Source organism: Pseudomonas sp. UBA6699, assembly GCF_002454615.1.
Classification (GTDB): Bacteria; Pseudomonadota; Gammaproteobacteria; order Pseudomonadales; family Pseudomonadaceae; genus Aquipseudomonas; species Aquipseudomonas juntendi.
Window position 1 is genome coordinate 55529 of record NZ_DKJF01000010.1, and the last position, 47699, is coordinate 103227.

The 47699-nt window shown below is 63.2% G+C and carries 42 protein-coding genes and 1 pseudogene (1 of these 43 cut by a window edge); 29 read left to right on the forward strand and 14 right to left on the reverse strand.

All coding sequences use genetic code 11. The features are described from left to right. The 5 genes from B3361_RS01715 to pdeM all read left to right on the forward strand — a co-directional run. Positions 1 to 83: the final stretch of a ligase-associated DNA damage response exonuclease gene (locus B3361_RS01715; protein WP_009684579.1), read on the forward strand. 934 nt of this gene lie to the left of the window's left edge; only the last 83 of its 1017 coding nucleotides appear in the window; its start codon lies off the left edge, out of view; its stop codon occupies positions 81 to 83. Next, positions 80 to 1735: an ATP-dependent DNA ligase gene (locus tag B3361_RS01720; RefSeq protein ID WP_286920047.1), complete on the forward strand. Its 1656-nt coding sequence runs from the start codon at positions 80 to 82 to the stop codon at positions 1733 to 1735. The genes B3361_RS01715 and B3361_RS01720 overlap by 4 nt, the downstream gene beginning before the upstream one ends. A gap of 159 nt (positions 1736 to 1894) precedes the next feature. After that, positions 1895 to 3010, forward strand: a complete 1116-nt coding sequence (locus B3361_RS01725; RefSeq protein WP_054904061.1) for a succinylglutamate desuccinylase/aspartoacylase family protein — start codon at positions 1895 to 1897, stop codon at positions 3008 to 3010. A 67-nt stretch (positions 3011 to 3077) separates the two neighbouring features. After that, on the forward strand, positions 3078 to 5525 hold the full coding sequence (locus tag B3361_RS01730; RefSeq protein ID WP_054904060.1) for a ligase-associated DNA damage response DEXH box helicase: 2448 nt from the start codon (positions 3078 to 3080) through the stop codon (positions 5523 to 5525). Continuing rightward, the gene (pdeM, locus tag B3361_RS01735) at positions 5522 to 6178 is read left to right on the forward strand and encodes a ligase-associated DNA damage response endonuclease PdeM (RefSeq protein ID WP_047149549.1); all 657 of its coding nucleotides are present in this window, start codon (positions 5522 to 5524) and stop codon (positions 6176 to 6178) included. Before B3361_RS01730 ends, pdeM begins: the two co-directional genes overlap by 4 nt. A 7-nt stretch (positions 6179 to 6185) precedes the next feature. On the opposite strand, the gene B3361_RS01740 is transcribed toward pdeM, so the two are convergent. Together B3361_RS01740 and dcd are read right to left on the reverse strand one after the other, a co-directional pair. Then, positions 6186 to 6413, reverse strand: coding sequence for a hypothetical protein (locus B3361_RS01740; protein WP_009684572.1), 228 nt, complete (start codon positions 6411 to 6413; stop codon positions 6186 to 6188). Positions 6414 to 6505: 92 nt separating this feature from the next. Beyond that, the gene (dcd, locus tag B3361_RS01745; protein ID WP_009684571.1) at positions 6506 to 7072 is read right to left on the reverse strand and encodes a dCTP deaminase; all 567 of its coding nucleotides are present in this window, start codon (positions 7070 to 7072) and stop codon (positions 6506 to 6508) included. A gap of 327 nt (positions 7073 to 7399) precedes the next feature. On the opposite strand from dcd, the gene B3361_RS01750 reads away from it, so the two are divergent. After that, positions 7400 to 7609 carry a cold-shock protein gene (locus tag B3361_RS01750; protein ID WP_003254922.1) on the forward strand — a complete coding sequence of 70 codons (210 nt, stop codon included), beginning with the start codon at positions 7400 to 7402 and terminating at the stop codon, positions 7607 to 7609. Between the two features lie 316 nt (positions 7610 to 7925). Here B3361_RS01750 and B3361_RS24175 read toward each other — a convergent pair. Further along, positions 7926 to 8123, reverse strand: a pseudogene (locus B3361_RS24175) (IS110 family transposase); the annotation flags it as partial. Between the two features lie 8 nt (positions 8124 to 8131). Further along, on the reverse strand, positions 8132 to 9226 hold the full coding sequence (apbC, locus tag B3361_RS01755; protein WP_054904059.1) for an iron-sulfur cluster carrier protein ApbC: 1095 nt from the start codon (positions 9224 to 9226) through the stop codon (positions 8132 to 8134). Between the two features lie 157 nt (positions 9227 to 9383). Between apbC and metG the strand changes: the two genes are divergently transcribed. The 3 genes from metG to B3361_RS01770 all read left to right on the forward strand — a co-directional run bounded on the left by metG (position 9384) and on the right by B3361_RS01770 (position 12436). Next, positions 9384 to 11423, forward strand: coding sequence for a methionine--tRNA ligase (metG, locus tag B3361_RS01760; RefSeq protein ID WP_054904058.1), 2040 nt, complete (start codon positions 9384 to 9386; stop codon positions 11421 to 11423). Positions 11424 to 11516: 93 nt separating this feature from the next. Further along, positions 11517 to 12155 carry an endonuclease III gene (gene nth / locus B3361_RS01765; protein ID WP_009684568.1) on the forward strand — a complete coding sequence of 213 codons (639 nt, stop codon included), beginning with the start codon at positions 11517 to 11519 and terminating at the stop codon, positions 12153 to 12155. 104 nt (positions 12156 to 12259) lie between these two features. Continuing rightward, positions 12260 to 12436: a PA3496 family putative envelope integrity protein gene (locus B3361_RS01770; protein ID WP_009684567.1), complete on the forward strand. Its 177-nt coding sequence runs from the start codon at positions 12260 to 12262 to the stop codon at positions 12434 to 12436. A 46-nt stretch (positions 12437 to 12482) separates the two neighbouring features. Here the strand turns inward: B3361_RS01770 and B3361_RS01775 are convergent, their stop codons facing one another. Continuing rightward, complete coding sequence (locus B3361_RS01775) at positions 12483 to 13106, reverse strand: response regulator transcription factor (protein ID WP_009684566.1); 624 nt, start codon at positions 13104 to 13106, stop codon at positions 12483 to 12485. A gap of 364 nt (positions 13107 to 13470) precedes the next feature. Between B3361_RS01775 and B3361_RS01780 the strand changes: the two genes are divergently transcribed. Beyond that, a complete protein-coding gene (locus B3361_RS01780) occupies positions 13471 to 13944 on the forward strand; it encodes a hypothetical protein (protein WP_054904057.1) in 474 nt (157 codons plus the stop codon). A gap of 242 nt (positions 13945 to 14186) precedes the next feature. Here the strand turns inward: B3361_RS01780 and B3361_RS01785 are convergent, their stop codons facing one another. After that, positions 14187 to 15404 (reverse strand): argininosuccinate synthase, encoded by a 1218-nt coding sequence (locus tag B3361_RS01785; protein WP_029886602.1) that lies wholly within the window; start codon positions 15402 to 15404, stop codon positions 14187 to 14189. 171 nt (positions 15405 to 15575) lie between these two features. Further along, positions 15576 to 16502 carry a flagellar protein MotY gene (locus tag B3361_RS01790; RefSeq protein ID WP_054904056.1) on the reverse strand — a complete coding sequence of 309 codons (927 nt, stop codon included), beginning with the start codon at positions 16500 to 16502 and terminating at the stop codon, positions 15576 to 15578. A 129-nt stretch (positions 16503 to 16631) separates the two neighbouring features. On the opposite strand from B3361_RS01790, the gene pyrC reads away from it, so the two are divergent. Further along, on the forward strand, positions 16632 to 17678 hold the full coding sequence (gene pyrC, locus B3361_RS01795) for a dihydroorotase (RefSeq protein WP_029887753.1): 1047 nt from the start codon (positions 16632 to 16634) through the stop codon (positions 17676 to 17678). A 59-nt stretch (positions 17679 to 17737) separates the two neighbouring features. Further along, complete coding sequence (gene rnt, locus B3361_RS01800; protein WP_232108621.1) at positions 17738 to 18349, forward strand: ribonuclease T; 612 nt, start codon at positions 17738 to 17740, stop codon at positions 18347 to 18349. A gap of 101 nt (positions 18350 to 18450) precedes the next feature. Here the strand turns inward: rnt and B3361_RS01805 are convergent, their stop codons facing one another. After that, positions 18451 to 19053 (reverse strand): peroxiredoxin, encoded by a 603-nt coding sequence (locus tag B3361_RS01805; protein ID WP_009684560.1) that lies wholly within the window; start codon positions 19051 to 19053, stop codon positions 18451 to 18453. A 223-nt stretch (positions 19054 to 19276) separates the two neighbouring features. Here B3361_RS01805 and B3361_RS01810 point away from each other — a divergent pair, with 223 nt between their 5' ends. Further along, positions 19277 to 19495, forward strand: coding sequence for a bacterioferritin-associated ferredoxin (locus tag B3361_RS01810; RefSeq protein WP_009684559.1), 219 nt, complete (start codon positions 19277 to 19279; stop codon positions 19493 to 19495). 199 nt (positions 19496 to 19694) lie between these two features. Next, entirely contained in the window at positions 19695 to 20168 is a 474-nt protein-coding gene (bfr, locus tag B3361_RS01815; protein WP_009684558.1) for a bacterioferritin, read from the forward strand. A gap of 55 nt (positions 20169 to 20223) precedes the next feature. Here the strand turns inward: bfr and grxD are convergent, their stop codons facing one another. Both grxD and B3361_RS01825 read right to left on the reverse strand, forming a co-directional pair. Next, positions 20224 to 20559 carry a Grx4 family monothiol glutaredoxin gene (grxD, locus tag B3361_RS01820; protein WP_009684557.1) on the reverse strand — a complete coding sequence of 112 codons (336 nt, stop codon included), beginning with the start codon at positions 20557 to 20559 and terminating at the stop codon, positions 20224 to 20226. Between the two features lie 91 nt (positions 20560 to 20650). After that, complete coding sequence (locus tag B3361_RS01825) at positions 20651 to 22759, reverse strand: molybdopterin oxidoreductase family protein (RefSeq protein WP_054904055.1); 2109 nt, start codon at positions 22757 to 22759, stop codon at positions 20651 to 20653. 382 nt (positions 22760 to 23141) lie between these two features. Between B3361_RS01825 and argF the strand changes: the two genes are divergently transcribed. Both argF and B3361_RS01835 read left to right on the forward strand, forming a co-directional pair. Further along, positions 23142 to 24062, forward strand: a complete 921-nt coding sequence (gene argF / locus B3361_RS01830) for an ornithine carbamoyltransferase (protein WP_009684553.1) — start codon at positions 23142 to 23144, stop codon at positions 24060 to 24062. Further along, on the forward strand, positions 24059 to 25168 hold the full coding sequence (locus B3361_RS01835) for an ABC transporter ATP-binding protein (protein ID WP_054904053.1): 1110 nt from the start codon (positions 24059 to 24061) through the stop codon (positions 25166 to 25168). The genes argF and B3361_RS01835 overlap by 4 nt, the downstream gene beginning before the upstream one ends. Positions 25169 to 25204: 36 nt before the next feature. Here the strand turns inward: B3361_RS01835 and ybaK are convergent, their stop codons facing one another. Further along, positions 25205 to 25675 (reverse strand): Cys-tRNA(Pro) deacylase, encoded by a 471-nt coding sequence (gene ybaK, locus B3361_RS01840; protein WP_054904052.1) that lies wholly within the window; start codon positions 25673 to 25675, stop codon positions 25205 to 25207. Positions 25676 to 25973: 298 nt separating this feature from the next. Here ybaK and B3361_RS01845 point away from each other — a divergent pair, with 298 nt between their 5' ends. The 4 genes from B3361_RS01845 to glpD all read left to right on the forward strand — a co-directional run bounded on the left by B3361_RS01845 (position 25974) and on the right by glpD (position 31047). Then, positions 25974 to 26825 (forward strand): MIP/aquaporin family protein, encoded by an 852-nt coding sequence (locus tag B3361_RS01845; RefSeq protein WP_054904051.1) that lies wholly within the window; start codon positions 25974 to 25976, stop codon positions 26823 to 26825. A gap of 51 nt (positions 26826 to 26876) precedes the next feature. Beyond that, on the forward strand, positions 26877 to 28376 hold the full coding sequence (gene glpK / locus B3361_RS01850; RefSeq protein WP_054904050.1) for a glycerol kinase GlpK: 1500 nt from the start codon (positions 26877 to 26879) through the stop codon (positions 28374 to 28376). A 144-nt stretch (positions 28377 to 28520) separates the two neighbouring features. Beyond that, positions 28521 to 29276 carry a DNA-binding transcriptional repressor GlpR gene (gene glpR, locus B3361_RS01855; protein WP_009684548.1) on the forward strand — a complete coding sequence of 252 codons (756 nt, stop codon included), beginning with the start codon at positions 28521 to 28523 and terminating at the stop codon, positions 29274 to 29276. Positions 29277 to 29508: 232 nt separating this feature from the next. Beyond that, a complete protein-coding gene (glpD, locus tag B3361_RS01860) occupies positions 29509 to 31047 on the forward strand; it encodes a glycerol-3-phosphate dehydrogenase (protein ID WP_054904049.1) in 1539 nt (512 codons plus the stop codon). Positions 31048 to 31067: 20 nt separating this feature from the next. Here the strand turns inward: glpD and B3361_RS01865 are convergent, their stop codons facing one another. Both B3361_RS01865 and B3361_RS01870 read right to left on the reverse strand, forming a co-directional pair. After that, the gene (locus B3361_RS01865; protein ID WP_054904048.1) at positions 31068 to 31706 is read right to left on the reverse strand and encodes an NEL-type E3 ubiquitin ligase domain-containing protein; all 639 of its coding nucleotides are present in this window, start codon (positions 31704 to 31706) and stop codon (positions 31068 to 31070) included. Between the two features lie 10 nt (positions 31707 to 31716). After that, the gene (locus B3361_RS01870; RefSeq protein ID WP_054904047.1) at positions 31717 to 33033 is read right to left on the reverse strand and encodes a dermonecrotic toxin domain-containing protein; all 1317 of its coding nucleotides are present in this window, start codon (positions 33031 to 33033) and stop codon (positions 31717 to 31719) included. Between the two features lie 350 nt (positions 33034 to 33383). Between B3361_RS01870 and B3361_RS01875 the strand changes: the two genes are divergently transcribed. The 7 genes from B3361_RS01875 (at position 33384) to metR (ending at position 40979) form a co-directional block, all read left to right on the forward strand. After that, positions 33384 to 34301 (forward strand): glutamate/aspartate ABC transporter substrate-binding protein, encoded by a 918-nt coding sequence (locus B3361_RS01875; protein ID WP_009684545.1) that lies wholly within the window; start codon positions 33384 to 33386, stop codon positions 34299 to 34301. Between the two features lie 143 nt (positions 34302 to 34444). Further along, complete coding sequence (locus B3361_RS01880; RefSeq protein WP_054904046.1) at positions 34445 to 35191, forward strand: amino acid ABC transporter permease; 747 nt, start codon at positions 34445 to 34447, stop codon at positions 35189 to 35191. Further along, the gene (locus tag B3361_RS01885; RefSeq protein WP_009684543.1) at positions 35192 to 35863 is read left to right on the forward strand and encodes an amino acid ABC transporter permease; all 672 of its coding nucleotides are present in this window, start codon (positions 35192 to 35194) and stop codon (positions 35861 to 35863) included. Continuing rightward, positions 35860 to 36594: an amino acid ABC transporter ATP-binding protein gene (locus B3361_RS01890; protein ID WP_009684542.1), complete on the forward strand. Its 735-nt coding sequence runs from the start codon at positions 35860 to 35862 to the stop codon at positions 36592 to 36594. Before B3361_RS01885 ends, B3361_RS01890 begins: the two co-directional genes overlap by 4 nt. A gap of 73 nt (positions 36595 to 36667) precedes the next feature. Then, complete coding sequence (locus tag B3361_RS01895) at positions 36668 to 38572, forward strand: sensor histidine kinase (RefSeq protein ID WP_054904045.1); 1905 nt, start codon at positions 36668 to 36670, stop codon at positions 38570 to 38572. Next, on the forward strand, positions 38569 to 39897 hold the full coding sequence (locus B3361_RS01900) for a sigma-54-dependent transcriptional regulator (RefSeq protein WP_286920048.1): 1329 nt from the start codon (positions 38569 to 38571) through the stop codon (positions 39895 to 39897). Before B3361_RS01895 ends, B3361_RS01900 begins: the two co-directional genes overlap by 4 nt. A gap of 164 nt (positions 39898 to 40061) precedes the next feature. After that, positions 40062 to 40979 carry a transcriptional regulator MetR gene (gene metR / locus B3361_RS01905; protein ID WP_009684539.1) on the forward strand — a complete coding sequence of 306 codons (918 nt, stop codon included), beginning with the start codon at positions 40062 to 40064 and terminating at the stop codon, positions 40977 to 40979. Here metR and B3361_RS01910 read toward each other — a convergent pair. Further along, positions 40963 to 41376, reverse strand: coding sequence for an NUDIX hydrolase (locus B3361_RS01910; protein WP_054904044.1), 414 nt, complete (start codon positions 41374 to 41376; stop codon positions 40963 to 40965). The genes metR and B3361_RS01910 overlap by 17 nt on opposite strands. A 133-nt stretch (positions 41377 to 41509) precedes the next feature. On the opposite strand from B3361_RS01910, the gene B3361_RS01915 reads away from it, so the two are divergent. Both B3361_RS01915 and B3361_RS01920 read left to right on the forward strand, forming a co-directional pair. Further along, positions 41510 to 45784 (forward strand): DEAD/DEAH box helicase, encoded by a 4275-nt coding sequence (locus B3361_RS01915; protein WP_286920049.1) that lies wholly within the window; start codon positions 41510 to 41512, stop codon positions 45782 to 45784. Positions 45785 to 45944: 160 nt separating this feature from the next. After that, positions 45945 to 47564: an FMN-binding glutamate synthase family protein gene (locus tag B3361_RS01920; protein WP_054904042.1), complete on the forward strand. Its 1620-nt coding sequence runs from the start codon at positions 45945 to 45947 to the stop codon at positions 47562 to 47564. Positions 47565 to 47699: the final 135 nt, after the last annotated feature.

Consider the following 47699-nt stretch of genomic DNA (forward strand, 5'->3'; position numbering starts at 1 on the left):
ACGAACAAGGCCTGGATGCCCGTGCCTTCGTGACCGAGTACGGCGACGAAGACGATGCAGCCACACCCGAGCCTGCGCCATGAAAGCGTTCGCTGCGTTGTACCTGCGCCTGGACGCGACCACTTCCAGCGCCAAGCTCGAAGCGCTGCGTGATTACTTCGCCACCGCGCCCGCCGAAGACGCTGCCTGGGCGGTGTATTTCCTGGCCGGTGGGCGCCCTCGGCAGTTGGTGCCGACGCGCCTGCTGCGCGAACTGGCAACGGCCATGGCCGGCCTGCCGGACTGGCTGTTCGAGGAAAGCTACCAGGCAGTCGGTGACCTGGCCGAAACCATTTCATTGCTGCTGCCGCAGCATGCAGAAGGCAACGACGAAGGCTTGGCAGCCTGGGTTGAAAACCATCTGCTGCCTTTGCGAGGCCTGCCGCCCGAGCAGGTCCGCGAACGCTTGCCAGCGCTGTGGGCGCAACTGGAACGCCCCAGCCTCATGCTGTGCCTGAAGCTGATCACCGGCAGCTTCCGCGTGGGCGTGTCCAAGCTGCTGGTCACCCGTGCGCTGGCGCAACTGGCCGGGCTGGACGCCAAACGCGTGGCCCAGCGGCTGGTTGGGTATACCGACATCAGTCACCGCCCCAACGCCGCCAGCTACCACAAGCTGGTCGCCGAGGAGTCCGCCGATGAACACAGTCAGCGCGGCGGCCAGCCCTACCCCTTCTTCCTGGCCCACCCACTGCAGGTGCCCAGCGAGCAGTTCGACGCCTTGCTCGGCCCGCCGAGTGACTGGCAGATCGAATGGAAGTGGGACGGCATCCGTGCCCAGGTGGTCAAGCGCGAGGGCCAGCTTTGGGTGTGGTCGCGGGGCGAAGAGCTGGTCACCGAGCGCTTCCCCGAACTGCATGGCCTGGCGCAGACACTGCCTGATGGGGTGGTGCTGGATGGCGAGATCCTGGTGTGGAAGCCGGGCGAGTCATCGACGGAACTGGCCGTGCAGCCATTCGCGCTGCTGCAGCAGCGCCTTGGCCGCAAAACCTTGGGCAAGAAGCTGCTGGCCGACGCGCCTGTCGTGCTGCAAGCCTACGACCTGCTGGAGTGGCAAGGCGAAGACTGGCGTAGCCGACCGCAGCACGAACGCCGCACCCAGCTGCAACGCCTGGTGGAAGAACACCCGCTTGCCCCGGTCCTGCTGTCGCCACTGCTCGAAGGCCCGGACTGGGCCGACCTTGCCCGCCAGCGTGAGCAATCCCGCAGCCTTGGCGTCGAGGGCCTGATGCTCAAGCAGCGTGAGGCCTTGTACGGCGTGGGCCGTACCAAGGACATGGGCACCTGGTGGAAGTGGAAGATCGACCCCTTCAGCGTCGATGCCGTGCTCATTTATGCCCAACGTGGCCATGGCCGCCGGGCCAGCCTGTACAGCGACTACACCTTCGCCGTGTGGGACGCCCCGGCCGGCACGCCTGGGCGGGCACTGGTGCCGTTTGCCAAGGCGTACTCAGGGCTCAGCGACGCGGAGATGCGCAAGGTCGACAGCATCATCCGCAAAACCACCGTGGAAACCTTCGGCCCGGTGCGCAGCGTGATCCCCACCCTGGTGTTCGAACTAGGCTTCGAGGGCATCGCCCTGTCCCGCCGGCACAAAAGCGGTATCGCCGTGCGCTTCCCGCGCATGCTGCGCTGGCGCCTGGACAAACCGGTGGAAGAGGCCGACGACCTGGCGACGCTGCAGGCCTTGCTGGCGTAGGTTGCTGGCTGGGTGGCCGCGGTGTGGGCGGGCTCGCTCGCGCAGCCCACCCTCACCGAGTTTCGGCAAACCCTGTGCAGGCGCAACGCCGAAAACTGTGCTTCTATCTGTGTGCCGACCCGTGTCGCAGACCGTTTTCGCCACGCAGCCAGGACCACCATGCACCATTCAACACACGACCTGCTTTCACCCGTTCCGGGCATCACCCGCCAACTGCACAGCTTCCACTTCGGCCCCCGCGGTGGTGGCAAAGTCTATATCCAGGCATCGCTGCACGCCGACGAGCTACCCGGCATGCTGGTCGCCTGGCACCTCAAGCGCCGCCTGGCAGAACTGGAACAACAGGGCCGTCTGCAGCGCGAGATCATCCTGGTGCCGGTGGCCAACCCGGTTGGCCTGGAGCAGGTGCTGCTGGACGCGCCACTGGGGCGCTTTGAGCTACAGAGTGGCGAGAATTTCAACCGTAATTTCGTCGATCTGTCGGACACCATCGGCGACCAGATCGAAGAGCACCTCAGCCAGGACCCTGCCCACAACGTTGCGCTGATCCGCGAGTACCTGCGCCGCGGGCTGGACGCGCACCCGGCGCGTACGCCGCTGCAGGCCCAGCGCCTGATCCTGCAACGGCTGGCCTGCGATGCCGACCTGATACTGGACCTGCACTGCGACTTCGAAGCGGTGGAGCACCTGTACACAACACCTGACGCCTGGCCGCAGATCGAGCCGCTGGCTCGCTACCTGGGTGCACAGGCCAGCCTGCTGGCCACCGATTCGGGCGGGCAGTCGTTCGACGAGTGCTTCAGCCTGGTCTGGTGGCAGTTGCAGCAGCGCTTCGGCAAACGCTTCCCTATCCCGTTGGGCTGTTGCTCGGTCACGGTCGAGTTGCGCGGGCAGGCCGACGTCAGCCACGCACTGGCCAGCAAGGATTGCGGGGCGATTCTCGACTTCCTCACCCATGCCGGCATTATCGAGGGTGCCAAGCCGGCACTCCCCGCCCTGCTGCGCCCGGCTACACCGCTGGCCGCCGTAGAACCGGTGGCGACACCCCTGGGTGGGTTGCTGGTGTACCACGCCAAACCAGGCCAGCAACTGGCGGCAGGCCAACTGATCGCCGAAGTCATCGACCCCCTCAGCGACCGGGTCACTGCCGTGCGCAATAGCCAGGCCGGTCTGTTGTACGCTCGCAGCGTACGGCGCATGGCTACCTCGGGCATGGTCATCGCCCATGTGGCCGGCGAGCAGGTGTGCCGGAGCGGTTACCTGTTGGGCAATTGATCCGGTAAAACCATTGCCGCCGGCGGGTGGTCTGTAGAAGCACAACCTTCGAAGGACCCTGCGCCCCATGCCCACCACCGACCTCGCCAACGCCTGGTTCAGCAAACGTGGCTGGAAACCGTTCGCGTTCCAGCGCCGGGTCTGGGCGGCGGTAGAGCGCGGCGAGTCTGGCCTGCTGCACGCCAGCACCGGTGCCGGCAAAACCTACGCGGTGTGGCTGGCGGCACTGCGCGCATTCAAGGCCCAGGCACAGGGGCGCCAGGCAGCCCCCATGCAGGTGATATGGATCACGCCCATGCGTGCCCTGGCCGCCGACACTGCGCGCGCCCTGCAAGCGCCCCTCGATGAGCTGGGTTTGCCGTGGAGTGTCGGCGTACGCAGCGGCGACACCAGCAGTGCCGAGCGGGCCCGGCAAGCGCGGCGCCTGCCCAGCGTGCTGGTCACCACCCCGGAAAGCCTGACCCTGCTACTGACGCGTGCCCAGGCCGAAGCCGATTTCGCCACGCTGCGCTTGATCGTGGTCGACGAATGGCACGAGTTGCTGGGTAACAAACGCGGCGTACAACTGCAGTTGGCCTTGGCCCGCCTGCGCCGCTGGCACCCTGGCCTGCCGACCTGGGGTTTGTCTGCCACCTTGGGCAACCTGCAGCATGCACGGGACGTGCTGCTGCCCGAGGGCGGCCTGCTGGTGCAAGGCCGTCAAGACAAAGCACTGCAGGTCGATACCCTGCTGCCCGGGGCCATAGAACGGTTTCCCTGGGCCGGGCACATGGGCCTGAAAATGCTCGACCAGGTCAGCCGCGAGGTCGACGCCAGCGCCAGTTGCCTGGTGTTCACCAATACCCGGGCCCAAGCCGAGCTCTGGTACCAGGCCCTGCTGGAAAGCCGCCCCGACTGGGCCGGCCTGATCGCCTTGCACCATGCCTCACTGGCCCGGGAAACCCGCGACTGGGTCGAACGCAGCCTCAAGCAGGGCAGCCTGAAGGCGGTGATCTGCACCTCCAGCCTGGACCTGGGGGTAGACTTTCTGCCCGTGGAGCGGGTGCTGCAAATCGGCTCGGCCAAGGGCATCGCACGCCTGATGCAACGGGCCGGCCGCTCGGGCCATGCCCCCGGGCGGCGCTCCCGGATAACCCTCGTACCTACCCACAGCCTGGAGCTGGTCGAGGCAGCAGCCGCTCGCCAGGCACTGGAAGCTGGGCACATCGAGGCGCGTTTCTCCCCCCGGCTGTGCATGGACGTACTGGTGCAGCACCTGGTCAGCATGGCCTTGGGCAGTGGCTTTCGCGCCGACCAGTTGCTGGCCGAAGTGCGCAGCACCTGGGCGTTCGCCGGCTTGCGCGACAGCCAGTGGCAGTGGGCCCTGGACTTTGTCTGCCACGGCGGCAGTTCACTGACGGCCTACCCCGACTACCAGCGCGTCGAGCGCCATGCCGACGGCGTTTATCGAGTGGCCAGCGAGCGCCTGGCGCGGCGCCATCGCATGGGCATCGGCACCATCGTCAGCGATGCCAGCCTGCAGCTCAAGTACTGGAGCAAGGGCGGCGGCGGCAAGACGCTGGGCAGTGTCGAGGAGGCCTTCATCGCCCGCCTGCGGCCCGGCGATACGCTGGTGTTCGCCGGGCGGGTGCTGGAACTGGTGCGGGTGGAAAACATGACCGCCTACGTACGCCGCAGCACCGCACGCAAGGCTGCCATAGCACGCTGGAACGGCGGGCGCATGCCCTTGTCGAGCGAGCTGGCCGATGCGCTGGTCGAACAGCTCGACGCTGCCGCCCACGAACGTTTTACCGGCCCGGAAATGCGCGCCGTGCGCCCGCTGCTGGCACTGCAAGCCCAATGGTCGGCTCTACCCACCACGGCTACGCTGCTGGCGGAGACCTTCAAGTCGCGCCAGGGCTGGCATCTGTTCCTGTACCCCTTCGCCGGGCGCATGGCCAACCTGGGCCTGGCCAACCTGATTGCCTGGCGGGTGAGCCGCCAGCAACCCCTGTCGGTATCGATTGCCGTAAATGACTATGGCTTCGAGCTGCTCAGCCCTGGCCATGTGGACTGGGCGACGCACTTACCGCAGGCGCTGGGCACCGAGCAGCTGCTGGAGGATGTGCTGGCCAGCCTCAACGCGGGTGAAATGGCGCTACGCCGTTTCAGGGAAATTGCCCAGATTGCCGGGCTGGTGTTTGGCGGCTATCCGGCGGCGCAGAAAAGCATGCGGCAGATTCAAGCTTCCAGTGGCCTGTTCTACGAGGTGTTTCGCAAACATGATGCAGGCAACCTGCTGCTCGGCCAGGCCCGTGACGAGGTGCTGAGCGAGGAACTGGAAATTGACCGCCTGCATCGCCAACTGTTGAAAATGGCCGGCCTGCAACTGGACCTGCGGGCATTGAAGCGGCCGGGGCCGCTGGCGTTCGCCTTGCTGGTGGAGGGCATGCGCGAGACGTTGAGCACCGAGAAGCTGGCGGACCGTATTGCGCGAATGGTGGCAGAACTGGAACAGGCGGCGAACAAGGAATGACTCAACAGCATCAGGCCATCGAACATTGCGGCCAGGAGTTATGGCTGCTCCCGGACAAGGCCATCTACTGGCCGGCGCAGCGTGCATTGCTGGTTGCCGACGTGCATATCGGCAAAGCCGCCAGTTATCGCGCATTGCACCAACCGGTGCCGCGCGGCACCACCGAGGCGACCCTGGCGCGGCTGGATGACCTGCTGGCCCACTACGCTTGCGAACAGCTGATCGTACTCGGCGACTTCCTGCACGCGCGCAGCGCACGGGCACCTGCCACGCTGGCTCGTCTGCAGGCATGGCGCGACCGCCATCCTGGCCTGCACATCGTGCTGATACGCGGCAACCACGATCACAACGCCGGCGATCCCCCCGAAACGCTGGGCATCACAGTGCTGGATGAACCCTGGCTGCTGGGTCCCTTCGCCCTGCAGCACGAACCGCATGCTCACCCGGAACGGCCAGTGCTGGCCGGCCACGTGCACCCGGTCTTCATCCTGCGTGGCAGGGCCAGGCAACGCCTGCGCCTGCCGTGCTTTCTGATCGACGAACAAGTGAGCCTGCTGCCCGCATTCGGTGAGTTCACCGGCGGCTGGGAAATAGCGCCGCTGCCCACCAGCCAGGTCTACCTGGCTGGCGCCGGCCGAGTCTGGCCGCTTTAGCAGCGCATCACGCTACAGGCGCTGGGGGAGGCTCGTCAGGCAAGGTCGGCTCGCCCGGTTCCATGGGTGGGGATTCACCTGGCTGCGCAGGCTGCGGCGTATCGGGGTCAGGCTGATGGGGCACGCCCCCGGCCTGCATGGGCAACGGATGCGCCAGCAAAGCCCAGGGCAACAACCCGATGTGGTTGGGCTGCAGACCTGCCAGCTTGGCACTGATTGCGGGATGGAGTTTCATTGGCTGCTCCTGACGAAACCGATGCACATCATGAGCACCGGCGTACTTCGTTGGAGTGGCAAAAGCGCAGGTAATTCCCCGCGCTCGTCGGCTCAGGTCCGCGGCAGGGTCACACCGCGCTGGCCCTGGTACTTGCCGCCGCGGTCCTTGTACGACACATCGCACGCTTCGTCAGACTGCAGGAACAGCATCTGCGCCACGCCTTCGTTGGCATAGATCTTTGCCGGCAGCGTGGTGGTGTTGGAGAATTCCAGGGTCACGTGGCCTTCCCACTCAGGTTCCAGCGGGGTGACATTGACGATGATGCCGCAACGGGCGTAGGTGCTCTTGCCCAGGCAGATGGTCAGCACGTCGCGCGGAATGCGGAAGTACTCGACCGTGCGCGCCAGGGCGAACGAGTTCGGCGGAATGATGCACACGTCGCTCTTGATGTCGACGAAGCTGCCAGCGTCGAAGTTTTTCGGATCGACGGTCGCCGAGTTGATGTTGGTGAACACCTTGAATTCGTCGGCGCAGCGCACGTCGTAGCCGTAGCTGGAAACACCGAAAGAGATGACCCGGCTGTCCTGCTCGCCGCGCACCTGGCGCTCGACGAACGGCTCGATCATGCCGTGTTCCTGCGCCATGCGGCGAATCCACTTGTCCGATTTGATGCTCATGGCGGGGTGTCCTGAAGAGTTGCGTGGTGGAAAACGTGGTGCGCATCTTACCGGTCCCGGCGCCCAGGTTAAAGTTCCATCCCTCACCCCGCGTCGGGCGCGGCTTGCAGCCGCCGTCGATCCGAATTTGCCTAAACCGCATTCAGACCATTGGCAGGTTGCGGAAAGTGGGGTAAGGTGGCGCCACTGTGCTGCACGTGACACCGAGAATCTCTAGTTTGATGCACGATCCTGATCGGCCCATCGCTGAATTTTCTGCTCTCTTTGCGCTCAGTCCCGGTCAGGGTGTTTCCTGACCGTTATCAAATTGTCCAAGGAGACAGAAAAATGTCCAACCGTCAATCCGGTGTTGTTAAGTGGTTCAACGATGAGAAAGGCTACGGCTTCATCACCCCTCAGTCGGGCGACGACCTGTTCGTGCACTTCAAAGCCATCCAAGCTGACGGCTTCAAAACCCTGAAAGAAGGCCAGGCTGTTACTTTCGTCGCTACCCGCGGCCAGAAAGGCATGCAGGCTGAAGAAGTTCAGATCGCCTAAGCCGATCTAGCTTCCTAGCTTTCAAAAAACCCGCCTTCTGGCGGGTTTTTTTATGCTTGGTCGAAATTCGCCGCTGGCTTCTTCGCGGGCACGCCCGCTCCCATAGGGATCGCGCAGGCTTCAAGTGCTGTGCAGTGCTTGTAGGGGCAACTGTCTTTCCAAAATTTGAAAAGCCTGCGCGATTCATTGTGGGAGCGGGCTTGCCCGCGAAGCAGGCGACGCGGTGTCTGGCACCGGCTGCGCCGGTGTTCGCGGGCACGCCCGCTCCCACAGGAACCGTGTGATCTTCGAGTCCAACGGTGGACTGCGCCTAGCTCAAGCGCCTCAGGTCATCATCGCGCTGTTGAACCAGTCGATCACGTTGCTGCAGCAACTCCCTAAGAAGCGCACGCTCCGGACTGATCCGCAGGGTGGGCTGATCTGGACTGACTTCAGCGTAATGGGCCAACGCTTGGGCATCGATAGCATCGGTTTTGGCTTTGATGCCGATGGCCCCTGCGAACGCTCGGGCTCGCTCTCAGGTCAATCTTCGCTGATGGTGATGCTCGGCATCGCCGGCGCCGCAGCTTCCTGCAGCACGATCCGCGCCCCTACCTGGCGCGCCAGCTCCTGATAGACCATGGCAATCTGGCTTTCCGGCTCGGCAATGGCGGTCGGCTTGCCGTTGTCGGCCTGCTCGCGGATGACCATCGACAGTGGCAGCGAGGCCAGCAGATCGACGCCATACTGGCTGGCCAGTTTCTCGCCACCGCCTTCGCCGAACAGGTGCTCGGCATGGCCGCAGTTGGAACAGATGTGCACGGCCATGTTCTCGACCACGCCCAGTACCGGGATGTTGACCTTACGGAACATTTCCACACCCTTGCGGGCATCGAGCAAGGCCAGGTCCTGTGGTGTGGTAACGATCACCGACCCGGCCACCGGCACCTTCTGGGCCAGGGTCAGCTGGATGTCACCGGTGCCCGGGGGCATGTCGATCACCAGGTAGTCCAGGTCGTCCCACGCGGTCTGGGTCACCAACTGCAGCAGCGCACCCGAGACCATCGGGCCACGCCAGACCATCGGCGTGTTGTCGTCGGTCAGGAACGCCATGGACATCACTTCCACGCCATGCGCCTTGATCGGCACAAACCACTTCTGTTCGCGAATCTGCGGGCGGGTGCCTTCGGCGATACCGAACATAACGCCCTGGCTGGGGCCATAGATGTCGGCATCCAGAATACCCACCCGGGCACCCTCGCGGGCCAGCGCCAGGGCCAGGTTGGCGGCGGTGGTCGACTTGCCCACGCCGCCCTTGCCCGAGGCCACGGCGATGATGTTCTTGACGTTGGCCATGGCCGGCACCTGGGCCTGGGCCTTGTGCGCGGCAACCACGCAGTCGATCGACACCTGGGCGCCGCTGACGCCCTCGAGGTTGCCGATGGCGGTCTGCAGCACCTGGGCCCAGCCGTTCTTGAACAGCCCGGCGGCATAGCCCAACTGCAACTGCACGCTGACCTGCCCGCCCTGGATATCGATGGCGCGCACGCAGCCGGCGCTGACCGGGTCCTGGTTCAGGTAGGGGTCGGTGTACTGGCGAAGCACGCCTTCGATGGCGGCACGGGTGACGGCACTCATGGAGACTCCCATTGGCAAACTGAATGTAAAACAGGCGCCTATCCTAACCCGTCAATCATCAGCAGATGCGCTTGCGGGGTGAAATATCTTCGCCAGCCCTTTATAGTGGCCGATCATCCTCATTTTTACCCCGAGCCAGATAAGTAGCCGAGCCACCATGTCCGAGCCACGCCAGATTCTCGTCACCAGCGCCCTGCCCTATGCCAATGGATCGATCCACCTTGGCCATATGCTGGAGTACATCCAGACGGATATGTGGGTACGCTTCCAGAAGCTGCGCGGGAACCAGTGCATTTACGTCTGCGCCGACGACGCTCACGGCTCGGCCATCATGCTGCGCGCGGAAAAGGAAGGCATCACCCCGGAACAACTGATTGCCAACGTCCAGGCCGAACACAGCAGCGACTTCGCCGACTTCCTGGTGGACTTCGACAACTTCCACTCCACCCACAGCGAAGAAAACCGTGAGCTGTCGAGCCTCATCTACACACGCCTGCGTGAGGCCGGGCACATTGCCACCCGTTCGGTGACCCAGTACTTCGACCCGGAAAAGGGCATGTTCCTGGCCGACCGCTTCATCAAGGGCACCTGCCCGAAGTGCGCGGCCGAAGACCAGTACGGCGACAACTGCGAGAAATGCGGCGCCACCTACGCACCGACCGAACTGAAGAACCCCAAGTCGGCCATTTCCGGGGCCACCCCGGTATTGCGCGATTCGCAGCACTTTTTCTTCAAGCTGCCCGACTTCCAGGCCATGCTGCAACAGTGGACCCGCAGCGGCACGCTGCAGGACGCAGTCGCCAACAAGCTGGCCGAATGGCTGGACTCCGGCCTGCAGGAATGGGACATCTCCCGTGACGCGCCGTACTTCGGTTTCGAAATTCCGGGTGAGCCGGGCAAATACTTCTATGTCTGGCTCGATGCGCCTATCGGCTACATGGCCAGCTTCAAGAACCTTTGCGCGCGCCGCCCGGAACTGGACTTCGATGCGTTCTGGCGCGAGGGCTCCAAAGCCGAGCTGTACCATTTCATCGGCAAGGACATCGTCAACTTCCACGCCCTGTTCTGGCCAGCCATGCTCGAAGGCGCGGGCTTCCGCAAGCCGACCGCCGTCAACGTGCACGGTTACCTGACCGTCAACGGCGCCAAGATGTCAAAGTCGCGGGGTACGTTCATCAAGGCCCGTACCTACCTCGACCACCTGCAGCCAGAGTACCTGCGCTATTACTACGCCGCCAAGCTGGGCCGCGGCGTCGACGACCTCGACCTGAACCTGGAAGACTTCGTGCAGAAGGTCAACTCTGACCTGGTTGGCAAGGTGGTCAACATCGCCAGCCGCTGTGCCGGCTTCATCCACAAGGGTAACCAGGGCGTGATGGTTAGCGGTGATGCCGCGCCTGAACTGACCGAAGCCTTCCTGGCTGCCGCCCCGTCCATTGCCGAGGCCTACGAAGGCCGCGATTTCGGCCGCGCCATGCGCGAAATCATGGCGCTGGCCGACCGTGCCAATGCCTGGATTGCCGACAAAGCGCCGTGGTCCCTGGCCAAGCAGGAGGGCAAGCAGGACGAAGTGCAGGCGATCTGCGCCCAGGGCATCAACCTGTTCCGCCAGTTGGTGATTTTCCTCAAGCCGGTACTGCCGCTGCTGGCTGCCGACGCCGAGGCCTTCCTCAACGTGGCCCCGCTGACCTGGAACGACCACCTGTCGCGTCTGGAAAACCACACGCTGAACCCGTTCAAGGCACTGATGAGCCGTATCGAGCTGGCCAAGGTCGAAGCCATGGTCGCCGCCAGCAAGGAAGACCTGCTGGCCGCCGAACCCAAGGCCCCGGCAGGCAACGGCGAGCTGGCCAAGGACCCGCTGTCGGCAGAAATCGAGTTCGACACCTTTGCCGCTGTGGACCTGCGTGTGGCACTGATCGTCAAGGCCGAAGCCGTGGCGGGTGCTGACAAGCTGCTGCAGCTGACCCTGGACATCGGGGACGAACGCCGCAATGTGTTCTCCGGCATCAAGTCGGCGTACCCGGACCCGTCCAAGCTCGAAGGCCGCCTGACCATGATGGTCGCCAACCTGAAACCGCGGAAAATGCGCTTTGGCGTGTCCGAGGGGATGGTCATGGCGGCAGGCCCTGGTGGTGAAGAAATCTACCTGCTGAGCCCGGACAGCGGCGCCAAGCCAGGCCAGCGCATCAAGTAATTGACCGTGGGGGCTGCCTGGCAGCCCCGTTGGCTTCTGCGGCGGGCCAGGGCAATCCCGGCCTGTGCGCGCCATCAAGGAAAGCTCTGTTTCATGAACGCCGCCAAACGCCTGGAGATTTTTCGCAGGCTGCATGAAGACAACCCTGACCCGAAAACCGAACTGGCCTACACCACGCCATTTGAATTGCTGGTGGCAGTGACACTGTCCGCGCAATCGACCGACGTCGGCGTCAACAAGGCTACGGCGCGCCTGTTCCCCGTCGCCAACACCCCCGAGGCCATCTATGCCCTGGGCGTCGAAGGCCTCAGCGAATACATAAAGACCATTGGGCTGTACAACAGCAAGGCCAAGAACGTCATCGAAGCCTGCCGCTTACTGATCGAGCGTCACGGTAGCCAGGTACCCCAAACCCGTGAAGCGCTGGAGGCACTGCCAGGTGTCGGCCGCAAGACGGCGAATGTGGTGCTGAACACGGCGTTCCGCCAGCCGACCATGGCCGTCGATACGCATATTTTCAGGGTCAGCAATCGCACGGGCATAGCGCCGGGCAAGACTGTGCTGGAAGTGGAAAAGAAACTGGTCAAGTTCGTACCCAAGGACTACCTGCTGGACGCCCACCACTGGCTGATTCTCCATGGCCGCTATGTTTGCCAGGCACGCAAGCCAAGGTGCGGCAGCTGCAGGATCGAAGACCTGTGCGAGTACAAGCACAAAACTTCTGACGATTGAGCGGATAGCTGAAAACCACTGCAGGCGATTGAAAAAATCTTTTTTACCAGCGCCTGCTTTCTGGTTATAAGGTCGGCCAACGGCCCCTTGGCTTGGAGCGACTCATGAGTACCGATAAAGACGACCTGTCGATCGAAGATGATTTTGTTGCCGTAGAAGATGACGCGGAGCCCCCGGTGGAATCTGCAAAAACCAACCTCAGCAAACGCCGCACCATCGACAACTTGCTCGAAGAACGGCGCCTGCAGAAACAACTGGCCGATTTCGATTACGACCTGTAGCCCCACCTTGGCAAAGCCTCCTGCCCGGAGGCTTCATGGCCTGTGCTCAGCTCAGGCCTTGCCGTTGCGCCAACTCGATCAGGTCTACCAGCGACCGTGCATTGAGCTTGAGTAGCAGGCGTGACTTGTAGGTACTGACCGTCTTGTTGCTCAGGTACATGCTGTCGGCAATTTCCTTGTTCGAACGGCCGCGCGCCAACTGTTGCAACACGGTCATTTCCCGGGCCGAGAGGCGGTTGACCATGTCCACCTCGCTGCCCGTGCCCCTGCCCCGGGCCGCGTGCAGGGCCTGGTTGGGGAAGTAGCTGTAGCCCGAGAGCACCGCCTTGATTGCGCTCAACAGCTCGGTAAGTTCCTGTTGCTTGCATACATAACCCGCCGCCCCCGCCTGCATACAGCGCATCGAAAAATTGCCGGGTGCCTGCGACGTCAGTACCAGCACCTTGCTGCCTGGGCTGAAGCTGGCCATGCGGGCAATCACCTCCAGGCCATCCAGCTTCGGTATACCGATATCCAGCACCACGATGTCCGGCAGGTGTTGCCGCGTCAGCTGCAATGCAGCCACCCCATTGTCGGTCTCCCCCACGACGTCATACCCATGCCGCTCCATCAGCATGCGCACGGCAAGGCGTATGACCGGATGATCATCAACGATAAGCACTTTATTCATGCGACATCCATTCATTCACTGTTGTGGCTTTGGCACGCCAAGATAACTGACAGAACGACCGATGGCGCGGCGATTTGCCGACGAAACTCATGTGCAGACAAAACCTACAATAGTTGCGGAAACTTCCTACACATCGCGACTATGGTTGTAACAAACAAATTCCTTATTACCGATTACAGGCGTGTACCCGGTGGCCAGTTGCACTTTGAGCACAGACTGTCAGGTGCTGAAACACCCCTGCCCGACTTCGGGGTGAAGCGTGGATCAGGGACTTAGCCCGTTGTCGCGCACCGGGAAGCAGTCCAGTCTTTAGTTGCCCGGCGCAGTAGGGCAAAGATGGGCAAAACCGCTGGAGGCAGCCACCATGAGCCAAGCACAACCTGTCGCCCCGCTGACGATCATTGCCATCTTCGCCGGGATCATCGAAGCCTCCGCCCTGGCCACACTGCCCTTTCTCAGCGAGTCCAGCCAGAAGCTCTATACCTGGTTCCTGGTGGGCTTTCCGTTCTTCCTGACCGCGCTGTTTTTCCTGACACTCAACTTCAACTACAAGTCGTTCTACAGCCCGTTACCCAACAAGGCAGCACCGGACAGCGCGCCCCCACCCAGCAGTGAAGCCCTCGCTGCCATGCCGCAGGAGGGGTTGCCAGGCGAGCCCGTCACCTTCATGTTTTCTGGCCCGGATGCCTGTCGCCTGATGGAACAGCAACTGTTGCAAGCGCTTGCGCAACCACCAACGCCGCCCCGCACCTGGCGCTTTTGCAATGTGGATAAAGGCCAATGCGCACAATTGTCCATCAGCCCACTGGGCAGTGAGGCCGCGAACCCATGCAACTGAAACTCTTCATTTCGAGCAGGCACAAAAAACCCGGCCGCAGCCTAATGCCAGTCAGTTAAGTAATTTGGGGCCGCTTCGCGACCCTTCGCGGGCACGCCCGCTCCTACAGGGGATAGCGCATCTCTTGCGTTCAGCGCCTGTGGGAGCGGGCGTGCCCGCGAAGGGCTGCAAAGCAGCCCCAGTAACGCTTAACCGACAGGCATTAGGCCGCAGCCGGGTTCTTTCATGGCACAGGCCAGCAATCAGAGCAGCGAACGGCCCTTGTTGGCGGCAATGCGCATACGCAAGGCGTTGAGCTTGATGAAGCCAGCAGCGTCGGCCTGGTTGTAGGCGCCGCCATCTTCTTCGAAGGTGGCGATGTTGGCATCGAACAGCGAATCATCCGATTTACGGCCAACCACGGTGACATTGCCTTTGTACAGCTTCAGCCGCACCACACCGTTCACGTTGACCTGCGAAGCGTCGATCATCTGCTGCAGCATCACGCGCTCCGGGCTCCACCAGTAACCGGTGTAGATCAGGCTGGCGTACTTGGGCATCAACTCGTCTTTGAGGTGAGCAACTTCACGGTCCAGGGTGATCGACTCGATGGCACGGTGGGCCTTGAGCATGATGGTGCCACCAGGCGTCTCGTAGCAGCCACGCGACTTCATACCGACATAACGGTTTTCGACGATGTCGAGGCGGCCGATGCCGTTGGCACCGCCGATGCGGTTCAGGTCGGCCAGAACGGTTGCCGGGGTTTTCTCGACACCGTCAATGGCAACGATGTCGCCGTTGCGGTAGGTGAGTTCGATGTAGGTGGCCTGGTCCGGGGCGTTCTCAGGCGAGACACTCCAGCGCCACATGTCCTCTTCGTGCTCGGTCCAGGTGTCTTCCAGGACACCGCCTTCGTAGGAGATGTGCAGCAGGTTGGCGTCCATCGAGTACGGCGACTTCTTCTTGCCGTGGCGCTCGATCGGGATACCGTGCTTTTCGGCGTAGTCCATCAGCTTTTCGCGGGACAGCAGGTCCCACTCACGCCATGGGGCGATGACCTTGACGCCAGGCTTGAGCGCGTAGGCACCCAGCTCGAAACGCACCTGGTCGTTGCCCTTGCCGGTAGCGCCATGGGAAATGGCGTCTGCGCCGGTTTCGTTGGCGATTTCGATGAGGCGCTTGGCGATCAGCGGGCGGGCGATGGAAGTACCCAGCAGGTACTCACCTTCGTAGACGGTGTTGGCGCGGAACATCGGGAACACGAAATCACGCACGAATTCTTCGCGCAGGTCGTCGATGTAGATCTCTTTAACACCCATTGCCTGAGCCTTGGCGCGGGCCGGTTCGACCTCTTCGCCCTGACCCAGGTCAGCGGTGAAAGTCACCACTTCGCAGTTGTAGGTATCCTGCAGCCACTTGAGAATCACCGAAGTATCAAGGCCGCCGGAATACGCCAGTACGACCTTTTTTACGTCCGCCATGCCATCACTCCACGGGGTTGTACGGAAAAGGACCGATTCTAACGGCGTTAACGATAAATTTACAGTGGCGCGACAGCTTCTGACGACAAAGCGACAAGAACTTTCACAGGGGCGACGGACGGTAGTGAGGCAGGCAAGTCAAGGGCCTGCGGTGCACGCGACTGTCCAACCTCAAGGTTGCCTGGCCGGCGCAGCAGCAGCAGGGGGGGCTTGCTCGGTCGGTTTCTCCACCGGTTTTTCAGGCACCACCACCCGGTCCAGCTCGATGTTCACTCGCCGATTCCGCGCCCGGTTCGCCGCCGTGTTGTTCTTGGCCACCGGGTAGCGCTCGCCGTGGAAGCGTACGGTGATCTGCTCATCCTTGACGCCATGAGCCTTGAAGTAGTCCGCCACCGCCAGCGCTCGGCGGCGTGACAGGTCGCGGTTGGTCAGGCGATTACCGCTGTTGTCGGAGTGACCGTTGAGCTCGACATGGTTCACCGAAGGGTCGGCCTTCATGTATTCGAGAATCACATCCAGCCTGGCCTTGGCCGCGTCATCCAGTTCGATGCCCCCGCCCGGGAAACCGACCTGGGTCTGGCGCACCTGGTCGTAGTTCATGGGCAGCAGCTTGGCGGCACACACCTGGTAATCGCTGTAGGCCTTGGCAAAGCTCACCGGCAGTACCCGCACCTCCATGGGCCGGCCAGCTTCGCCCGCAAAGCTGCGCACCACCGTGCTGCGCCCGTCGAGCAAGCCATTGATCAGGCGGCTGGCCTGGCCTTGCGAAGAACTGAACAACACGCCGGTACGGGCCATGCGCACGCTACCCAGGTTGATATCACCACGACCGGGTTGCCACGGCGCCGCCGCCGCCAGCAGGCTGGCAGTGCCGGCCCCCAGTATGTTGCTAGCCGAGCGCAACTGGAACACTGCCTGCTCGCCCGCCCGGCGTACGAACTCACCACTGCCAAAGCCATCGATCGGCTGGATTAGCCGGCACTCGAACGGGTCACCCTCGACCTTCCAGGCAATGTTCTCCATGCGCGTCTGAAAAGTCAGCGCGGCAGCCGGCAGGCTGGCGAACAGGGTCAACAGGGTCAGGTAACGCTGGCGCACGGGCGGCTCCACAATTTCAACGGCTTACCTGCAGGCTATCGGACGCCAACCGGAAAACTTGATAGCCGTGCTCGGCCCAGGGTTTTCCGGTAGCATTGGGGCTTGAGTTCGACCCGCCTGGAATCCCCAATGTCCGATCGCCTGACCCTCCTGCGCCCCGACGACTGGCACATCCATCTGCGTGATGGTGCCGTCCTGCCCCACACCGTTGGCGATGTGGCGCGTACTTTCGCCCGCGCCATCATCATGCCCAACCTGGTTCCGCCGGTGCGCAACGCCGCCGAGGCCGGTGCCTACCGTGAACGCATCCTCGCTGCCCGCCCGGCAGGCAGCCGCTTCGAGCCGCTGATGGTCCTGTACCTCACCGACCGTACCAGCCCCGAAGATGTGCGTGCCGCCAAGGCCAGCGGTATCGTGTATGCCGCCAAGCTGTACCCGGCGGGCGCCACCACCAATTCCGACTCGGGCGTGACCAGCATCGACAATATCTTCCCGGCCATCGAGGCATTGGCGGAGGTCGGCATGCCGCTGCTGGTGCACGGCGAAGTGACCCGCAGCGAAATCGACGTGTTCGACCGCGAGAAGCGCTTCATCGACGAGCACATGCGCCGCCTGGTCGAGCGCTTCCCGGCCTTGAAAGTGGTGTTCGAACACATTACCACCAGCGATGCCGCGCAGTTCGTCACCGAGGCACCGGCCAATGTTGGCGCGACCATCACCGCGCAACACCTGCTGTACAACCGCAACCACATGCTGGTCGGTGGCATTCGCCCGCACTTCTACTGCCTGCCGATCCTCAAGCGCAACACCCACCAGGTGGCCCTGCTGGATGCAGCCACCAGCGGCAACCCGAAGTTCTTCCTCGGTACCGACTCGGCCCCGCACGCCCGTCACGCCAAGGAAGCGGCCTGCGGCTGCGCCGGCTGCTACACCGCCTACGCGGCTATCGAGCTGTACGCCGAAGCGTTCGAGCAACGCAACGCGCTGGACAAGCTGGAAGGTTTCGCCAGCCTGCACGGCCCAGCTTTCTATGGCCTGCCGGCGAATACCGACACCATCACCCTGGTCCGCGAAGAATGGACCGCCCCGCAGAGCCTGCCATTCGGCGAGCAAACCGTGGTGCCGCTGCGCGCTGGCGAGAAATTGCGCTGGCGCCTGCTGGAGGAAAACGCGTGAGCGAAGACCTCTACGAAGACGACCTGGAAAGCCAAGGCAACAGCGGGTCGCGCCATCCAATGGCCGAGCGCTTCCGCGGTTACCTGCCGGTTGTAGTGGACGTGGAAACGGGCGGCTTCAACAGCGCCACCGATGCCTTGCTGGAAATTGCTGCAGTGACCATCGGCATGGACGAGAAAGGCTTCCTGTTCCCCGAGCACACGTACTTCCACCGGGTGGAGCCGTTTGAAGGCGCGAACATCGAGGCGGCCGCGCTGGAGTTCACCGGCATCAAGCTCGACCACCCGCTGCGCATGGCTGTAAGCGAGGAAACCGCGCTGACCGATATTTTCCGCGGTGTGCGCAAGGCCCTGAAGGCCAATGGCTGCAAGCGGGCGATTCTGGTCGGCCATAACAGCAGCTTCGACCTCGGTTTCCTCAATGCGGCCGTGGCGCGCAATGACGTGAAGCGTAACCCGTTCCACCCGTTTTCCAGCTTCGACACGGCCACCCTGGCCGGCCTGGCCTATGGCCAGACCGTACTGGCGCGGGCTTGCCAAAGCGCCGACATCGACTTCGATGGGCGTGAAGCGCACTCGGCGCGGTACGACACCGAGAAAACGGCGGAGCTGTTCTGCGGCATCGTCAACCGCTGGAAGGACCTGGGCGGCTGGCGCGACTTCAACGATTGACCTGTGGGCCGCCTGGCGGCCCTTTCGCAACACAAGCCCGCAGCCACCACCCAGGCACAAAAAAACCGGCCACCAGGGCCGGTTTTTCATGCGCGCCGCAATTACAGCTTGCCGGCGTTCTCGCTCAGGTAGGCGGCTACGCCTTCTGGCGAAGCGTTCATGCCTTTGTCGCCTTTTTTCCAGTTGGCCGGGCAGACTTCGCCGTGCTCTTCGTGGAATTGCAGGGCGTCGACCAGGCGCAGCAGTTCGTCCATGTTACGGCCCAGTGGCAGGTCGTTGACGATCTGCGAACGAACAACACCGTTGGTGTCGATCAGGAAGGCACCACGGAAGGCCACGCCACCTTCGGACTCAACGTCGTAGGCTTTGCAGATTTCGTGGGTCATGTCGGCAGCCAGGGTGTACTTCACCTGGCCGATGCCGCCGTTGTTGACCGGGGTGTTGCGCCAGGCGTTGTGAGTGAAGTGCGAGTCGATGGACACGCCGATCACTTCTACGTTGCGCGCCTGGAAATCAGGGATGCGGTGGTCCAGGGCGATCAGCTCGGACGGGCAGACGAAGGTGAAGTCCAGCGGGTAGAAGAACACCAGGCCGTACTTGCCCTTGATGGCCGAAGCCAGGTTGAAGCTGTCGACGATCTCGCCGTTGCCCAGCACGGCCGGTACGGTGAAATCGGGGGCTTTCTTACCAACGAGTACGCTCATTGTAATCTCCTGATGAGGATGTAGAACCGTTTGCCGGGCCAGACGGGCCTGCCCGACATCCAACAAAGGGGACCATCATACACGGCTTCTGATGACAGGCCGAATCCAACGAGCAGGCAACCGCCGGTCGCTCAAGCACAGGCCTTGCAGAAAGTGCTTTGACAAGCATTCTCATTAACATTAAGCTCCAACCCATCGACTCAAACAGCGATGGTCAGCCCTTATGTATGTGTGTCTTTGTGTCGGCGTTACTGACGGACAGATCCGCGACGCGATCTATGAAGGATGCTGCAGTTACAAGGATGTGCGAGCCGCGACCAATGTCGCCAGCCAGTGTGGCAAATGTGCCTGCCTGGCCAAGCAAGTAGTCCGCGAGACCCTGACCGAGTTGCAGGTCAGCCAGGCCGCCCTACCCTACCCGGTAGAATTCACCACCGCCTGAAACCAGAATTTCCAAGAACCGGACCTAGTGTCCGGTTTTTTTATGCCTACATATCAATAAGTTAGGGCAACAACGCGGTTCACAAACATTCTTATTCCTATTAATTTTCATTTATTATTCAATCACTTAGGTTTGACACACTTGCGCATCGGGCTCAAACTTCCTGCTATTGGCACACTTCTACAGGGCAGGAACCCAAATGAAAGGCGACGTAAGCGTCATCCAGCATCTCAACAAGATCCTCGGAAACGAGCTGGTCGCGATCAACCAGTATTTCCTGCACGCACGCATGTACGAAGATTGGGGCCTGAACAAACTCGGCAAGCACGAGTACAAGGAATCGATCGACGAGATGAAGCACGCTGACAAGTTGATCAAGCGTATTCTCTTCCTCGAAGGCATCCCTAACGTTCAGGACCTGGGCAAGCTGTTGATCGGCGAGCACACCAAGGAAATGCTCGAGTGCGATCTGAAGCTCGAACACAAGGGCCTGGCCGATCTCAAGGCCGCCATCGCCCACTGCGAAACCGCCGGTGACTTCGGCTCGCGTGACATGCTGGAAGATATCCTCGAGTCCGAGGAAGAACATATCGACTGGCTGGAAACCCAGCTGGGGCTGATCGACAAGATCGGTATCGAAAACTACCTGCAATCGCAGATGGGCGAAGAGTAACCACCCGCTGCATAAAAAAACCCGCGATCAGCGGGTTTTTTCATGCTTGCCGAAATCAGGCTTCGGCAGCTTTGGCCTTGGCGGCGGCGTCCTTGATCAGGGCCTGCAGCTCACCCTTTTCGAACATTTCCAGCATGATGTCGCTACCGCCGACCAGCTCACCGGCCACCCACAGCTGCGGGAAGGTCGGCCAGTTGGCGTACTTTGGCAGGTTGGCGCGGATTTCCGGGTTCTGCAGGATGTCGACGTAGGCGAACTTCTCGCCACAACCCATCACAGCCTGCGATGCCTTGGCCGAGAACCCGCATTGCGGGGCATTCGGCGAACCTTTCATGTAAAGCAGAATGGTGTTGTTGGCAATCTGCTCTTTGATCGTATCGATGATATCCATCTAGCACCTCAGCTGAACTTTCCGACGCGATCGTCGGCACGGTGAGGCATTGTAACGGAAAGCCGAGCAGCATGCTCGGCCTTACCATCGCTCAAGCGGCCTCGACCTGCACAGGGACGCCATTGAGCGCCGCATTGCCCGACACCTGATCACGCAAGCGCTCGTCGGTCAGGTCATTGGCACTCACGCCAGGCTGCGCCTGGGCGACCTGCAGGTGTACGCCCTGCCGGCCATGCCCGAACCCATGGGGCAAGCTGACCACACCGGGCATCATGTCCTCGCAAGCCAGTACCTCGACTTCCAGGGCACCGGTGCGCGAGCGAATCCGCACCCGCTGGCCATCCTGCAGTTGCCGCTGCTGCAGATCGTGGGGGTGCATCAACAACTGGTGCCGGGGCTTGCCTTTGACCAGTCGATGAAAGTTGTGCATCCATGAGTTGTTGCTGCGCACGTGGCGGCGCCCGATCAACAACAATTCGTTCGGCGCTGGCGGTGCTTGCCGAGCCAGCCGCTGCAAATCGTCCAGCAGCACCTGGGGCGCCGCTTCGATCGCCTTGCTGGCAGTGGCCAGGCGAGCCTCGAGGTTGGCGCGCAACGGGCCAAGGTCGAGGCCATGCGGGTGCTCATCGAGCTTGGCCAGGGATAGCTGCCAGGCGGTTGCCTCGCCGTAGCGGCCTTTGCGCAGGGCCAGGTCGATCATCTGTGCGGGCGCCACGGTCGGCTTGATCTCCAGCCCGGCACGCCTGGCATAGGCCTGCGCCAGCCCGACGAAAATTTCCCAGTCATGCAAGGCGCCCTGCGGCTTGGCCAGGATCGCCCGGTTGAAGCGCGTGATGTTGCGCACGGCCAACAGGTTGAATGTGCTGTCGTAGTGATCATTTTCCAACGCCGAGGTCGAGGGCAGGATCAAGTCGGCATGGCGTGTGGTCTCGTTGATGTAGAGGTCGATGCTGAGCATGAACTGCAACCCCTCCAGCGCAGCGTCCAGCTGGCGACCGTTGGGCGTGGACAGCACAGGGTTGCCGGCCACCGTCACCAGGGCATGCACCTGCCCCTCGCCGGGCGTCAGCATTTCTTCGGCGAGGGCCGCCACCGGCAGCTCACCGCCGTATTCGGGCAACCCCGATACCCGGCTCTGCCAGGCATTGAAATGCCCACCCGAGGTGGTTGCGACCAGGTCGACGGCCGGCTCCGTACACAACGCCCCGCCGGCACGGTCGAGGTTGCCGGTCACCAGGTTGATCAGTTGCACCAGCCAATGGCACAGGGTGCCGAAGGTTTGCGTCGACACGCCCATGCGCCCGTAGCACACCGCCTTGTCGGCGGCGGCGAAATCCCGTGCCAACTGCCGGATCTCGGCCGCCTCGATGCCACACAGCGCGCTCATGGCCTCGGCGCTGAGAGGCGCCAGTGCCGCGCGAACCTGCTGCAGACCATTGACCGGCACGTGCGAGCGCCGCGTCAGGCCCTCGTCGAACAGCGTGCTGAGCAGGCCGCACAACAGCGCCGCATCGCCCCCGGGGCGAACGAACAGATGGCGGTCGGCCATGGCCGCCGTTTCGCTGCGCCGCGGGTCCACCACCACCAGGCGCCCACCGCGCGCGCGCAGGGCCTTGAGCCGCTTCTCCACGTCGGGCACCGTCATGATGCTGCCGTTGGAGGCCAGCGGGTTGCCGCCGAGAATCAACATGAAATCGGTATGGTCGATATCCGGGATCGGCAATAGCAAGCCATGCCCGTACATCAGGTGGCTGACCAGGTGCTGCGGCAATTGGTCCACCGATGTGGCAGAGAAACGGTTGCGGGTTTTCAGCAGGCCGAGGAAATAATTGCTGTGGGTCATCAACCCGTAGTTGTGCACGCTGGGATTGCCCTGGTACACGGCCACGGCATTGCGCCCATGGGCCTGCTGGATCGCCCACAGCCTGTCGGCGGCCAGGGTAAACGCTTCATCCCACTCAATCGCCTGCCAGTGCTCCCCTACCCGTTTATGGGGCTGGCGCAAACGATCCGGGTCATTCTGAATATCCTGCAACGCCACCGCCTTGGGGCAGACATGGCCGCGGCTGAACGGGTCGAGGGGGTCGCCCTTGATCGAGCTGATCTGCGCCCGCCCCGCGTCGTCATGGCTGATTTCGATGTTGAGCCCGCAGATCGCTTCGCACAGGTGACACGCACGGTGATGCAGGGTCTTGGTCATGGCCGCCTCTGCCTTGTTGTTGGGTAGTGAACGAGCTGAAACTATGCGCCCCGCACCCTACCCCGGCCAGCGCGCTTCGCCGCGTGAATCCACCGACATCAGTGGCACGATTTGCGACAGCCATTTGCCAAATTGCCAGCAAGCCGTGTACAACCTGCTGTAGCAAATAAAAAACAGCACAGCCCAATGGGTAGAGACACGCCTTGCAACTTCTTTGCAGGCGGGCTGCTGTTTCCCCTCTTGGCTTTAGGCGACATTTACTTATAGTATTGCGCCTTTCCCTTTTTCGTCCGCCCCCGTGCGGCTTACGCCGCAGGTCACTCCCGTTGTCAAAAAAACCATACGGTCGACCTGCATACTGTTGCAGATAAGGTAGTCAATCATGAGCGCTAGGCACTTTCTCTCCCTGCTGGACTTCACCACCGACGAATTGCTCGGGGTGATCCGCCGCGGCATCGAGCTGAAGGACCTGCGCAAGCGAGGCGTGCTGTTCGAGCCGCTGAAAAACCGCGTGCTGGGCATGATTTTCGAGAAGTCCTCGACCCGTACCCGTGTGTCGTTCGAAGCCGGCATGATCCAACTCGGCGGTCAGGCCATCTTCCTGTCGCCGCGCGATACCCAGCTGGGCCGTGGCGAGCCGATTGGCGACAGCGCCATCGTGTTGTCGAGCATGCTCGACGTGGTCATGATCCGCACCCATGCCCACAGCACCCTCACCGAATTCGCCGCCAACTCGCGCGTGCCGGTGATCAACGCGCTGTCCGACGAGTCGCACCCGTGCCAGTTGCTGGCCGACATGCAAACCTTCCTCGAACACCGCGGCACCATTCAAGGCAAGACCGTGGCCTGGATCGGCGACGGCTTCAACATGTGCAACTCCTACATCGAGGCGGCCAGGCAGTTTGACTTCCAGTTGCGTATCGCTTGCCCGGAAGGTTACGAGCCTGACCCACGCTTCATGGCCATTGGCGGTGACCACGTGCAAATCGTGCGCGACCCCAAGCAAGCCGTAAGCGGTGCCCACCTGGTGACCACGGACGTCTGGACTTCCATGGGCCAGGAGGAGGAAACTGCACGGCGCCTGGCGCACTTTGCGCCTTACCAGGTCACCCGCGAACTGCTCGACCTGGCGGCACCCGACGCCCTGTTCATGCACTGCCTGCCTGCCCACCGTGGCGAGGAAATCAGCCATGACCTGCTCGACGACCCTCGGTCCGTCGCTTGGGACCAGGCTGAAAATCGCCTGCATGCACAGAAGGCCCTCCTCGAATTCCTTGTCGAACCGGCTTACCACCACGCATGAGTCAACCCTTACTGCTCAACCTGCGCAACCTCGCCTGCGGCTACGGCGACCAGCGCATCGTCCAGAACCTCAACCTGCACCTGAACGCAGGCGACATCGGTTGCCTGCTGGGTTCATCGGGTTGCGGCAAAACCACCACCCTGCGCGCCATCGCCGGCTTCGAGCCGGTGCACGATGGCGAGATCCAGCTGGCTGGCGAAGTGATTTCCCGAGCCGGTTTCACCCTGGCCCCGGAAAAGCGCCGCATCGGCATGGTGTTTCAGGACTACGCGCTGTTCCCGCACCTGACCGTGGCGCAGAACATAGCCTTCGGCATTGCCAAGCACCCCCGCCAGGCGGCAGTCATCGAAGAAATGCTCGAACTGGTCAAGCTGGCTGGCCTGGGCGGGCGTTACCCGCACGAGCTGTCTGGCGGCCAGCAACAACGGGTCGCGCTGGCCCGTGCGCTGGCTCCCGAGCCCCAGTTGCTACTGCTCGACGAGCCGTTCTCCAACCTCGACGTGGAACTGCGCCGGCGGCTGAGCCATGAGGTGCGTGACATTCTCAAAAGCCGCGGCACCAGTGCGGTTCTGGTCACCCATGACCAGGAGGAAGCGTTTGCCGTCAGCGACCAGGTCGGGGTGTTCAAGGAGGGCCGCCTGGAACAGTGGGACACACCCTACAATCTGTACCACGAGCCACAGACACCGTTCGTTGCCAGCTTCATCGGCCAGGGCTATTTCATTCGTGGCCAGATGGTCAGCCACGAAGCGGTCAGCACCGAACTGGGCGAGTTGCGGGGTAACCGCGCCTACATCATGGCCCCGGGCAGCTCGGTGGATGTGTTGCTACGCCCGGACGATATCGTGCATGCACCAGGCAGCCCCCTGCAGGCCAAAATAGTCGGCAAGAGCTTCCTCGGCGCCTCGACCTTGTACCGCCTGCAGTTGCCGACTGGCAGCCAGCTGGAAGCGATCTTCCCCAGCCATGACGATCAGCAGGTGGGTGACGATGTCGGCATTGCGGTAAAAGCCGACCACCTGGTGCTGTTCCCGGCACCCGGTAGCGTTGCAGCGCAGTTGCCCCCCCTGGAGAACGGGGTTCGTCGCTACAGCTCGGCGACCTGATACAGCGTATTGGGGCTGCAAGGCCGCCCCAACTTCTCAGCCCCTGCCAATGCCGGCAAATTTACCTTGGGTATGCTCGGCCAGCACGGCGGCCGCCAACTCCACCTCCAGCCCTCGCCGTCCGGCACTGACATGTATGGTGGCAAAGTTCTGCGCCGATTCATCAATGAAGGTGCGCAGGCGTTTCTTTTGCCCCAGGGGGCTGATTCCACCCACCAAGTAGCCCGTAGCGCGCTGCGCCGCCGCCGGGTCGGCCATCTCGCACTTCTTCACCCCGGCAGCATGGGCCAGGGCCTTGAGGTCCAGGGTGCCTCCCACTGGCACCACCGCCACCAGCAACTCGCCTTTCTCGCTGCTCGCCAGCAACGTCTTGAATACCTGCTGCGGGTCCAGCCCAAGCTTCTCTGCCGCCTCCAGCCCATAAGACGCCGACTTGGGGTCGTGTTCGTAACTGTGCACGCGATGCTCGGCACGATGCTTCTTCAACAGGTCTAGGGCGGGGGTCATGCAGGGGCTCCGGTCTGGGACGGCTCGGCGGCTACTTTAGGACAATTCCCACATGGCAGCCAGCGCACCGCAAACGCGCAGCTCTGGCACGGGCATCCGAAACCGATTTTAGCGGCCATTTCGTGACTGGTCGTTCACTTTCGACCTTTGACATCAGCGTTTCTTGTCTATATTTTTTCGTTTCTGAATACGTGGTGCACGTTAAAGGTGCACTTCCCTGCTCGGTATCAATGGGGATGGACGCCGAGCTTTGCTGTCGAGCGCCAAGCGCCTCACAACAAAAACAACGAGGTCATACATGACGACTGCTCTACACCAACCCACGCTGTCCAGCCAATGCCTGGCCGAATTTCTCGGCACGGGCTTGCTGATATTCTTCGGCACCGGCTGCGTCGCCGCGCTCAAGGTCGCCGGCGCCAGCTTCGGCCTGTGGGAAATCAGTATCATCTGGGGTGTCGGGGTAAGCATGGCCATCTACCTCAGCGCCGGCATTTCCGGCGCGCACCTGAACCCGGCCGTGAGCATCGCCCTCACCCTGTTCGCCGGTTTCGACAAGCGCAAGCTGCCTTTCTACATGCTGGCCCAGGTGTGCGGCGCATTCTGTGGTGCAGCACTGGTCTACACCTTGTACAGCAACCTGTTCTTCGATTTCGAACAGGCGCACGCCATGCTACGCGGAAGCGAAGCCAGCCTGGAGCTGGCGTCGGTGTTCTCCACCTACCCGCACCCCTCGCTCTCCACCGGCCAGGCTTTTCTGGTCGAAGTGGTGATCACCGCTATTTTGATGGCGGTGATCATGGCCCTGACCGACGACAACAATGGCCTGCCGCGCGGTGCCGTGGCGCCGCTGCTGATCGGCCTGCTGATCGCCGTGATCGGCAGCGCCATGGGCCCGTTGACCGGGTTCGCGATGAACCCGGCCCGTGATTTCGGTCCAAAGCTCATGACATTCCTGGCGGGCTGGGGCGAAATTGCCTTTACAGGTGGGCGAAGCATTCCTTACTTCCTGGTGCCGATCTTCGCGCCGATCGTTGGCGCCTGCGTGGGCGCCGCGGCCTATCGGGGCCTGATCGCCCGCAACTTGCCTGTTGCAACTGCGGCGCACCCTGAGACAAATGACAACCGCCAGGGCGATACTCAAGCCAGTTGATCGCGGCATCACATACAGCCCTGACCCCCTATTCTTGCAAGGCCTACGACCATGACAGACACCCAGGACAAGAACTACATCATCGCCCTGGACCAGGGCACCACCAGTTCGCGAGCGATCATTTTCGATCGTGACGCCAACGTGGTGGGTACCTCCCAGCGCGAGTTCGCCCAGCACTACCCGCAGGCGGGCTGGGTCGAACACGACCCGATGGAGATCTTCGCCACCCAAAGCGCGACCATGGTCGAAGCCTTGGCCCAGGCGGGCATCAGCCATGCGCAGGTTGCCGCGCTGGGCATCACCAACCAGCGCGAGACCACTGTTGTATGGGACAAGGAAACCGGGCGCCCGGTATACAACGCCATCGTCTGGCAGTGCCGCCGCAGCACCGAGATCTGCGCCCAGCTCAAGCGCGATGGCCATGAAGACTACATTCGCGAAACCACGGGCCTGGTCACCGACCCGTACTTTTCCGGCACCAAGCTGAAATGGATCCTCGACAACGTCGAAGGCGCCCGTGAAAGGGCCGAACGTGGCGAATTGCTGTTCGGCACCATCGATACCTGGCTGATCTGGAAATTTTCCGGTGGCAAGGTCCATGTCACCGACTACACCAATGCCTCGCGCACGCTGATGTTCAACATCCACAGCCTGCAGTGGGACGACAAACTGCTGGAGATCCTGGGCATCCCGCGGCAGATGCTGCCTGAGGTGCGGCCGTCGTCGGAAGTGTACGGCCACACCAAGAGCGGCATCGCCATCGCCGGTATCGCCGGTGACCAGCAGTCGGCCCTGTTCGGCCAGATGTGCGTGGCACCGGGCCAGGCCAAGAACACCTACGGCACCGGCTGCTTCCTGCTGATGAACACCGGCAGCCAGGCCGTGAAGTCTTCCCATGGCCTGCTCACCACCATTGCCTGCGGGCCACGGGGCGAAGTGGCCTATGCATTGGAAGGCGCCGTGTTCAATGGCGGCTCCACCGTGCAGTGGCTGCGTGACGAGCTGAAGATCGTCAACGACGCACTGGATACCGAGTACTTCGCCAGCAAGGTCAAGGACAGCAATGGCGTGTACCTGGTGCCGGCGTTTACCGGACTGGGTGCACCGTACTGGGATCCCTATGCCCGTGGCGCGCTGTTTGGCCTGACCCGCGGCGTGAAGGTGGACCACATCATTCGTGCGGCCCTCGAGTCGATTGCCTACCAGACCCGCGACGTGCTCGACGCCATGCAACAGGACTGCGGCCAGCGCCTGTCCGAACTGCGCGTAGACGGTGGCGCAGTGGCCAACAACTTCCTCATGCAGTTCCAGGCAGACATCCTCGGCACCTGCGTGGAACGCCCGAAGATGCGTGAAACCACAGCCCTCGGCGCAGCATACCTGGCGGGCCTGGCCTGTGGCTTCTGGTGCGGCCTGGACGAGTTGCGCGACAAGGCCATCATCGAACGCGAGTTCAGCCCGCAGTTGGATGAAGCGCAGAAAGAAAAGCTGTATGCCGGCTGGAAGAAGGCCGTCGATCGCACCCGCGATTGGGAAGATCACGACGCCTGAGGCACCCTCAGCGATGCCGCGGTCCCGCCATGGGATCGCGGATCGCGGTTCGCAGCCCGGGCCGATGCGTCATAGCCCACTGGCCGTAGTCTCCGTCCTACGGCATCATTGCAGAATTTGTCCGGCAGCCCCAAAGGACCGCCCATGAATCTGCCCCCACGCCAACAACAAATCCTCGAACTGGTGCGAGAGCGCGGTTATGTCAGTATCGAGGAAATGGCGCAGCTGTTCGTCGTGACGCCACAAACCATCCGCCGTGACATCAACCAGTTAGCCGAACTCAACCTGCTGCGCCGCTACCACGGGGGTGCCGCTTACGATTCGAGCGTCGAAAATACCGCCTACGCCATGCGTGCCGACCAGATGCGCGACGAAAAGCAACGCATCGCCGAGGCCGTGGCCAGGCAAATACCCGACCATGCCTCGGTGTTCATCAACATAGGTACCACCACCGAATCCATCGCCCGGGCCCTGCTCAATCACAACCACCTGAAAGTCATCACCAACAACCTGCATGTGGCCGCCATTCTCGCGGCCAAGGATGATTTCGAGGTGCTGGTGGCAGGCGGCACGGTGCGCCGCGATGGCGGCGTGGTCGGCCAGGCCAGCGTCGATTTCATCAACCAGTTCAAGGTCGATTTCGCCCTGGTAGGGATCAGTGGCATTGACGAGGACGGCAGCCTGCTCGACTTCGACTACCAGGAAGTGCGGGTGTCCCAGGCCATCATCACCAATGCCCGCCAGGTTATCCTCGCCGCCGACTCCAGCAAGTTCGGGCGCAACGCCATGGTGCGCCTGGGTTCGATCAGCCTGGTGGATTGCCTGGTGACCGACCAGGCCCCCGCCCCCGCCCTGACTCAACTGCTCAACCAGTACAAGATCCGCATCGAAGTGGTGTAAACGCCCCACCGGCCGTCGGGCTGTAACGCCCTCAGATCGAGCGCTGCGCGATCTGCGGGCGACTCGGTGCGCGAAGGGTTCAAGCGCATTTTCGTTAATGTTCATTTACTTGCCATGTGATCAGTTTTTTCTATGAAAACTGACTGGCAAGCGCCCTGCTGTTGCGCTAGTATTTTCGAAAACGAACATTAATGTTCATATTCGATATGAACAGTTTCAGGAGGCCTTGCCCGTGTCCCAGTCCGTTTCGTCCCAGCCAGCACTCGCCGACTGCTACGACATTGCCGTAATCGGCGGTGGCATCAATGGTGTCGGCATTGCCGCCGATGCCGCTGGCCGGGGCCTCAAGGTGTTCCTGTGCGAAAGGGACGACCTGGCCCAGCACACCTCATCGGCCAGCAGCAAACTGATCCACGGCGGCCTGCGCTACCTTGAGCACTACGAGTTTCGCCTGGTACGCGAAGCGCTGGCTGAACGTGAAGTGCTGCTGGCCAAGGCGCCACACATCGTCAAGCCCATGCGTTTCGTGCTGCCACACCGCCCGCACCTGCGCCCGGCCTGGATGATTCGCGCTGGCCTGTTCCTGTATGACCACCTGGGCAAGCGCAAGCGCCTGGGCGCCTCGCGCAGCCTGCGCTTTGGCCCGGGCTACCCGCTCAAACCGCAGATCACCCGTGGTTTCGAGTACGCCGACTGTGCAGTCGACGATGCCCGCCTGGTGGTGCTCAATGCCATGGCCGCCCGTGAACACGGTGCTCACATTCTGACCCGCACCCGCTGCCTGCGCGCCGAGCGTGTAGATGGCCTGTGGCAGGTAGACCTGCTGCATGCCGACGGCAAGCAACAGCGCATTCGGGCACGCGCCCTGGTCAATGCTGCCGGCCCTTGGGTGGCCAGTTTCATCAAGGACGACCTCAAGCTCGATGCGCCCTATGGTATTCGCCTGATCCAGGGCAGCCACCTGATCGTGCCGCGCCTGTATGAAGGCGAACACGCCTATATCCTGCAGAACGAAGACCAGCGCATTGTCTTCTGCATACCTTACCTGGAGCGCTTTACCCTGATCGGCACCACCGACCGGGAGTACAGCGGCGACCCGGCGAAAGTCGCCATTACCGACCAGGAAACCCAGTACCTGCTCAACGTGGTCAACGCCCATTTCAACCATCAGCTGAGCCAGGCCGACATCCTGAATACCTATTCCGGGGTACGTCCGCTGTGCAACGACGAGTCGGACAACCCGTCGGCCGTCACCCGCGACTACACGCTGGCGCTGTCGGCAGAGGTCGGTCAGGCCCCGCTGCTGTCAGTATTCGGCGGTAAACTGACCACCTACCGCAAGCTGGCGGAATCGGCGATGGCCGAGCTGAAGCCCTTCTTCAGCCAGATGCGAGGCAGCTGGACGGCCACCGCCCCCCTGCCGGGTGGCGAACACATGACCACCGCACAAGCGCTGCTGGAGCAACTGTTGGCCCGCCATGGCTGGCTGCCGATGGATATCGCCAAACGCTGGGCGAATACCTATGGCAACCGTGTCTGGCAACTGCTCGACGGCGTGAATGGCCCGGATGACCTCGGCCAGGCCATTGGCGGTGGGCTATTCGCTCGCGAAGTCGACTACCTTTGCGAGGCTGAGTGGGCGACGACCGCCGACGACATCCTGTGGCGCCGCACCAAATTGGGCCTGTTCACCCATGCAGCAGAACGCCTGGCCCTGGAAAACTACCTGCAACAAACCCGAGTCGGGCTTGCCCAGGGCAACGCCGCGTGATGCGGCGCTGCTGCGCAGGCTCAAAGCCTGCTGTGCAGCTCCTGCGCCAGGGTTAGCAGCAAGCGTCGCTCGGCCTGCTCGTATTCGTACTTGAGGGCCTTGCAACGCAGGGCGAAGGTCCAGTCGTCGATCTGCCCCTGGCTTACCTGCTCTTCGAGGCTTTCCATCCGCTCATTGAGCGGTTGCAGTGCGTGCTCGAAGCGCGCCGGGTGGCGCTCGCGGGCATGGACCTCCCAGAACGGCCGCTGCGCCAGGGAGCCAATCACTTGCTCAGGTGTCTCGTTTGCCAGAATCTGGTCGCGAGCACGCAGCAGGTCGCTGCTGGTGACATGGGCAAACCCTGGGTAGTGCATCTCATCGTGCTCGATGGGCAGGTCAAGGGTGGCGCTCAACTTGAGCCGGTAGTACAGCCGGGTCTCGACCTCATCCACGCCAACCGTACGCTGCGCACGCAGGCGCTCGATGTGGCGCGCGGCAAGCCGGTCGACTTCGTCCAGGCGCCAAAGCGAACGCCCCAGACGCCATAAACGCCCCTCCAGCCCCGCCGGCTCACCGCCTACCGCGCGCTCCACCATTACACCCAGCTCAAGCTGCTCCAACGTCAACAGCAGCCGGTCTTCACACGTCCTTGGGCCACCGGCTTCAGCGAACAGGCGCACACGCACAGCCTCATGTCGCTCGCAGAACTCCAGAGTGCCAGTCCTGGTAGCCTTCGTACACTTCCCCGGCCAACTCCACCGCCGTGTAGGCCAACAAGCCCTCGCCCAGCACCGGAACGAACATGCCTGCCAGGTTCAAGAGGTTCAGGCCCAGTTCCCGATAGGCGTGCAGCCGAGCATCGCGCTCATGTTCATCGAGGTCTGCGGTAGGTACGGCCAGCACGTGGGCATCATCGAGCAGTTTGTCTATCTGCAACCCACGCAGATGGCTGAACAGCGATGTGTCGATGGCCAGGTGCCTGCCATCGAGCTCAGGCACCTGGTGCGCCGCACTTGCCTCTATCCGCTCCTCGAGCAGCTGCTGAAAGCAAACCCGGTCGCGCTCGCTGATGAAGCGGCTGAAGAACCGGCGGTAGGGTGCCGTCGTCAGGCGCCGGGCCAACGCCCGGAACACCTCTTCCCAGGACCGATAGACGCGAACCGGCGACTGCGGGTCATTCGGTACCCAGACGCATACACCCTGCAAGTCCGCACCCACCGCCGGCCGCAGCTCCAGTGTCACCACGCCGCGCACACATTTGCCCAGCAGGTACAACTGGCGTGGTGCGACCTCACCCGGCACCGCCGGCACCATGGGTAACGCGGTAAAACAGGGCGATAGCAAACGGTAGCTGTTCTCGTCCAAGTCACCTTTGAGCAATGCGCAGCGCACTGCCACTTCCAGGTCGGCGCGGGCGTTTTCCTCGAAACACCGGTGTACAGCGGCCTTGGCCGAGCCAGGTGCAGCACCTGGGGCATCGTCCGGCGCCAGGCACTGCCGCAGGATAGCCTGGTAGTGCCCGCCCACATCGGCCTCGCGGCAGCGCCCGGCGAATACCTCGTAACCCACCGGCACGTGCTCGCCCTTTGCGTCCAGTAGCCAGCCCCGGCGGCTGGGCGAAGGGCGCGTGTCGACGATATGGAAATTGTGCAGTACCGCCGCCAGCAACGGCGTGGAAGATCGTTGCATGTGCCGGCGAATGGGCCACCCCGGCGCCATCGGCGGCAATATAACGGTGCGCTCGATACCCACATGGCTGCGGCGCAAGTCCGCGATCGTCAGGTCGGCACGGTTCAATACCTGGTTCAAACGGGTAGCTGCGAACTCATCCAGTGCCGGAATGGCTTGCAGGATTCGGTGCAATGAATGGGTCGCTTCTTCCTGGGCGTGCAGCGCGCGGCGCAAGGCAAGCAGCCAGTCGACATTGCCATGGGCCACCAGCCATGCAGGCAGGCGCCGGGCAATCAGGGTATTGATCGATTCAGCGGGAAACAATGGCTCGGTCATCGGTTCAGCTCCAGCGACAAGGGCGCCGAGTCAACCAGCCCTCCAGCCAGAGGCTGAGGTACACCCATAGCCCCAACCTGGGTTCCTGCAGCGAGCCCGCCCGGGCAAACAATCGGTTTTCCGACCGTGGCAACCAGGATAGTTCGGAAAACCGAACGAAAGCCCGAGATAGACGCACTCCGCCAGGGCCCCGAGCGCCCGGACGATCAGGTTTTTTGCTCGTCAAACCCGTTTGGCACGACTCATGCTCTACACTCTTCAATCGAATGCACAGCGCTTCGCTGTATTCGTTGAACGAAAGAGTCCGCCAACGGCTCCATAAAAAAAACAAACACGTCGAGGAAAATTTGATGCGTATCGTTCGTCATCTGTTGGGCGCCACCATTGCCGCTGCGATCATTGCTTCGCCAGCCATGGCCGAAGAACTGACCGGCACCCTCAAGAAGATCAAGGACTCGGGCACCATCACCCTGGGCCACCGCGACTCTTCCATTCCATTTTCCTACCTGGCCGGCAAACCCGAGCCCGTGGGCTACTCGCATGACATTCAGCTGGCTGTCGTCGATGCCCTGAAAAAACAACTGGGTACGGACATCAAGGTCCGCTACAACCTGGTCACCTCGCAGACCCGTATCCCGCTGGTGCAAAACGGCACCGTCGACCTGGAATGCGGCTCCACCACCAACAACGTCGAGCGCCAGCAGCAAGTCGGCTTCTCGGTCGGCATCTTCGAAGTCGGTACCCGCCTGCTGACCAAGGTCAAGGACGGTCAACCTGCATACAAGGACTTCCCGGACCTGGCTGGCAAGAACGTGGTGACCACCGCCGGCACCACCTCCGAGCGCATTCTCAAGGCGATGAACGCCGACAAGCAGATGAAGATGAACGTGATTTCCGCCAAGGACCACGGTGAAGCCTTCAACATGCTAGAAAGCGGCCGCGCCGTAGCCTTCATGATGGACGACGCCTTGCTCGCCGGTGAAATGGCCAAGGCGCGCAAGCCGGCAGACTGGGTCATCACCGGTACCCCGCAGTCGTATGAAATCTACGGCTGCATGGTGCGCAAGGGTGACGAGGCGTTCAAGAAAGCGGTCGACGATGCCATCGTTGCCTATTTCAAGTCGGGCGAAGTCAACAAGAGCTACGACAAGTGGTTCCAGCAACCGATCCCGCCAAAAGGCCTGAACCTGCAGTTCCCGATGAGCGATGAGCTGAAAAAACTGATCGCCGAGCCTACCGACAAGGCCGCGGACGAGAAGAAGTCCTGATCCTCAGATAACGGCCTGGTGCTCGACAGCACGAATCAAACCCTGCAGGCCACTCATTAGTGTCTAACCTTTCATCCGAGGGCGCCCAGCGCCCCCGGATGTACCAAGGTGCCCGTGAAACAACCGTCTGAGGGGAAATCCCGATGAATTACAACTGGGACTGGAGCGTGTTCTTCAAGTCCACCGGCGTGGGCAGCGAGACTTATCTCGACTGGTACATCACCGGCCTGGGCTGGACCATCGCCATCGCCATCTCCGCCTGGATCATCGCCTTGCTGCTGGGCTCGGTGCTCGGCGTCATGCGCACCGTGCCGAACCGCCTGGTATCGGGCATCGCCACCATCTACGTGGAGCTGTTCCGCAATGTGCCGCTGCTGGTGCAGCTGTTCATCTGGTACTTCCTGGTGCCAGACCTGCTGCCCGAAGGCCTGCAGGAATGGTTCAAGCAAGACCTCAACCCGACCACCTCGGCGCTGATCAGTGTGGTCATCTGCCTGGGCCTGTTCACTGCCGCCCGTGTCTGCGAGCAAGTGCGCACCGGCATCCAGGCGCTGCCGCGCGGCCAGGAATCCGCGGCCCGCGCCATGGGTTTCAGCCTGCCGCAGATCTACACCAACGTGCTGCTGCCCCAGGCCTACCGGATCATCATTCCGCCGCTCACCTCCGAATTTCTCAACGTGTTCAAGAACTCCTCGGTGGCATCGCTGATCGGCCTGATGGAGCTGCTGGCGCAAACCAAACAGACCGCCGAATTTTCCGCCAACCTGTTCGAGGCGTTCACCCTGGCCACGCTGATCTACTTCACCCTGAACATGGGGCTGATGCTGCTGATGCGCATGGTCGAGAAGAAAGTCGCCGTGCCTGGCCTGATTTCCGTGGGGGGCAAGTAAATGGACATGGATTTCAGCGAAATCATCCCGGCCCTGCCCGCCCTGTGGGAAGGCATGCTCATGACCTTGCAACTGATGGTCATGGGGGTGGTGGGCGGTATCGTGCTGGGCACCATCCTGGCGCTCATGCGGCTGTCATCGAGCAAGCTGCTGTCGCGGCTGGCCGGGGCCTACGTCAACTATTTCCGCTCGATCCCGCTGCTGCTGGTGATCACCTGGTTCTACCTGGCGGTACCGTTCGTTCTGCGCTGGATCACCGGCGAGGACACCCCGGTGGGTGCCTTCACCTCGTGCGTGGTGGCGTTCATGATGTTCGAAGCCGCCTACTTCTGTGAAATCGTCCGCGCCGGCGTGCAGTCGATCTCCAAGGGCCAGATGGGCGCCGCCCAGGCCCTGGGCATGACCTACAGCCAGACCATGCGCCTGATCATCCTGCCGCAGGCGTTTCGCAAGATGACCCCGCTGTTGCTGCAGCAGAGCATCATCCTGTTCCAGGATACCTCGCTGGTCTACACCGTGGGCCTGGTGGACTTCCTCAACTCGGCACGCTCCAACGGCGACATCATCGGGCGCTCCCATGAGTTCCTGATCTTCGCCGGGGTCGTGTACTTCCTCATCAGCTTCTCCGCTTCGTGGCTGGTCAAGCGCCTGCAAAAAAGGATCACCGTATGATTTCCATCAAGAACGTCAACAAGTGGTACGGGGACTTCCAGGTACTGACCGACTGCAGCACCGAGGTCAAGAAAGGTGAAGTGGTGGTGGTGTGCGGCCCTTCGGGTTCGGGCAAGTCCACCCTGATCAAGTGCGTCAATGCCCTGGAGCCGTTCCAGAAGGGCGATATCGTGGTCGATGGCACCTCGATCGCCGACCCCAAGACCAACCTGCCGAAGCTGCGTTCGCGGGTGGGCATGGTGTTCCAGCACTTCGAACTGTTCCCCCACCTGAGCATCACCGAAAACCTGACCATCGCCCAGCGCAAGGTACTGGGCCGCAGTGAGGCGGAGGCCACCAAGAAAGGCCTGGCCCTGCTCGACCGCGTCGGCCTTGGCGCCCATGCCAAGAAGCACCCGGGCCAGCTGTCGGGTGGCCAGCAACAGCGCGTGGCCATTGCCCGTGCACTGTCGATGGACCCGATCGTCATGCTGTTCGACGAGCCGACCTCGGCGCTGGACCCGGAGATGGTCAACGAAGTACTGGACGTGATGGTGGAGCTTGCCCACGAGGGCATGACCATGATGTGCGTGACCCACGAAATGGGCTTCGCCCGCAAAGTGGCCAACCGCGTGATCTTCATGGACAAGGGCCACATCATCGAAGACTGCCAGAAGGAGGCGTTCTTCGGCGACCCGACTGCCCGCCACGAACGCACCCAGCACTTCCTCAGCAAGATCCTGCAACACTGATTTTGCTTCATTGAACCGGTCGGCGCCGCTGCCCAATCGGGCAGCAGGCGCTGGTCGTGACAAGGCCACTGTGATGAAATGCGATCCTTCGCTTCTTCTCCCTGCCAAGCCTGCCGTGAAATCCCGCCTGCTCCGCCAATTGCTGTTGCCACCACTGATCATTTTGCTGATGGTCGGCCTGGGTATGGCTGGCTACCTGATCAGCGAGAGCAACGGTATCCGCACCCTCAGCGAAAACGGTGAACGCCAGCTGGAGCTGCACGCGCGCACGGTCGAAAGCGAGATCAGCAAATACACCTACCTGCCGAGCCTGCTGGAGCTGGAAGACAGCGTCTCGCACCTGCTCACCGACCCGGATGGCGGTTCGCGCCAGGCGGTCAACGAATACCTCGAAGGCCTGAACCGGCGCAGCCGCAGCCGGGCAATTTTCGTGCTCGATACCAATGGCCGGGTCCAGGCCACCAGCAACTGGCGCGATGCCGATTCGTTCCTGGGCGAAGACCTGTCGTTCCGCGCTTATTTCCAGACTGCCGTACGCGGCGAACCTGGGCGCTTCTACGGCATCGGCAGCACCACGGGCGAGGCTGGCTACTACCTTGCCCACGGGCTCGAGGAACACGGCAAGATCATTGGCGTGGCAGTGATCAAGGTACGCCTGGATACCCTGGAAGAACGTTGGCAGCGGGCGCGCCTGGAGGCATTCGTCAGCGACGAAAACGGCATCATCATCCTTTCCAGCGACCCTGCCAGGCGCCTGAAGTCGGTACGCCCGCTGACCGCGCAAACCAAGGAACGGCTGGCGCGCAGCCTGCAGTATTACTGGTGGCCGTTGAACGAGTTGCAGCCCCTGGCCCGCGAGACCCTGGCCGATGGCGTGGAAAAACTGACCTTCCCCGCCAACAGCGAGACTGCCCACGGCGAGCCCCACGAAGTGGCCTACCTGGCCCAGACCCGCCGGCTGGTCGACACGCCCTGGCATTTCACCCTGCTCACCCCGCTGCAGGACCTGCGCCGCGAATCCATGGTCCAGGGCATTCTGGTGGGGGTCGCCTTCGCCCTGCTGGCCATCCTCGGCATCGCCTGGAACGAGCGGCGCAAAGTCATCGCTACCCGCCTGGCCGCACGCGAGGCGCTGGAGGAAGCCAACAGCCAGCTGGAGCGACGGATTACCGAACGCACCGCCGACCTGCGTGCCAGCAACGAACGCCTGAAAGGCCAGATTCGCGAGCGCCGACACGCCGAACAAACGCTGCGCCACGCCCAGGACGAGCTGGTGCAGGCCGGCAAGCTGGCAGCCATCGGGCAGATGTCCACCAGCATCGCCCACGAGCTGAACCAGCCGCTGGCTGCCTTGCGTACGCTCTCTGGCAACACGGTGCGCTTCCTCGAACGCGGGGCGCTGGAAACCGCCAGTACCAACCTGCGCACCATGAACGACCTGATTGACCGCATGGGCCGCATCACTGCCAGCCTGCGCTCGTTCGCCCGACGCAGCGACGACAGTGGCCAGGCTTCCCTGGCCAAGGCGATAGAAGCCACCTTGCAAGTACTGGGCAACCGCATCAGCGCCTGCCACTTGCAGCTCCACAACCACTACGAGGACCAGCAACTGGCCATCGACCAGACCCGCCTGGAGCAAATCCTGGTCAACCTGATCGGCAATGCCCTCGATGCCATGGCTGCGCAGCCACAGCCCGAACTGTGGCTGGAGGGCGAAGTGCAGGGCGACAAATACCGTTTGCAGGTGCGTGACAATGGCCACGGCATCGACGCCGAGGCGCGCAAGCACCTGTTTGAACCGTTCTTCACCACCAAACCGGGCGAACACGGCCTGGGCCTGGGCCTGACCCTGTCGGCGAGCCTTGCGGCTGCGGCCAAGGGCAGCCTCAACGTCGAGCACCCCGTCACCGGCGGGAGCGCCTTCGTCCTGGCCCTGCCCCTGGTTTCGCCCCCTAACGAATCGGCAGAGCACTCATGAACCAAGCGCCTCTTACCGTCCTGATCGTCGAAGACGACCCGCATGTGCTGCTCGGCTGCCAGCAGGCACTGGCCCTGGAGGACATCGCCTGCGAAGGTGTGGGCAGTGCCGAGCAGGCACTGGAGCGCATCGGCGACGATTTCGCTGGTATCGTCGTCAGCGATATCCGCCTGCCCGGCATCGACGGCCTGGAGCTGCTCAACCGCCTCAAGGCCCGCGACCGCAGCCTGCCGGTGGTACTGATCACCGGCCACGGCGACATCGACATGGCCGTTGGCGCGATGCGCAATGGTGCCTACGACTTCATGGAAAAGCCGTTCTCCCCGGAACGCCTGGTCGACGTGGTGCGCCGCGCCCTGGAGCAACGGGGGCTGTCGCGCGAAGTGGTTGCCTTGCGCCGCCAGCTGGCCGAACAGAGCAGCCTGGAAGGCCGTATCATCGGCCGCTCGCCGGCCATGGAGCACCTGCGCGAGCTGATTGCCAATGTGGCCGACACCTCGGCCAACGTGCTCATCGAGGGCGAGACCGGCACCGGCAAGGAACTGGTCGCGCGCTGCCTGCATGACTTCAGCCGTCGCCAGGGCCAGCCCTTCGTGGCGCTGAACTGTGGGGGCCTGCCGGAAAACCTGTTCGAGACCGAGATTTTTGGCCACGAGGCCAACGCCTTCACCGGTGCCGGCAAGCGCCGTATCGGCAAGATCGAACACGCCAATGGCGGCACGCTGTTCCTCGACGAGGTGGAGAGCATGCCGATCAACCTGCAGATCAAGCTGCTGCGCGTCTTGCAGGAGCGCACCCTGGAACGGTTGGGGTCGAACCAGAGCATTGCCGTGGATTGCCGGGTGATTGCGGCAACCAAGGCCGACCTCGATAGCCTGGGCCAGAGCGGTCAGTTCCGCAGCGACCTGTACTACCGGTTGAACGTGGTGACCCTGGAGCTGCCACCGCTGCGCGAGCGCCGCGAAGACATCCTGCAATTGTTCGAGCACTTCCTGCAGCAATCGGCCCTGCGCTTCGATCGGGAAACACCGACCCTGGACAGCCAGACCCTGTCGCGCCTCCTCGCCCACGACTGGCCAGGCAATGTGCGGGAACTGCGCAACGTGGCCGAACGCTACGCCCTGGGCCTGCCGGCGTTCAAGAAAGGGCCCAGCGGTGGGGCCACCCAAGGCCTGGGCTTTGCCGAGGCAGTGGAGGCGTTCGAACGCAACCTGCTCAGCGATGCACTGCAACGCACCGGCGGCAACCTCAGCCAGGCCAGCCAGGAGCTGGGCATGGCCAAGACCACGCTGTTCGACAAGGTCAAAAAATATGGCCTCGGTTGACCTCAACAACGGTGTGAAGCGCCTGCGGCGCGGGTATTCGGGCCCCAGTGGGTGTGGAGCCCGCCGCAAAGGGGTGCGGCGCTACGCCCAGTCGACAGCGTTGCCAACATGAGCGAAACTCAACTCATTGCTTCGTTCACCCCATTCACACCCCGGAGTCAGCAGTGCTGGAGATCCGCCACCTGAAAACCCTTCATGCCTTGCGCGAGGCCGACAGCCTTGTGGAAGCCGCCGAGCGCCTGCATCTGACCCAGTCGGCGCTGTCTCACCAGTTCAAGGAGCTGGAAGAACGCCTGGGCCTGCCGCTGTTCGTACGCAAGAGCAAGCCGATACGCTTTACCAGCGCCGGGCTGCGCCTGCTGCAACTGGCCGATGCCACCCTGCCGTTGCTACGGGGTGCCGAACGCGACATCGCACGTCTGGCCGGCGGTACGGCCGGGCGCCTGCACATGGCAATCGAATGCCACAGCTGTTTCCAGTGGCTGATGCCGACCATCGACCAGTTCCGCGATGCCTGGCCGGAAGTCGAGCTGGACCTGGCCTCCGGCTTCGCCTTTGCACCCTTGCCAGCCCTGGCCCGTGGTGACCTTGACCTGGTGGTGACCTCCGACCCGGTGGACCTGGCCGGCATCACCTACGTGCCGCTGTTCACCTACGAAGCCATGCTGGCGGTCGCCAACCAGCATGCGCTGGCCAGCAAGCCGTATATCGTGCCCCAGGACCTGCTCGACCAGACCCTGATCACCTACCCGGTGGAGCGCGACCGCCTGGACATCTTCACCCGCTTCCTGGAGCCGGCCGACGTCGAGCCCGCCGCCGTGCGCACCTCGGAGCTGACCGTGATGATGATGCAGCTGGTCGCCAGCGGCCGGGGGGTGTGCGGCATGCCGCACTGGGCTTTGCATGAGTACAGCGCGCGGGGTTATGTGAAAGGCAAGCGCCTGGGCGAGAAAGGCCTGTTTGCCACGCTTTATGCCGCTGTGCGCACCGACATGCTCGATGCGCCGTACATGCGCGACTTTCTGCTGACCGCCAAGGACACCTCCTTCGCCACCCTCGACGGCGTCAGCGCGGTGCGTTGAGCAACTGGCGGTACAGCGGCAGGATCAGGTCGCGGGTCAAGGGCGCCAGTGGCTGGTCTGGCGCCTGATCTGCAGCCAGCCATACCACCTCCTCGATTTCTGCCGCCGGGACCACGGCAGCGGCGCTGTCGACTCGAAACAGCTCGGCTTGCACCTCGAAGCCGGGCTCATTGGCGGCCGAGGCACTGAACTGGCCCAGGTACACGGCCTGGGCCGGGTCGATGTGCAGGCCCAATTCCTCGTGCAGTTCGCGCACCAGTGCCTGCAGCGCCGTTTCACCCGCATCGATCTTGCCCCCCGGCTGCATGAAGGCTTCGGTGCCACGCTTGCGCACCAGCAAGGTGCGCCCCTGCGGGTCGAGCAACAGGGCGGCGGCGATGCGAATGGTATTGGGCATGGGCTGAACTCGCTGGCAACAATGGCCGGGGAGGATCCCACGGGCTCGCTTGGGCTGACAAGGCCATTGTCGGGTGTGCCGGCCAGACGAACGGCCCCTTGCCAAAGCGCCCGTGCCCCTCCATAACCAACCCATGAACCTGCCCGCCCAACAGCACCCGGTGCTCGAACTGTTCCACCCCGCCGTACGCACCTGGTTCGGCCGCCACTTCGCAACCGTTACCGATGCCCAGGCCCAGGCCTGGCCCTTGGTCCATGGCGGCCAGTCGATGCTGTTGGCCGCCCCCACCGGCTCGGGCAAGACCCTGAGCGCGTTCCTGGCCGTGCTCGATGAACTGTTCTGCCAGGGCCTGGCGCAGCAGGGTCAGCTGCCGGCGCAGACCCAGGTGGTCTATGTTTCGCCGCTCAAGGCGCTGTCCAATGACATCCGCGTCAACCTGCAAGCCCCGCTTGAGGGTATCAGCCAGGCCCTGGCAGAACAGGGCCTGGCTGCACCCCGCATCACTACCGCCGTGCGCACCGGCGATACCCCGCAAAAAGAACGCGCCGCCATGCGCAAGCTGGCACCGCACATTCTGGTCACGACCCCTGAATCCCTGTATGTACTGATGGGTTCGGCGTCTGGTCGTGAAGGCCTGCGCAACGTGCATACGGTAATCGTCGACGAGATCCACGCCTTGGCCGGCAACAAGCGCGGGGCGCATCTGGCACTGACCCTGGAACGTCTGCAGGCCTTGGCAGGCCGGCCCTTGCGCCGTATTGGCCTGTCTGCCACACAGCGCCCGGTGGCGCGGGTGGCGCAGTTTCTGGTCGGGAGCGGCCGGCCCTGCGCGGTTGTCGATGTTGGCCATGCCCGGCCACGCGACTTGGCCATCGAGCTGCCGCCGGTACCGTTGGCGGCGGTCATGGCCACCGATGTCTGGGGCTTGGTCTACGACCGCCTGGCAGCCCTGGCCCGCGAGCATCGCACCACCCTGGTATTCGTCAACACCCGGCGCCTGGCTGAGCGCATCACCCGCCACCTCAGCGACCGCCTGGGCAAGGATGCCGTGGCCGCGCACCATGGCAGCCTGGCCAAGGAGCTGCGCCTGAGCGCCGAGCAACGGCTCAAGCACGGCCAGTTGCAGGTACTGGTGGCCACCGCTTCACTGGAGCTGGGCATCGACATTGGCGACATCGACCTGGTCTGCCAGGTGGCCTCGCCGGGTTCGATTGCCGCCTTCCTGCAACGGGTTGGCCGCGCCAGCCACCAGGTCGATGGCGTGCCGAAAGGGCGCTTGTTCCCGACATCGCGTGACGACCTGATCGAGTGCGTGGCCCTGCTCGACTGCGTACGCCGGGGGGAACTTGAGGCGCTGCACATACCCCGGGCGCCCCTGGACGTGCTGGCCCAGCAGATCGTCGCCGAAGCCTGCAACCAGCCGTGGCACGAACAGGCGTTGTTCGACTGCCTGCGCCAGGCCACACCTTATGCCCACCTCGACCAGCAGCACTACCAGGCCCTGCTGCGCATGCTTGCCGAGGGCTACAACGGCCGCCAGGGCGTACGCAGTGCCTACCTGCACCGCGATGCGGTAAGCGGCACATTGCGGGGCCGCCGCGGCAGCCAGCTGACCGCGCTGACCAGCGGTGGCACCCTTCCGGACAACGCCGACTACAGCGTATTGCTGGAGCCGCAGGCGCTGAACATTGGCAGCGTCAATGAAGACTTCGCGGTGGAGAGCATCGCAGGCGACATCTTCCAGCTGGGCAATGTCTCGTACCGCATCCTGCGCGTCGAGTCGGGCCGGGTTCGGGTGGAGGATGCCCAAGGGCTGCCGCCCACCATTCCGTTCTGGCTCGGCGAGGCGCCTGGCCGCAGCGACGAACTGTCCGCGGCCGTGGCCAGGCTGCAGGCACAGCTTGACCAGCAGCTGACGCTGGCCGACGGCGATACCCGCGCGGTGTCGGCATGGTTGCAGGGTACGTTCGAGCTGGGCGAAGACTGCGCCGAGCAGTTGCTCGACTACCTGGCCCGTACCCGCGATGTGCTCGGTGCCCTGCCCTCGCAGGAAACGTTGGTGATGGAGCGCTTCTTCGATGCCTCCGGCGGCACCCAGCTGATCATCCATTCGCCCTACGGCAGCCGCATCAATCGAGCCTGGGGCCTGGCCTTGCGCAAACGCTTCTGTCGCACCTTCAATTTCGAACTGCAGGCGGCCGCCAGCGAGGACGCCATCGTGCTGTCGCTGTCCACCAGCCACAGTTTCGACCTCGACGAGGTCTGGCGTTACCTGAAAAGCGGCACCGCAGAAGCCCTCCTCATACAGGCCGTGCTCGAAGCGCCACTGTTCGGTGTGCGCTGGCGCTGGAACGCCAGTGTCGCCATGGCCCTGCCGCGCTTCGTGGGCGGGCGCAAAGTAGCGCCGCAAATCCAGCGCATGAAAAGCGAAGACCTGGTTGCCGCGGTATTTCCCGACCAGATCGCCTGCCTGGAAAATATCGCCGGCGAGCGGCAGATACCCGAGCACCCGCTGGTCGAGCAGACCCTCGACGACTGCCTGCACGAGGCCCTGGATTGCACGGGCTGGCTGGCCCTGTTGAGGCGCATGGAAAGCGGGGCAGTACGCCTGCTGTGCCGCGATCTGCCTGCGCCATCGCCGCTGGCGTCGGCCATTCTCAATGCCCGCCCTTATACATTCCTCGACGACGCACCGCTGGAAGAGCGGCGCACCCAGGCGGTGCTCAACCGGCGCTGGAACGAGGTGCACAGCAGTGACGACCTGGGCGCACTGGACGCCGACGCCATCGCTGCCGTGGCCGCCGAGGCCTGGCCGCAGCCGCGCAATAGCGACGAAATGCACGAAACCTTGATGAGCCTGGGCGCCATCAGCCAGGCGCAGGTCAGCGCCAACCCTGGTTGGAACCTGTTCCTCAGGCAACTGGCCAAGGCCGGCCGCGCCTTGCGCCTGCCCCGTGAGCAGTTGTGGCTGGCCCGCGAGCGCCTGAACCTGCTGCAGGCGATCTACCCGGCGACGCCCCTCGAACCGGCGCTGGAACAGTTGCCTGGCTTCGACCAGCCCATCGAGCCCGACAATGCCCTGGGCGAACTGCTGCGTGGCCGCCTGAGCGCCCATGGCCCGCAGACGCTGGTACAGATCGCCGCGCCGTTGGGCATGCCGCCGCAGGCAGTCGAGCAGGCCCTGGCCCGCCTGGAAGCCGAAGGTTATGTGCTGCGCGGCTACTTCAGCCCGGCCGCCAACGAGCTGCAATGGTGCGAACGCCATTTGCTGGCGCGCATCCACCGCTACACGGTCAAGCGCTTGCGTCGCGAAATCGAGCCGGTCAGCCTGCAGGACTTCATGCGTTTTCTGTTCGACTGGCAGCACCTGGCACCTGACACGCGGCTGCGTGGCCCGCAGGCTGTAGCCGAAGTGCTTGGGCAGTTGCAGGGCTTCCCCAGTGCAGCCGCAGCCTGGGAGGCCGAACTGCTGCCCGCACGCATCCACGACTACAGCCCCCACTGGCTCGATGATGCGTGCCGCAGCGGGCAATTCGCCTGGAGCCGGCTGGCCGCGAGCCGCTCAGGCAGCACCTTGTCGAGCACCCCGCTGGTGTTGCTGCCTCGGGAGCACCTAGGGCTGTGGCGCAGCCTGGCGCCCGCGCCTGCCGTACAGAGCCTTGGCGCACGGGCGCAGCGGGTACATGAGGTGCTGCAGGCTCAGGGGGCGTTGTTCTTCGACGAACTGACCCACGATGCCCGCCTGCTGCCCAGCGAACTGGAAACAGCGTTGCAGGAACTGGTGGGTGCCGGCCTGGTAGGTGCCGACAGCTTCACTGGCCTGCGCAGCCTGATCGCCCCGGCGGCGAAACGCGCTTCACGCACCCGCCGGCGCGGCCATGCACCGTTGTCCAGCAGCATGTCCCATGCCGGGCGCTGGGCATTGCTGCGCCAAGGCACGGCGGATGACAGCCAGCGCCTGGAGCACATCGCCCACGCCCTGCTAAGGCGCTATGGCGTGGTGTGCTGGCGGCTGCTGGAGCGCGAGAGCGATGTACTGCCACCGTGGCGGGAACTGCTGCGCTGCTACCACAGGCTGGAGGCACGCGGCGAGATCCGCGGGGGGCGCTTCATTGCCGGGTTGGCCGGTGAACAATTTGCCTTGCCGGAGGCGGTCGGGTTACTGCGCCAGGTACGCCGGCGCGAGGCGGACGGCGCACTGCAGGTGGTCAGTGCCAGTGACCCGCTGAACCTGATCGGCTCGTTGCTGCCGGGGGTGAAGGTGCCGGCGGTGAGCGGCAACCGCCTGCTGTACCGCGACGGCGTGCCAGTGGCCAAGCGCGTGGCCGGGCGCCCTGTGTACCTGAGCGAGGCGCCCGCGCACGAGCAGGAAAGCTGGCGACAGAAGCTGCTGCGCGGGGCACCGTAAACAGCCTGCCTTGCCGAGCATGGGCCAGGGCTGCTGAGGCTTGGCGTGGCGAGAATGATTTTCGCTACCCCGATTTTAATTTGCAGCGCCCGGCAACTTGGCTATGGTCGGGGTTTGCCCCCAGGCCCTGAGCCTGACCGCGCCATCGCAAGGACCCCGTATGAGCCTGTCACTTCTCAGCCGCTATGCCTTCTTCGCCGCCTGTGTCCTGTTCACCTTGGCGAGCCTGCCCTTCAGTCAGCATGAATGGCTGTGGCCCTTCACCCTGACCGCCGGCGTTCTCAGCCTGATCGGGCTGTTCGACCTGCTGCAGCAGCGCCACGCCGTGCGCCGCAACTACCCCATCCTGGGCAACATCCGCTACCTGGTAGAGGCCATCCGCCCGGAGATCCGCCAGTACCTGCTGGAGTCCGACAGCGACGCACTGCCGTTCTCCCGTGCGCAGCGCTCGCTGGTGTATGCCCGGGCCAAGAACGAAGCTTCCGACAAACCGTTCGGCACCTTGATCGATGTGTACCAGTCCGGCTTCGAGTTCATTGGCCACTCCATGCGCCCGGCGCCGTTGGCCGACCCGGCCAGCTTCCGCATCATCATTGGTGGGCCGCAGTGCAGCCAGCCGTATTCGGCCTCGATTTTCAACATCTCGGCCATGAGCTTCGGCTCGCTCAGCGCCAACGCTATCCGCGCGCTCAACCAGGGCGCCAAACTGGGCAACTTCCACCATGACACTGGCGAAGGCAGCATCAGCCCGTACCACCGTGAACACGGTGGTGACCTGGTATGGGAACTGGGCAGCGGCTACTTTGGCTGCCGCACCGCGGACGGGCGTTTCGACCCTGAGCGCTTCGCCGCACAAGCCCGTAGCCCGCAGGTGCGCATGATCGAAGTGAAGATGAGCCAGGGCGCCAAGCCTGGCCATGGCGGCATCCTGCCCAAGCACAAGGTCACCCAGGAAATTGCCGAGACCCGTGGCGTGCTGATGGGCGAAGACTGCATTTCGCCGTCACGGCACAGCGCCTTTTCCACCCCCATCGAGATGATGCAGTTCATCGCCCAGCTACGCGAACTGTCCGGCGGCAAGCCGGTGGGTTTCAAGTTTTGCCTGGGCCACCCGTGGGAGTTCATGGGCATCGCCAAGGCCATGCTGGAGACCGGTATCCTGCCGGATTTCATCGTCGTCGATGGCAAGGAAGGCGGCACCGGCGCGGCGCCGGTGGAATTCACCGATCACATTGGCGTGCCCCTGCGTGAGGGGTTGCTGTTCGTGCACAACACCTTGGTCGGGCTGAACCTGCGCGACAAGATCAAGCTGGGCGCCAGCGGCAAGATCGTCAGCGCCTTCGACATCGCCAGTGTACTGGCCATTGGCGCCGACTGGGCCAATTCGGCGCGCGGCTTCATGTTCGCCATTGGCTGCATCCAGTCGCAAAGCTGCCACACCAACAAATGCCCCACTGGCGTGGCCACGCAAGACCCGCTGCGCCAACGCGCACTGGTAGTGCCGGACAAGGCCCAGCGGGTGTTGAACTTCCACCACAACACCCTGCGCGCGCTGGCAGAAATGCTGGCGGCGGCTGGCCTGGAACACCCTGCACAGCTGGAGGCCAAGCACTTGGTGCGCCGCATCTCGGCCACCGAGATCAAGCTGTTCTCGCAGATGCATGTGTTCCTCAAGCCGGGCGAGCTGCTCACCGGCGAGGTGGATGGCCAGTTCTACTCGCGCATGTGGCAGCTGGCCAGGGCCGACAGCTTCGAGCCGCACAGTGAGGTCGCGGCCTGACGCGCCGAGCGCCGCCCGCGCGGCGCAATCGCGAGCTGCGCTCGCTCCTACGTCTGTTTCGGGCCAGTAACCCCTGTGCCAGATGCGCGCGGCCGCCTTGTTCGTACGACGCGACTTTGAGGCATGCGCCAAGAG

Excerpts from the sequence above, each read along its gene's own strand:
- B3361_RS01910 (WP_054904044.1), bottom strand. The coding sequence starts at position 41,376 with ATGCCCAATACCATTCGCATCGCCGCCGCCCTGTTGCTCGACCCGCAG.
- pdeM (WP_047149549.1), top strand. The coding sequence starts at position 5,522 with ATGACTCAACAGCATCAGGCCATCGAACATTGCGGCCAGGAGTTATGG.
- metG (WP_054904058.1), top strand. The coding sequence starts at position 9,384 with ATGTCCGAGCCACGCCAGATTCTCGTCACCAGCGCCCTGCCCTATGCC.
- B3361_RS01750 (WP_003254922.1), top strand. The coding sequence starts at position 7,400 with ATGTCCAACCGTCAATCCGGTGTTGTTAAGTGGTTCAACGATGAGAAA.
- B3361_RS01890 (WP_009684542.1), top strand. The coding sequence starts at position 35,860 with ATGATTTCCATCAAGAACGTCAACAAGTGGTACGGGGACTTCCAGGTA.
- B3361_RS01845 (WP_054904051.1), top strand. The coding sequence starts at position 25,974 with ATGACGACTGCTCTACACCAACCCACGCTGTCCAGCCAATGCCTGGCC.
- B3361_RS01785 (WP_029886602.1), bottom strand. The coding sequence starts at position 15,404 with ATGGCGGACGTAAAAAAGGTCGTACTGGCGTATTCCGGCGGCCTTGAT.
- B3361_RS01895 (WP_054904045.1), top strand. The coding sequence starts at position 36,668 with ATGAAATGCGATCCTTCGCTTCTTCTCCCTGCCAAGCCTGCCGTGAAA.
- B3361_RS01805 (WP_009684560.1), bottom strand. The coding sequence starts at position 19,053 with ATGAGCGTACTCGTTGGTAAGAAAGCCCCCGATTTCACCGTACCGGCC.
- B3361_RS01720 (WP_286920047.1), top strand. The coding sequence starts at position 80 with ATGAAAGCGTTCGCTGCGTTGTACCTGCGCCTGGACGCGACCACTTCC.
- ybaK (WP_054904052.1), bottom strand. The coding sequence starts at position 25,675 with ATGACCCCCGCCCTAGACCTGTTGAAGAAGCATCGTGCCGAGCATCGC.
- B3361_RS01730 (WP_054904060.1), top strand. The coding sequence starts at position 3,078 with ATGCCCACCACCGACCTCGCCAACGCCTGGTTCAGCAAACGTGGCTGG.
- B3361_RS01885 (WP_009684543.1), top strand. The coding sequence starts at position 35,192 with ATGGACATGGATTTCAGCGAAATCATCCCGGCCCTGCCCGCCCTGTGG.
- grxD (WP_009684557.1), bottom strand. The coding sequence starts at position 20,559 with ATGGATATCATCGATACGATCAAAGAGCAGATTGCCAACAACACCATT.
- glpR (WP_009684548.1), top strand. The coding sequence starts at position 28,521 with ATGAATCTGCCCCCACGCCAACAACAAATCCTCGAACTGGTGCGAGAG.
- dcd (WP_009684571.1), bottom strand. The coding sequence starts at position 7,072 with ATGAGCATCAAATCGGACAAGTGGATTCGCCGCATGGCGCAGGAACAC.
- B3361_RS01810 (WP_009684559.1), top strand. The coding sequence starts at position 19,277 with ATGTATGTGTGTCTTTGTGTCGGCGTTACTGACGGACAGATCCGCGAC.
- nth (WP_009684568.1), top strand. The coding sequence starts at position 11,517 with ATGAACGCCGCCAAACGCCTGGAGATTTTTCGCAGGCTGCATGAAGAC.
- rnt (WP_232108621.1), top strand. The coding sequence starts at position 17,738 with ATGGCCGAGCGCTTCCGCGGTTACCTGCCGGTTGTAGTGGACGTGGAA.
- glpK (WP_054904050.1), top strand. The coding sequence starts at position 26,877 with ATGACAGACACCCAGGACAAGAACTACATCATCGCCCTGGACCAGGGC.
- B3361_RS01780 (WP_054904057.1), top strand. The coding sequence starts at position 13,471 with ATGAGCCAAGCACAACCTGTCGCCCCGCTGACGATCATTGCCATCTTC.
- B3361_RS01870 (WP_054904047.1), bottom strand. The coding sequence starts at position 33,033 with ATGACCGAGCCATTGTTTCCCGCTGAATCGATCAATACCCTGATTGCC.
- B3361_RS01775 (WP_009684566.1), bottom strand. The coding sequence starts at position 13,106 with ATGAATAAAGTGCTTATCGTTGATGATCATCCGGTCATACGCCTTGCC.
- B3361_RS01825 (WP_054904055.1), bottom strand. The coding sequence starts at position 22,759 with ATGACCAAGACCCTGCATCACCGTGCGTGTCACCTGTGCGAAGCGATC.
- B3361_RS01920 (WP_054904042.1), top strand. The coding sequence starts at position 45,945 with ATGAGCCTGTCACTTCTCAGCCGCTATGCCTTCTTCGCCGCCTGTGTC.
- B3361_RS01880 (WP_054904046.1), top strand. The coding sequence starts at position 34,445 with ATGAATTACAACTGGGACTGGAGCGTGTTCTTCAAGTCCACCGGCGTG.
- pyrC (WP_029887753.1), top strand. The coding sequence starts at position 16,632 with ATGTCCGATCGCCTGACCCTCCTGCGCCCCGACGACTGGCACATCCAT.
- bfr (WP_009684558.1), top strand. The coding sequence starts at position 19,695 with ATGAAAGGCGACGTAAGCGTCATCCAGCATCTCAACAAGATCCTCGGA.
- B3361_RS01835 (WP_054904053.1), top strand. The coding sequence starts at position 24,059 with ATGAGTCAACCCTTACTGCTCAACCTGCGCAACCTCGCCTGCGGCTAC.
- B3361_RS01725 (WP_054904061.1), top strand. The coding sequence starts at position 1,895 with ATGCACCATTCAACACACGACCTGCTTTCACCCGTTCCGGGCATCACC.
- B3361_RS01740 (WP_009684572.1), bottom strand. The coding sequence starts at position 6,413 with ATGAAACTCCATCCCGCAATCAGTGCCAAGCTGGCAGGTCTGCAGCCC.
- B3361_RS01900 (WP_286920048.1), top strand. The coding sequence starts at position 38,569 with ATGAACCAAGCGCCTCTTACCGTCCTGATCGTCGAAGACGACCCGCAT.
- B3361_RS01915 (WP_286920049.1), top strand. The coding sequence starts at position 41,510 with ATGAACCTGCCCGCCCAACAGCACCCGGTGCTCGAACTGTTCCACCCC.
- B3361_RS01770 (WP_009684567.1), top strand. The coding sequence starts at position 12,260 with ATGAGTACCGATAAAGACGACCTGTCGATCGAAGATGATTTTGTTGCC.
- B3361_RS01875 (WP_009684545.1), top strand. The coding sequence starts at position 33,384 with ATGCGTATCGTTCGTCATCTGTTGGGCGCCACCATTGCCGCTGCGATC.
- apbC (WP_054904059.1), bottom strand. The coding sequence starts at position 9,226 with ATGAGTGCCGTCACCCGTGCCGCCATCGAAGGCGTGCTTCGCCAGTAC.
- argF (WP_009684553.1), top strand. The coding sequence starts at position 23,142 with ATGAGCGCTAGGCACTTTCTCTCCCTGCTGGACTTCACCACCGACGAA.